Genomic DNA, 57,671 nt, shown 5'->3' with positions numbered 1-57,671 from the left:
GTAAATCCGTTCTCACGGTAAGGGTATGTTTCACTGGATTTGCCAATGGACCGGCCGTCTACCATGGAATAGGCATCCACCACTTTTTGGGGAATGCTCATCCCGTTCCACCCATCTAACCTCTGGGGGAAAGACATTTGAGTGCTGGCTGTGAGGGCCCCGCTTCGCCGTCCCCATACATACTCGGGATTCACAGGAATAACCGATTCCCCGTTAAACATTTCGGAATAGGACCGTAACGGATCTATACCGGCTGCCCCGTCGGGCCATTCTTTGTAATAATCGGGATCGGAAGTAACACCTTCCGGTAACGCCGGTGTGTCACTGTCAGCCTGCACCGTATGTAGTCTGTACATGGATGCTCCCGAGGCCTGCATGTCAATTAGCCTCTTGGCTGCGGCTGCAGCAATCGCCCAACGTTTCTCATCATAGGTTTGGGATACATACAGCACACCGTCGGTGGAACGTTTCCAATTGCCGAAATAGGTTCGGGCCGGAGCGCCACCATTGTACAAGGGGCTGGCATGAATTAAACGTATTCGTGCAATCAAACCGTAAGCAGCGCCTCTTGTGGGAACTCCGAATTCCATCAATGAAACCGTCGAAGGTAAATATTCGGCCGCTGCTTCCAGTTCGCGGCAAATATATTCTACCGCTTCATCGTAAGTGCTGCGTGGTCTATCGTATTGGGGAAGAGACGCATTCGATTCCAGAATTTCATCACCCAACAGGATAGGAGGGCCAAAATCCATCAGGATATTGTAATAGGCGTAAGCTCTCATAAAACGGGTATATCCGATGATATTGAAGCGGTCTCTGGTTGTCATGTCTGCAGGTTCATCGATCCTGGCCAGGATGGTGTTGCACTTACGGATAATACGGTAGTAATTTCTCCATGTACTGCCGAAAGAATGCATGCTATTGGCGGTAATCTCACCCAATACAAAACGCATCCCGTTGTAGCCATGCGATGTAAGGAAACTGGTAAAGGCCTCATCGGTAGCTAATGGCCCGGGGGTATGTTGGTTTTGTAGTAAATTCCCTTCGTCGTAAAACATGGCCGCGGTGCCCCACATATAGGCTTCCACATAGCGTGTCTGTGCAAATATGGAGTCTAATTTCAGTTCATCGCTAAAGTAATTATCCACGCTGAGGAAATCTTTACAAGAGGGAAAAGAGACCAGTAGCAGGAGAAGTATTGCAAGGGAAAAACATATTGTCGGTTTGTTGTTTTCCCGATTGTTTTGGTTGCAGGCATCCGTTTGCCTGGATGTATCTATGTTCAATTGATTCATATTTCTTCAAATTACAGGTTAATATACATTTGCAAAGTGTAGGTTGTTGGGATCGGATATACTTCTCCGTTGCGGTGCGCCTGTTCGGGATCGAACAGTTTTACTTTGTCCCATAGTAACAGATGGTTGCCAACCAGTTGGAGATCGACAGACTGGATCTTTAATTTCTGCAGGAATGAGCTTTTCAGGTTATAATTAATTGTAACTTCCTGCAGACGAAGGTAACGCGCGTCACCCTTCCAAAAATCCGACAATTGAGAATTGTTCTCATTATATCCGTAAGTGAGCCTGGGGAAACGGGCATTGGGATTTTCAGCCAGCGCCGGATCAATGCCGTTGGCAATAGCATACTCTTTAGGTATCCAGCGGTTGGATGGATCATTGACGATAGTAAGTACGTTGCCATTGATACCATTATAGAAAGGTACATATCCTGTTCCATTGCCGCCATAACCTACATGGAAGTAGTCTGTTTTTCCTGTTCCCTTAAAGAGAATCCCCACAGTTAGATGCTTGTAACGGAATTCGCCCCCGAAACCATACATCAATAAAGGGGGATAGGTGGCATAGGATAATGGTACGCGGTCAGCAGAATTGATTACGCCATCCCCATTGACATCACGGTATTTGATATCGCCGGGCATTACCGTACCGAACTGAGCCGGACTGTTCCTTACATCATCCCAGTCTTTGAACAATCCCACTGATTGATACCCCCGGATGACTCCATGCGGATATCCCGAAACTTCTTGGTAAGGGTATCTGGGATTGGCTTCTTCCCAGTTCTGAACATCGTTTTTCGAGTAAGTAAAGTTCCCCCTTACGGTAAAACTCATATTCTTGCTGAAATCCTGCGTGAAACTGGCGTTCCCATCTGCCCCGTAGCTTCTCATTTTACCCACATTACCATAAGGCATGGTGATTAACCCTACATAGTCGGGAATCTGCACACGTTGCATAAAGATACCGTTACGTTGGTCATTGAACACATCTAGCACAAGTTGTGCCTTATCGTTGATGAAATTGACTTCAATCCCTAGATTGGCCTTCAGCGCTTTTTCCCATTGCAGGTTGTCTGCACCGATAATCGTTTCGCTGACACTTTCCTTGAAGGCTGATGCTCCCCATGGAAAGACATGTCCCCTGTTTACCATAGTCAGGTAAGGAAAGCGGCGGTTGGTGATCCGGTCGTTTCCTACGGTACCATAGGATCCTCTGAATTTGAGGAAACTGATCCATGGGAGATGATCTTGCATAAGAGTGTAATTCGAAGGAACCCATCCCAACGCGATCGAGGGGAAGAATCCATACTGTCTGCCGGGTTGGAAATTCTCTGATCCTGTGTATCCAAAATTGAAGTCGACCATATAGGTGTCCCGGAAGCCATAGGTCAATCGACTCGATACGCCCTGGTAACGGAGTGGAATTGCACTAAGGTTGTTATTTGAGTCTCTGACCCTTTTCTGATCGCTAATATAATAATAGACCAATCCGGATACACGGTGATCTTCTGATATTACATTCTCGTAGGTCAACGTGCTTTCAAAGTGGTATTTCCTGAATTGATCCATACCTTTAGCATAAGAAACTCCCCCTTCTTTCACCCTTTCAATGGTAATCAGTTTTCCTTGCTGATCCCGATCCACGGCCTGGTATAAAGCAGGTTGGATATACCTTCCTTCGGAGAACCAACTGTTAAGGTCATACGCTCCCTGTACTTTCAGTTTTAATCCTTCAGCAAGCATGGAGAGATTCTGGTCAGCTGCAAGGGTAAATTTCCCCCGGTATTCCTGGTCGCTGCGTCTGCCCATATGGTTAATCATCACCAGCGGAGAACGGAGGGATGCTGAACTCGCAGAGGCAGGGAGTTGCCCGTTTGAATAGGTGATAGGCAACAATAACGGATTGAGGTTTGATTGCGCATACCAAATATAGTCAGTGCTGGCTACCCCGGGATTATTATTGACGGCAAGAAAACCATCGGTTCCAAAATAAAGGGAGGTGGAGGGAGATACTTCCAGGTCGATATTAGCACGGTAGTTATAAGTATTATAACCGGTGTTGGCTGCATATACACTATTTTTGTCGTATTTATAGGCGGCTGTTTCGTTGCTAATACCCAAACTAAGGAAGTAGCGGGCCACCTGGGCTCCTCCCCGGGCGCTTACGTAATAGGTCTGTTTCAAGGAATGATCCTGAAGCACCTGATCCTGCCAGTTTACATCGGGATAAAGATCAGGATCCGAACCATCCTGTATAATGTCCAGTTCCACAGCCGAATAAATGGGAGAGTCACCCCGCACTACGCGGGCTTCGTTGGCCAATTTGGCATAATCGTATGCCCGCAAATAATTTGGTGTTCTACGCAGTTGGGAAACCGTATAGTTGGCACGTCCGGTGATATTCAGTTTCCCAGCCTCCCCTCTTTTGGTAGTGACCAGAACGACTCCGTTGGCACCTCGCACACCATACACCGCGGTGGCTGAAGCATCTTTTAATACGGAAAAACTCTCGATATCCGCCGGATCAATGGAATTGATATTTCCTTCTAACCCGTCGATCAATACTAACGCACTGGCATTTGCACCAAACGTGCCGATACCGCGTACCCAGAACTCGGCAATATTCTTCCCCGGCTCACCACTGGTTTGCATGGAGACCACACCGGCCACGCGCCCTCCCAGCAAATTGGCTACTGAGGAGGCAGGAGTTTGTAATTCTTTCACATCCACACTGCTGACAGCACCCACAGTGGAGATTTTCCGTTGACTACCTAAACCAATCACCACCAATTCATCGAGTTCCTGAGCGGTTTCAGTGAAAATGATCTTCAGATCTTTTTTCTCTTCGGTGACTAAATATTCCACCTTCTCATATCCTACAAAGGTGAAAACGAGCATATCTCCCCGGGAAGCCCGGATAGAAAATTTACCGTTTATATCGGTAATGGTTCCGACACTGATCTTGTCTCTCAGGTATACTGTTACTCCCGGTAAGGGTTCGTTCGTATCGTCATACACGGTGCCTTCCATGATGAAAGAACTTTGTTGAGCCGAAACAGGAACGCTTATCAATAATAGTATCCATATTATACATGCTATATGTTTCATTCAATTTAAATTATTTGGGTTATGATTTTCCCTCTCTTTTTTGAAGGATATCTGATGTTTTTTAATTAATGGAAAGTTTTCTGACTCTGGCATTCCCGTTATCTGCCACATAAATCGAACCGTCCGCGCTAATGCCGAGTCCCATAGGTCTGCTGAACAGCGCATCCTCTTTTCCACCGTCTTTCCACCCTGCTGTACCTGGCATTCCCAATACCGTTTCTACCATTTTTTCAGGTGTGATTCTCCTGATACAATGATTTCCAGTGTCCGCTATATAAATATTGCCATCTGCATCACTGAAAATCTGGGCAGGTGCCCTGAATTGTGCCGTTTCCAATGCTCCGTCACGATGCCCTACGCCACTGCCACTGACTTTTTTGAATGTAGTCTCGGGATTGGTCACATCGATTCTACAGATACTGTTGGCATTGACACCTGCATTGCCGACAAAAGAGATATACAGGATATTAGGCTCAAGCGGGCTAAATGTCAGTCCATAACTGTCCCCCTGTTCGGTTTTGTAAATCGTTTCCACCTCGTAGGTACGGGGATTTATCTTTACGATATGACCGAAGTAATAACGTGTATAGATATATCCGTCACTCGGGTTTACTACCATGGAGTGTTTCCATCCGTGATCTGGCCTGTCACCCGAAGGTTGCCATTTCATTTCCCTGTATCTGGGTGCCCACATTTCTTTGGGATCAAGGGTGATAAACGAACCGACTGTTGTTTCGGTAGGAAAAGAAATCACGCCGGTAACAGGATCCGCTGCCGGGGCATTAGCGATTATATCCCTGCCGATAGTAACCAGTTCATTTGCTTTTTCGTCGATACGGGTCACATGCATATTTTTACTGGCGGCACCCCCGGTGGGACCTTTACTTCTTGTCATCACAAAAATATTATCCTCTTTATCCACACAAATAAACCAGGGTTGTATGATGGATTGGGTAAGATCACCATCATTATAATCATTATGATTTCCATTTCCCGCAATAGTGGTAACGGTGACTGAGGTGAAATAACGGAACTCTTTGTCATACACTACAGAATCGTTTCCTATTGCCACCGAAATAACACAGGTGTCTCCGGGTAATCTTGGTGCAAGCACATACATCCGTGAGCCGGTAGAACCCACTACAGCGGCCCTTCTGCTATTAAACCAAACTCTGATTTGTTCAGGGTCAGTGCCGAAATTCTTTCCCGTGAGCAATACTTTTTCCAAATAGCGCCCGGAATCGGGGTAGAACGAGGTTAGTTCTATCGGTTTCTTGGGATCGTACTCTTCTCGGTTTTTTTTGTTATCATCATTTTCTCCACATGAAAACATAGCCAACATACATGCGAATAGCAATGTCCATGTGGTCTTTAAGAGATGCTTCTTGATCAATTTGTTGTTCATATATTCGGTTTTTAATGAGGGATTTTCTTTTAGGCTTATATTTGTTAAATACAAGATGGGTCTCGGGCAAGCTCAAGAAAGCCTGTCTTGCCTCTCAACTTTCATTATTTTTGTCACATTCTATTTCAATTTTTCCATGATGATTTATTCTTATATCTGATTAATTGCAGATATAAGTTATATCTCTAAAGATGGAAGGTTGAAAGAAGAGGGCGGGAATCCGCTCTTATCGGCATGGTGTGCAAATAAGAGTGAATATCGGTTATAAACACTAAATCAAAGTTTGTTAATGTTAACCGGGGTAGGGGAAAATATATAGGTTTCCTTATAATCAGAAACAAAGTTTTCTCAGAGAGAAATATAATTTTTTGTGTCATATGGGAGAATTAGGGTATAATTAAAATCAATGAATCTCCCCGTGGCAAGCGATTGGGGTATCGTAGAGGAGTAATTTTTACTTCCTGCTACAAGCAGGAGGGGAATTAAACCCTAAGAAGATTAAGAAATTTCGATGATCTACCCTTGGTTTTTTTTGATGAAATTTATACAAAATTACTTTTATTGTGTATTCTTTAGGTGTGAAAAGTGATATTTGGACTAAGCGGAATGATATATGATGTTAAGGAAGTTTTTATTTTTTCATGACACCATCATTTTTTATTTGAGCTGTATTTATTTCTGCCTTGGCTTTTTTATGATATATGGCTGTGAGTGAAGGAGATTCTAAAACTATTCCACAATCGAATGTTCCGGGAACTTCCCAGCCTGCATTCATTGTAGTTATTGCCAAATCTTCAAATTTCGAACCGGTAAGATATCCCTTTTCCTGTGCCGTTTTAAAAGCTTCCTTTATAAAAGGCAGAATATCTTTGTCGATGGTTATCCATTGTTTATCGTGTAACGTTCCCTCGAAAATATTTCGGGAAGCTACAGAGAAGATGAACTTGTTTGATGCGTCATCCTTACCAATATCCTGCGTCGCATAGAGTTCGATATTTTCATAACGGTAGTCGTAAAATGGGAGTCCGAACCAGAAAAAATCGCCATAACTTTCGGAGTCTTTGTTGTGGTCCTGGATGGTGAAGTAGTGCGAAAATTGTGCTGTGTGCAGATCTGGATTGAATTGATCTCCCATTTTGTTGCTGCAATATAGCAGTTTGCATTTTGTTTTGTAAACCAATTTATCAGTCCTGATCAATTTTAGGGGTGTATTGAAATATTGCTCGAGCAGTAAATGCGGCCACTCCTCGTTCATTTGTCTCGGATGTTCATATTCTTCTGAAGCAATCACTTCCAATGTGATCTCTACTGTTTTATTCTTATTTTTAAAAAAGGATACTTTTTTTGCTTTGTTACGGTAAATAATGGAATCATCCACAATAAGAGGGGTGGTGTTTTGCATCACAAACCTGCTTCCCCACTGTGGCAATGCCCAATGGACGGTGTCAGTTGAATATTTAAACGGATATAATGTGTCGATGGGGGCCGGGGAGGATGTGGTGTGTCCCTGTACCTTGATCCCATGGTGAAAATTCCTGTCCTGGATTATTTCCCGCGAATTTGTTGTGGTGTTACATTGGATAAATAGGGGAAAAAGCAAAAATATGAATACCCGTTGTTTTAGTGTATATTTTATTCCGTTGAACAGTTGGTATTTGGGATCTTTATTGCTACTCATAGAGTGTCTTTTATTTTAATTTGCTTTATGCTGTCTTTGCCTGATTTACTTAGCCTGATATATGTAATTAAACCGTCCCTCAGGCGCCACATCGCCGTTGATATACCAATCCATCGGATCTTCGGTTTGCATATTGTCAGACCATTTAAATTCAAAATTGAGTTCGCCTTTGGGGCCGGAAATTATTTTCAAGGGAAAACTATACAAAAGTTTGTTTCCTTCCGTTTTGACTGTGACTTTACTGATTGTCTTCCATTGTCCATTGGTATATTGTTGCAAGTTTGTTCCCGCATTGATTCTAAAGTCATATCCCATCCATCCGGTAGTGTGATCTCTGTCGCTGTTGATATAGAGCCTCATCCACTGTTCGTCATTACTATTGATAATCGGTTTGGCAGTCTCTGCAAGAAAATAGATCGTTTTTCGGTCTCTTGCTACTTTCAGTATTGTGAAATCATTTCTGCCGGTGGTGTTAGTGTATTGGATATGAGGATTGATTACTGCCGATGGATGATCTCTTTTTTCAGTGTCCTCTTTATAGTCTGTATAGACCGGGGTAACTTCTTCCCAGTCGTTCCATCCTTTGATACTCTTTTCGTTACCGGCTTTTTGTACAGGATTCATACCCTTGTATTTCCGGATGTTTGCCACCATCTGCATATAGTAGTTGTCTTTTAATCCGGCTGTCATTGTGGGTTCTATGTCTCTGCTGTATTCCGGATCAGCCTGGTCGCAGAAGTAGGAGTGCTCCGGATTTCCATCCGTGCTGCCCCATCTTCCGGCTATCCACTCGTTCCATCCGGTGATAAACACAAAAGGAACATCCTGTTGAAGGGCATAATCCCACTGTTCCTGAAAATTATATCCGTAGAGAATATCCTTTTCCGGATTACCCGGGTTGCCATTTCGATAACTACGTCCCCAATTGTTCTTGTTGCCATAAAAAGCAGAACCCCCCATTCCCGCTCCCGGATCAGGATGCTGGGATACCGACACATTGATGATTTCCCTTTCTCCCCTCAGGTTTTTATATACATGTTGCGGCCTGGTGAAATCGATCCATGGCCATCCGTTATCCTGGATGGGTTCATTGGGCCATTGTGATTCCCTAAAAGTAAAAAAGGGTTGGAACTCTTTTCCGTCGACCTCTTTCGTCCTGCCGATGATAAGGGGTTTTCCTTCCAGATAGTACCAAGTTTCAGGGTATCGGATTGGTGCGCCAGACCGATAAAACGCATCATAAATCTTTTGCATTGTTTTTCCCGATTCTGTATTGGTGTAATAGACTATTTTGGGCGGATTCCCGCCCTGTTGTTGAAGCGTTCGGATGGCCCTCATCAAGGACTCCGATTGCTCTTTATAGATGAGCGTGTTGGTAGCGTCAATGATCAGGAAGTCTACTTGCGCATCGGTCATCAACCGCATATTTCTCAGATGTACCCAGTAATCATCTCCCCTGTAGTAGCCATAAATCGGCTCTCCCCAGAAATAATAACGTCCTCTCTGAGGTGATCCCCAGTTTTCGTGATCCCCTTTTTCGAGGACTTCCGGGTGATTGGGAATGATCTTACTGAGATCCCATTTATGTTCTGCTGCTTGAGAGGCATTATCTCCCTGCCAGAGGAAATAAAAGATACCCACATTCCTGTTTTCCCTGATATCTCCCACATCCTCCGGGCCCGGAAGTATTCTGCCTAATTCATCACACCCCGCCAACGGTGGAAGTGTTTTCGAACTTTGTCCTGAAGGAACGGAAGTGTTTCCCTCAATATCATCCCTTTTGCACGAGCTGCTCATGGTGAGAATCGCGAGGAAAGACAGAAAGAAGGAGTATATCGATTGCATACGGTTGAATAAAAGTTAATTGGCACTGCCGAATACATTCCTTACTGCTTCCAGATAACCGTATCCCCAAGTGGTGTCAGGTTCCAGGTAACTTCCTTCAGACCATTCATTCCATGCATTGATGGTGATAATTTTCGGTTGAATAGCGTGCTCATCGACATAATTCCTGGCTTTTATCAGATACTTCTCAAATTTCCCGGGGGTTGAGTTATTGATATACCCTGCCTTGAAAGGGAATCGGGGATTGGCGTCCCAGCTTACGGTGATGTTGGGATAGTAAGTCATGGAGAACTGATCTTTGAATCCGCCCCACATATCAGTGGACGCATCCCCCCATGCCTGGTAATCTCCCTCCGGATTTTGAAGGTGCGCCCAACAGTAGTTTGTCAGGCTCTTGAAACCGAAATAACTCAGCACATCATCCTGACTTTTGATCGGATCACCGGGAACACCTTCAATGGTGGAGGGTAGCGCTTCCCATAAAATACTTTGTAGATGAAGTCCCGGGAACCCGGCTTCCACGGTTTTTTGCCTGAAATAGTCAAGTGCTTCTTTTGTCTTTTCCGCTCCTCCCAGTCCATTGATCAGTGTGTTCAACTCATAGATACAGAAAACCGGCTCGCCATCGATTTTGAAATAGGATGGCTCTTTGAAATAGTGGGAGATCACCCGGTCCACTATGATATCAAACTGCTCCCGGTCCACTTCTCCATCCCAGTAAACCGAGTCTACACGCGGATTATTTACGTCCCAGTAGGTGGTGGCATCGTGATTGGCCCACATGAGATAGAAGTTCATCCGGTCATTGTTGGCTTTAAGAAAACCATCGTTGATGCAACTTTCAAGAAAAGGGGCCTTTTCGAACCAATACCAGTCGAAAATAAATGTGTTTACACCGTATTCGAGTGCTGTGGAGATTTTCAAGTCCATATCTTTTGGTTTTGCTTCATCGAGATATCCCCAGAGCGGCACCTTGGGTTGTTGATGCCCTTCCTCTTTCGGGACGGCATTGCGGATGATTTCCCATTCACCGGTTTTCTCCGGGAAAAGGAATTCCGATCGCGGCTCATAATGATAGGCCGGCCAGTAAAAGGCTGCAATGGTGTAATCACTCTCTTTCACGTTTTGCTGTTTATTCTCCGAACAGGAAGGGAGAAAAACAAGTGCTGTGAACAGCATTAAAATCTGAGAAAAATGTTTCATATGATTAAAAATTAGACACAAGAACCAAGAACCAAGAACCAAGACACAAGATATTTTAATCATAGCCTTGTGTGAACTTGTATCTTATGAGTTTTATATGATTATTTTATTTTTTCCATATCAACCGGTAATTGAATCTTCTGTTAGGCGCGGTATCCCCGTTCAGGCAGAAAGAGATAGGATCTGCCAGTTCCGCCGGATTATCACTCCATTTAAAATCAATTACAAATTGATCCTGACTGATATTCAACAGGCGGCGGGGAATCTCCATCTCCATTTGGTTACCTGTGTAGTGGTAAGTGAGGTCGCCGACTTCGACCCACTGTTGACCGTCATAATTCATCAGTGTTGTCCTATTTTCACCCTTCACGTTTCGGTTAACCAGATAATCATAGCCATACCATCCCGTATTGGAGTCGTTGTCCGCATCTATCAGTAAAAGCATCCAGTTCTTATCGGTATGTGGAGAGAGAGGTTCCGCCGTTTCCACGTAGAAGTAGATATCCTCTTTTCCAACTGCGGCCTTGGCGGTAATAATATCATTCCTGCCCGAGTTGTTGACATACCTGATCCCGGCATAACCTATGGCATCTCTGTGATAAGTATCCCCCCTGGTATCCCTGAATTCATTCCTGATCTTTTTCCAGTCACTGAAATTCCCATCGATCACGATCTTATCATATCCTGTTTGTTCAGGGATAGGACGTACACCCTTATACCTCCTGATATTCTGTGCCATTTGCATGTAGTAGTTATCGGTATAACCTCCTTTCATCGGTTGAATGCCACGGTTAAATTCGGCATTGTACTGGTCTACAAAAAAGAAGGGGTTGTCTCTGCCCAGCCAGGGAATGGTCCCTCCGCCATCGGGTTGATATTTTCCGGCAGTCCATTCGTTCCAGTCGTTGATATAGAGAAATTCGGGATTGGCTTCAAGTGCTTCATCCCATCTTTCCTGAAAATAGATGCCGTAATCTGTCGGGTTTTCAACCTCTTTCCCTAACCATGGGACATAAGCCGATTTGGGCATGTCCTGTTCATTGAGTTCAGGCTGGCCAAACTCTCTGGACCATGATTTTCCTACTCCCATATTTTCATCGGTCATGGTGACGGGATGCTGTGCTGTGGTGACTGCCGCCTGTTCCCTTTTGCCGTTATGCAATGAGAGAAGTTGTTCGGGGGGAAGACTCTTTATACGCTGATCCGCCATACTGTAACCGAAACTCCAGTTGTCTTCAGTACCGATAAAACGTTTCCCGCCCCATTCATAGTATCCCCACCACATTGTCCGCAGGGTGAAAAACTCTTTCACTTCATTGGTGTAATCCTGATAAAACTCCTCCGCATAATCAGGATCCTGATAATGAGGATGGTCGGGATCGGTGGCTGCGGCAGGATCATAATGGGGATTAGGGTGCCGGATCCCTGACCTGTTCGCGTCGAGCGACGGTGATCCGTTGTAGAGCAGGAGGGGCTTGCCGTCCCAGTAAAACCAGAGATCACTGTACTTTCCCTCTTTGTAAATCCTGTCGTAGAGGTCTTGCACTACGGTGATGGACGGACCGTTAAAGGACCAGAACGCAAATTGTGGTACTTTGTTACCCTCCTTTTTCATCTCCTGCATGATACCGAAAGTGACATCCCACTCATCCCAGTATCTGACCGCGTTTGTCACATCCATAATCAGTACGTCCACTCCGGCGTCTGCGAGCATCGACATATCCTTGCGGATCACATAATTATCCTGACTCAGGAAGTAGCCCATTTCCGGTTCCCCCCAATGATAGGAGTTGGTGTACCATAGCGGGTGGTCTGCTTTGAATCGTGCGGAAGGGTCTTTCTCCAGTATCTTGGTTACATCCGCATTATAGGGCTGTTCCAGGTTTGCCAGTCCTTGGGTATGCCAGGTTATGTAAAAGATACCGACCACCCTTCTTTGATCTTTTTTTACATCGCCTACTTCCTGATGGCCGGGCATCTCCCGCCCAATAGCATCGGTGGCTACCCATGTGTCGGAAAAGAGGTCTCTGTAGTAACTCTCTTCCGAGGAGCCATCCCTGTTCTCTGGTGAAACTCCACATGATAGGAGAATTACTTGAAGCGGGAGCAGCATAGTGATAAACTTACCTGTTTGCATACAATTATACTTTTATTCTTGGTCTATAAGCGCTAAAGAACCAAGTCCGCGCGACCCTTGTTTAATGGCCTCACACTCCTGGACTAATATTTTACAGACTGAATGGTTACAGGTCCGAACAGACCGGAGGGTTGCAACGGACTCTGCGCATTATACGGATTTACAAAACACCATGTCTCTCTTTGCCCTTCAGGGAGGTTTTGATCCCCGATGAGGCGATTCATCCAGTTGTTGACCACCTCGATCACCAGTTCATTCTCTCCCGGTTTTACAAAATCAGAGATATCGAGTTTGTAGGGATATGTCCAAAGTCCGCCTGCATAAGTGCCATTTACACTCACTTTTGCCATTGCGGTGAGATTACCCAGATCGATCTCGACAGTCTCATTCTCTTTTACTTCCGGAGCGGAGAAGTGGATCCTGTAATGTGCTGTGCCCGAGTAGTATCTGATAGATTCATCCGGGGAGGTAGTCCAGTCATGAAGCGTTTCAAAGACCACCGGTTCGGCAGGACCTCTGAATGCGGGATCAAAGCTGACGTTCCATGGTCCTTTCAACTCCTCAATGACTTCGGGTATGGGGTAATTATCCAGAATATCCGTCGAGTTGCTGTTTCGAGCTTTGTGCCTGAATACAATAAAAACGCTTTCATAGGCAGCCAGCTTGATGGGTACGGAAGTTGTCCGTTCCTTTATTTCAAAAGCCGGAAGAATACGGATCGATCCGGAGGTTGCATCCCATAATTCAGGTTGTTTCCCCGTTACCCTGAATTCAGGATAAACCACTTTTTCCTCGCCTGTCTGGTTAGAGACAAAGTAAATATCGATGCCTCCCATCGACCTGTGGCCGTAATGAATGGAATGGTCTTCGGGTAATCTGCAATCGGGGGGGAGTTGGATGAGTTCAAATACCTCTTCCAGGGTAAGTCCGCTCATGATCTGTCCTTTTCCGTATTTTCTGTTTTTCACGTTTATTCCATCCACTTCATCCCAGAGTTCATCGGCCATCTCACGAACCTGTTTGTCCGCTTCCGGTTGATTTTGGAGGCTTGGTGAACGCTGGGGTGCCGGGCCGAGTACCAGGGCCCCGTCATACACCAGCTCTTTGATCTTGGCCAATAGCTCCGGACGCATGGTCCTTTGTTTTGGGAGAACCAATACCCTGTACTGAGTCCCGTGAGGGAGGGTAAGCAATCCATCTTTCACGGTCATCTCCCTTATGATTACTTCGGCATTCATATAATCGAACTGATAGCCTGTCGGAAGGGGAGGATCCGCAATCCCTGTCATTTTGGGAGCATCTTCCCCGATAAAATAGGCCACATCGGCCACATTGAGTCCTTGCTGCAACATGAAATTGGTTCTTTTCAGGTATTGTGTGAACAGATCCAGTTGGGGAAACCAGGTGTTCTTCCGGTCAAATTCATTCCCGAACCACGCGTTCACTCCCGGATTCTTATCCTCATAAGGTTGCATGATATAGACATGCAGCAGGGTATTGTTGATCCCTTCGGCAAAGAAGCGGTCGGTCCGTTGTTTCATCATCGCCGGATGGCGTGAATAAGCGGGGCCGCCCGATGTGTTGGACTCGGCGGAGATTTTTGTTTTTCCGTAGATATGCCCGGCGGAGGTGGCGGCCCGGTTTTCAATGTCACCCAGTTCTCCCTGGCTCCAGAATTCTCCTCCGATTTCGTCGGACTGTCCGCCGTACATCAGGAATTCTCCGGGGAATCCCCAATGGCCGTAGTTTTCCAGCCAGGTGGTCAACCCATGTTGATGACTTGTATCTCTCAGTCCGCCTACGTAATCATACGCCACTTTGTCTGCTATCATTCTCCTTAAATCCCATAAAAACCGGTCGGATTCCAATTGGCTGTTCACAACATATCCCCTGTAAACCGGCAAATAGGGAAGAGGATCATAGCCGTACCTCTCTTTGAATTCTGCCAGGAAGTCGTCTGTGAAGTTTTGTCCCCCTGTCTCATAGCTGTCTTGCACCACGACTTTAAAAGTTTTCCGGTCTGCTTCGGGTATTCTTCTCAATATCTCCCCGATGAACCGGTCAAAGTGCTCCGCCACCCACTTTTTACTCATTTTATCGACTTCCAGTCCGGTTGCTTCGGGTGAAGCGGGACTATTGGTTACCTGTGTGGGGGTCATTCCCATACGCAGAATGGTCCATTCCCCTTCGGGAACATCCCATGTTAAGACACCTTCGGCAGATAAATATTGTGTGATGTCGAGAATTTCATCGCCACGGATGATCAAGTTTTCGTCGCCTGTTTCCGGTTGTGATGGCCATAAATAGGCATCCCAATAGGGTAGAGGAGTGGGATGCATTTTCGCCAACGTTTTTTCACTGTACCTTTCCACCCGCGGAATGGCGCTTAATTGAACTTCTGCCAGGCCGGCCCGTGGATGTACATTGTTGAGCGTCAATCGGAATTCGGTGGCTGTTACCTCCGGGAATGAGATAGCTACCGGTGCATAGGGATCAAAACCCACGTTCAAAGCCGTGTTAGAACGGTTAATCTCGAACTTTGAGACAAGTTTGAACGCGCCATCTTCCTGCATTGCTTCCAGCAATGCTCCTGCATGAAGGGGTGCCTCGGTAATCTGAACCGTCAGGTTTCTCGCGGTAAAAGGGGATTCCGCTTTAAACATGATTTGGAATTCCCCACTACCTGGAAAAGAGATGCCGGTGGTGTTATCTCCATCGGTGATCTTCGAGAGCCCCGCGACGGAAGGAGTGGATTGTATGGACGCGTTTTGAGGGCTTAGCACCATGTTGCCATTTCCTGCGGAAGGAAAAGCAATCACTTTCACGTCTTGGAATGATTCTGTGGGTTGTTCCAGGGATTGCTCCATTTTCCGGGGACCTTTCACGGTAATCTCCGAAGAGGCGAGGTACCTCATGGACTCTTCGGGTTTGATCCATGGGCCGCCGGATTGACTCCAGCCTGGAGAATTGAAAATACCTATCTCAATGTCCAACTCTGCGGCTGTCTTCAAGGCCAGATGCAAAATTTCCCACCACTCATCACTGAACATTTTTACTTTACCGTAAGGGAGGTCGCGTATGCCGATGTTCCCGATAAACGCACGGTTGATCCCAGCCTCTTTCATGGCGTGGAGGTCTTTTACCGCTCCTTCTTTGGAGATGTTATCGGAAATCCAGTACCAATAGACGCTTGTTTGAATAGAGTCGGGTGGGGTGATGAATCTGCTTTCTAAAGCATCGGAAAGCTGTTTCGAAGTGTCATTTGACGATCGAGAACAAGAAAGGCCGATGATAAGAATCGTTATCAATAGAAAGTGTATTCTGTTTTTCATTATTCTGTTATTTTGATATCATTTGCTTGTATATACAAAGTTAAAACGTCCTCCGGGAGCCGTATCACCCTTTAGGTACCAATCCATTCATCGGTGCCAGCGAGAGAAAGCGTTGAGCATTATTATATTTCTTCTTGTCGGTATATGGAACTCGCTTTGTTCATGATCTTGTGTGATAATGATTATCATGCTTGTTTCATATGACAATACTTGTGCGCTACTTAACTGACTGATTAATATTGTTTTGCTGTATAATTTAGTTTGACATAAAAAACAGATAAGAGTCCTTATCGACTATTTTTATGGTGTTGGCAATACTATAAAGCAAAGCAATAAACAGAAAAAATTCAAAAGTAATAGTTTTTAACTTTTTACACCTTTAAATAATGATATAAACACTCCACTTTTTGCGTATGTTTGAGTTGTCTGTTGATGAATTACGAAGGCTGCTCTTTGAAAGTGCGAATGAATTAGGTCTCTTTTTTCGTCTCATATCTTTTTCATTAATTATTTAATTATATCGTATGAATAATCAGTCATTGAAACAGTTATTTAAGATTCCATCATTAATTTTTACTCGGCATAAACGAAGTTGAAGCGACCTCCCGGTGCGGTATCACCGTTGACATAGAAATCCATGATGTTTCCGTTTTCCTGCATATTGTCATTCCATTTGAACTCAAAATTAAGCGGTTTCCCATTCAGGTTGAGCGTTTTTCTGTCGATCTTTATTTCCAGGGTGTTATTTTTCACTACATAGGATGTTTTTTTCACTTCTTCCCATTCCCATCGGTTTCCGATATTTTTTTCGACCATCACTTTTTTGGCCGTGGGACTCTCACGGTTTATAATATAATCGTATCCATTCCATCCTGTTGATTTATCCCTGTCGATATCGATAAAGAGGAGCATCCAGTTCGGGTCTTTTCGTGAGGTAAGCTTTTCGGCGCTTTCCACATAGAAATAGATGAATTGATCGTCCCTGGCCACTTTGGCTTTGACAATATCGTTCCGCCCTGTATTGTTGGTATAGTAGGTATTGTTCCTGCCCGCATGGTCGCGGTGAAAAGTATTGCCCTTGTAGTGGTTATAGTCGGGTGTTACATTTTCCCACTGATCGGATCTTCCCATCTTGATGGTTTTGGGAGCTGATACCTTTGCCGGAGGTGTCATTCCTTTGAATTTCCTTACGTTATCCACCAGTTGGAGGTAATATACATCGCCCTTATCCCCCCATCCTTTATTGGGTTCAATGTCCCTGCTTCTTTTCCAGTCGAACTGGTCGACGAACGAGAAAGGATCTCCGGTCCATCCGTGTTGCGGAAGCCATTGTCCTGCGATAAACTCATTCCATCCTGTGACAAACACCAGTTCGGGATCCACTTCAAAGGCGCGATCCCACTGCTCCTGAAAATTCCAGCCATAGAGGTAGCCATCCACTCTGGGGTCGAAGCCGTTCCGTTGAGAGAAATCACGGCCTTGCGATCCCGGGAGATTGAAAGCGCTGCAATGTCCGTTGGTCTCAGGTGCGGCATTTTGGGCTACTCCCACAGATATTTGTTCAAAACCGCCTTTTTGATCGGGTATATATCCATGTTGAGGATAGTTTTCGAGCCATGCCCACTGATCCGTTCTCTGAGGACCATCCACATAATCAGGTTGTCCGGGTCGGAAAGTGAAAAATTCCGCGATCTCGCGGTCTTCGGGCGAATCGGTCAGGTTGTCAGGATAAGCCATAATTCCCGGTTTTCCTTTCCAGTTAAACCAGAGATTTTTGTATCTTCCCGGTTTGTAGACATCCCTGTATAATTGTCTTAATGATGTCAATGAATAATTGGAATAGCCAAAGGGAAGCATGAATGCGATCTTTGGAACCTTTACTCCATCTTTCTGTGCCTGATCCCAGGTCTTCATCAGCGCTTCATACGATTCAATCCAGGTAAGGCTTCCATTTGTACAGTCGAAAAAGACTACATCCACTTTTGCGTCAGCCAGCATCTCCGCGTGTTTTCTCAATACCCATGGGTCGGTTGTTTTGTAATAACCCAACAAGGGTTGTTCCCAAAAGAAGAATCCCGGTTTGGCTTTACCCCATGCCGGATGATGGTAATCTTTCATGGCTTCGGGATGCTTTCTGACGATTTCCGTTATGTTTTTGACTGTTGTTGTGGTGTCGTCCTTTCCCTGGTGCCAGGTCCAGTAAAACATTGCCACATATTTGTCCCTTTTATCTCCGGCATCGGGATATTCCCCGACTTTTCTTCCCAGCGCGTCGGTGGCCGACCATTGGTCACTGTCTACCACTTGCGCTGTAAGCAACTGGCCCGAGAAGAATAACAGGGAGATAAAAATCAGATTTTTTTGTATTGTACGTAACATAATTATAAAAATTTATTCCTTTACCGGGAGCCAGGTGCACACATGCATCCCATTATTCCAGTTATCAACCGATGCATAATCAATCATCGTAATATATTCTCGTTCCCCCACAGGCACGGAGAACTGAAGTTTGATATTGTTCTTGATGGAATCTACCTGTCTGGTTTTTATATACCCGTTTTTAGCCTGAAGTCTTATCGGTTCATAATAATTGCTATCCATATTTTCGTCTCTTGCCAGGACAATCGGTCCATAGACCACGGCCTGAAAATTATCACCTGCACGATTGCTTCCGCGGGGAGCGTCCAGAACCCTGCATCTCATATCCAACGTAAGAGTAATCTTGTCCCCTGGTTTCCATTTCCGGTTAATTTCCGTATAAGTGCCGGAAGTGGCTTCTATCTTTTCATTATTGACCCTTAGCTGTGTCCTTTCACTCCATTTGGGAATCCTGAATCGGATAGTAAAGGCTTCAGCCTTCTCCAGGATGAGATTGAATTGTACATTTCCCGAGACAGGATAGTCTGTCTCTATGGCGATTGTGCCTGAGCGTTTCCGAGGTGTTTCGAATTTAAAATCTCCCTGATTATAGAGATTGACTACCGGGCCGTTGTCCGAATTCATGACTGCCACATAAGGGATATATGCCAGTCCCATCGGGCCGTTCAGGTTACAACAGGTCACATGCAGATCGTCGAAGTGCCAACCCCATCCGTGATCATTTACCTTTGTGCCGTTAAGCAGGTTCACATAGCTGAACCCGTTTCCCGTCGGCTTCATGGCGCCAATCAGTCCGTTATAGGCATATTGCTCTATATAGTCAGCAATGGAAGGATCTCCCGTCAGGCGTAGTAATTGACTGCACAATTTCATCCAGGTAACTCCCACGCAGGTTTCCATCATACGGGTAATGTCCGGATTGGTTTGTTCCAATGCCGTATTTCCCCATGCTTCCCCGTACACATACGGATGATAAGGTTGGTCTGATCCGCCATTCCCAATGATAGTGATCTCTTTGGTACTGATATTATTAAACATGTTTATCAACATTTTTTTATATTTTGGATCTCCCGTAACCCTGTAATATTCAACCAAACCTTCAAAGAGCGACATCATTTCATACGCTTTGGGATAATGTCCTGCCATTTGGTAAGGATCCACATTATTCAGGGCATTTTCGAAAACATTGTAGTGTTTGGTTCCGCCGGCTTCAATGATATAGGTTGCAAAATCAAGATAACGCTGTTCTCCGGTCCATTTGTAGAGTCTCATAAAGGGTTCCAGCAGTGTACTGGACTCAATATGACAAGGTTCGTGGCCTATATTGGTGGCGCTCCATCCCACATCAATGATCTCGGTTTTGGGAGCGGAACCGATGATTGAGATAATATTATCAGCCTGTTTTATCAGGGCATCCAGTACTTTGGGATCAGGATTAACCCACTCATAATACTCCTGCAGTCCCAACATCACATATTTGCGTTCCCACAAATCGCTCTCTTCCGGCTGTTTATATGTATCGACGCAACTGATGCTTCCGTTTTCCCGTTGGGTAGTGAGTAAATCTCTCACGGTTTCATCCATGATTTGCTTTAGTTCAGGATCCTTTGTGTAACGGTAAAACATACTGCCTGAACGGACAGCTTTTCCCCACATCTCTCCCAATGCAAACTGAGGTCGGCCATCCCTGAAGAAGTCGACAAACCGGTCATAAGGTAGATCGCCTTTGTTCCAGTGTTCAATCGAGTTTTGGATGTACTCTTCAAAAAAACCATCCAGTTTGGCGGCCCCCGCCGGTAGCGGATAGATCTTATCTTCGATGACCTCCCTGTTTTTTTGTTCGCCGCACGACCATAGAGAGAACAATATAAAGCCGAAAATAAGTTTGAATAAGATTGTTTCTTTCATTTCAATATGTTCAATAAATTTAGTTGTTTTGAATTGCCTTCTGCTCGTATTGCTTAACAAAAACGTTGTTTATGGTGAAATAGAATGCATAATTTTACTCCAGTCAGTGATACCTATAATTGATTTATAGGGTTCAAATACCTCATCTTCCCTGTCTGTTCCCGCAGCCTGGTAGGCATACCATGCCGGCTTAGGTCCTCCCGGATCGGTTGAGTCATCGGAGAAACGCCTCCATCCGCTCCGTAGGCCCAATTCCGCTGATTTTTTGATCGTATTGATTTTCTTTTCTATTTTTCTTTATAGACAAAATTGAATCTTCCGGTAGGCGCCACGTCCCCGGAGAGATAAAAGTCCATGATATCACCCACTTTCTGAATATTATCTGTCCATTTAAATTCAAAATTAAGCTTTTTATCTTTTAATGAGAGAACTGTTCTGGGAATCATTATTTCCATATGTTTCCCTGAAACTTTGTAAGTTGCTTCTCCACATTTTTCCCACTCCCATTCCCCGTTGCTTTTTTCAACTGTGATGGTCGTTTCAGCGGGGGTGGTTCTATTCAATAAAAAATCATATCCTTCCCAACCTGTTTCCCTGTTCCGGTCTGCATCAATAAAGAGCCACATCCAGCCCGGATCACTGCATGGAGTAATGTTTTCCGCGGTTTCTATCAGGAAATAGAGATTGTCTTTGTCCCGGGCCATGCGTGACGATACGAAATCATTCCGTCCCGAAGTATTGGTAAACTGGATACCTCCCCACCCCGGGTGATTACGGTGTAGCGTATTCCCGCGTGGCGTATGGTAGACAGGTCTCACTTCTTCCCATTCATCCATCTTTCCGTCGATGGTCACCGTCAGTTCAGCGGAAGGCGGTTCTATCTTCCCAACTCCTTTAAAGCGGCGGATATTCGCCGCCAATTGGTAATAATAAGCGTCTCCATGGCCTCCTGCCATCGGCTCGATGTCACGGCTTTTTTCCTGACTGAATTCGTCAGGGAAAGCATTATACTGTTGTTGCCACATTTCATAACGACCGGCGATCCATTCATTCCAACCGGTTACAAATATGAACTGAGGATCCAATTTTAATGCTCTTTCCCATTGCTCTTGGAAATTATAGCCGTAGTTTACGGCATCTAACCCCCCTATCTGTCCCGAGTGATTGGTGTAACTCCTTCCGAAAGTGTTGGGAGCATTCATGGCTGTCAAACCTCTTTCAGCTGACCAGTTTTGCGCAACACCTACCGGCACCTGTTCGTAACCTATGCTTCTTTGTGCATAACCGTGTTGCGGATAAATCTCCAGCCAACCCCACTGGTCATCACGCGAGGGACCGGTATTGTATGTCGGTTGGCCAGGACGGAATGTAAAGTGGTTTTTTATCTCTTCGGAGAGGTTGTCCGGATATGCCATAATAAGTGGCTTGCCTTTCCACATGAAAAAGAGGTCTTTATATTTGCCGGGCTTATACAGGTCTCTGTAAATCTCTTCGATGGCCTCCTTGCTGCCCTGCGTGGGTCCAAAGGCAAGTAAAAAAGCGATCTGTGGAGTATTGACCCCGTCACTCCGCGCTTCCGAGAATACTTCACACAATGCCATATAGGATTCTTTCCATGTGTAATTGCCGTTAGTGCAGTCGAAAATAATAACGTCGACACCCGCTAATGCAAGCAGTTCGGCATGTTTGCGTAATACCCACCGGTCGGTATTGATGTAATAACCGTATAATGGCTCGCCCCAGAAGTAACTGTTGGCATCTTTTGGCCAGGCAGGATGGTGAAAATTATCAATTGCGTCGGGATACTCGCTGAGGATTTTGGTCACATCGTGCGCGGTACGTTTACCGTAGTCTGATTGTTGTGTATGCCAAGTCCAATAAAAAAGACCTACATATTTTTTCTCACGCGGATCACCAATCTCTTCCCACGAAGGTAAAGTGCGGTTGAGCCCATCTGTTGCAGTGAGGTTATTATAGATGGTATTTTCCGGTTCCGCCTCTGGTGGCTGGTCAATGGGATCTTCTACCGGTTTGCAAGCCGAAAATAACTGTAAGACGGCAAGTAACATTAAAATAATTTTCATCTCTGTAACAAATTCTCTTTACTCGTTTCTGGTAAACGCGAGAGGATATAAAAAAAGCGAAGGGAGCCATCCTCCCTCCTTACTTTGAATGTTTAATACGGAGTGATCTCTCCGAAGTAGGTCCAGGGATTTGTCCCCCATGTGGATTTAATTTCAATTTTGAGATAACGGCCGGGAGCAGGATTAGTGGTCTTATAATCAAGCTCCTTGGTGAAGTCGTTCGACATCTCCGTAACCTCGAGAACTTCAATCCACTCTTCATTGTCCTGACTGACGGAGAAGACAACATGCTTTGGTTCCATTCCGTGGTCGTCTTGTCTATGCCAAATCAGAAATCCTTTAATGCAGGTTATTATTAATTCCATCCCGGATTTTGCCAATCTGTTCCGGTATGGCTAAACATCTTGTCAATTTCGGTTTGAGGTATGGGATAAAAATAAAGTTTCGCCTTATATGAATCCCGTTCGAAGCTTATCCGCTGATAGCTGAAGCTGTCATCCGCTTTTTTTGTTATCCTCATTCCTGTAACGTAACGCTCGCATTGTTCCATGATTTTCCACCTGCGGACATCGAAATAACGATGGCCTTCGTAAGCCAATTCAACGCGGCGTTCATTCCTATACCGTTTCTCAAATTCCTCTTTCGATAATCCGGCGGGCAGGTCAGGCATACCGGCCCTGCGACGGACCACGTTCACGGCATCACGCGCGCTCATGGAGATCCCATTGCCGATATTTATTGCCGTTTCCGGATTTCCGGTAGATTGATAGGCGGCTTCTGCAAAATTGAGGTACATCTCCGCAAGGCGGAACATCCGGATCTCCCCGTCGGCGTTGTTATCGCGTCCCGATTTCCAGTTGTTGTATTTCCGCAGATAGTAACCGGTAAAGGTCGCCCTGCGATTGGTGGTTGAGATGCCGTCGATACCTCCGACAAAGCTTTCGCATGGCGCTGCGGGGACTGATTCAACCCGGACATTTATTTCCATGTCTTTGACCTGGATGATATTGCCGGCATCGGCTCCGACATCAAACCGAAGTCTGTGCCCCGGTTTTCCCCATTGCCACCAACTCTGATTGCGATAAGATGTGATATCAAGTTCGAAATCGGTCCATTCATCAGTTTTATTGAAAACGACATTCTCCGGGGTAGATTGCCCTCCTGCCGCATTGGGCTGCGCGAAGAAAAACTGCGCGTTGGTGATGTGGTTATTACTTTTGTATTTAAGTCTGACATAGATTGAACCGCTGGCGGCATCAATATCTTTACCCAATGTTGAGGTATATAGATTTGGGTCGCCTCCCAGGGTCTCAACTGTAAATTCACCTTTTTCGTTTTCCGTAACCGAAACATTGTTTCCCGAAAGATCGAGTTTCAACGGAAAGTGATCATCTCTTGCCAATCCGCCCGTAGCCCCCAAGTCACGGGCTGCTCCATTGAAATAGATTGTCGCGTAGAAACGCGGATCACGACCTTGATAGGGGTTTTCGGGATCATATCCGGAAGCAGTGTTGATGACCGGTTGCAAGTGCTGCGGATCAGTGTAGCCGGTGATGGGTTGTAAACCGGTGGCTTGCATCTCGTAACTATCCACCAATTCCTGCGTCGGACATGCTCCGGCTGTGGTTTGTCCCGGGGTTGAGGGCATACCGTGATTCCCCCAGATATTTACCCTGTTTCCGGGATAGATGGTCTCTTTGTCACGGGCGCGTTGTTCATCATGAGGAGTGATAAAATACAGTTCGTAAAGGTTTTGCGCTGCATTACCCGTAGGTTGTTCATCCCACAACTTGTAATCATTCACCAGCAGGCTGGATAATGCATTTCCTGTTATTTGTGCTGCATCACTCCAGGTATAAGTGGCGTCTGAATAGAGGGGACTGGCGGCATAGAGAATCGCTTGGGAGCGGATTGCCTGTACAACAGCCCTATTCATGATATAATTCTCACCCGTTCTCACTGTCCAGGAGAATCCCAGGGTTGAACCCGGAGTGCTCATGGCGGCATCGCAATCGTCAAGGATCTGCTTGACCACTGTGGAAACCGGCGCGCGCGCATCCTGGCTGAAATCATGTGTTATTTCATAAGGTCGGGTAATTAATGGGACGGCACCATACCGTTTTATAAGCTGCAGATAATAAAGAGCGCGCAGTGTGTGTGCTTGGGCCTTCCATGATAAGATTTCCTCTTCCAGCGAAGCCAGTTGGTCGGCAGTTACTCCTTCAATCCTGTCAAGGAATATATTGCATTTACGGATTGCCTGATAGATACTGCTCCAGGGTTGCCCGTCAACATTCCGATAGTTTGATGCCGAAAAGGCATCCACATACCAGAGAGAGGCCAAAGAGCCCTGGAAAACCATTTCCGAACTTTGAGACTCATCGGTGAGTGTTGCCTGATTGATATCAGGCATGATCCTTGCCCCGTAGCAGGAGTTCAGGTATCCTCTCACGCCATTTCTTGTGGCAAATAACTCATCCAGCGAAGAACGACCGTCATATTCAAGCTCTAAAGCATCATTACATGAAGCGGACAATACCAGCGTTATAAAGAGAACTAATATTTGAAAATATTTTTTCATCACCTTCCAGTTTTAAAAATTAATACTCAATCCGACATTATACAAGCGGTACACGGGTATTGCTTCAATACCGCCCGAAAAGTGTGCTTCGGGCCCATAAGCATTATGTTTCAGTTTGTCCCAGGTCAGGAGGTTCTGGCCACTGAAATATAATCTCATTCCATTAAAGACGTTAAAGGTGTAACCAATTTCAAGATTCTTCAAACGGAGATAAGATTTATCTTCAAGGAAGAAGTTGCTTGCTTCATGATTGGAATTCTTCTTTGCCGATAATGCCGGATATTTAATTTCTTCACCGTTGGCATAACGTTCAGGTGTCCAGGCTGATTTATGCCATTCTGTATAAACACCTTCATAAGAGTATTCCACTCGCCCCAATGACATGTCGACAGTCCAGTAATCAGCTATACCCTGAAAAAGTATGCTCATATCGAAATTTTTATATTTGAATCCTCCGTTGAAAGCATAAAAGAAATGAGGTAATGCTCCGTGTCCGAGAGGGGCTTTATCCTTATCGTTAATCTTTCCGTCAGCATTCAAATCATAATATTTCAGATAACCCGGTAAGGGCGTGCCGATTTCGTAAACAAGCCCGCTGTTATCTATTTCCTCCTGACTGTTAAAAAATCCGTTCCCATTATGGTCATCTACCAAATAACCCCAGGATTGTCCAATGGGATAACCCTCGCTGCGGATGGGATAGGCATAATCAGCGGCCCTTTGGCTTTCATCCCAGAATATGATCTTGTTCTTATTATGGGCGAGCCATCCTCCCAGTGAGATGTTCAAATCGCGGGTGATATCCTTATTATAGCCAAGGGAGATTTCATATCCCTTGTTTTCGAATATTCCGACATTTGTCTTGGGGTAGTTGTCCATGGGTACTCCCTGATATTCAGGAGTCTTGGAAGTCGCGCTTGTGACGCCGTTTTCTGTTCTTTCGTTGTAGAGATCAACAGAAAGGGAGAAGTTATTCAGCAGGGTCAGATCAATTCCGTAGTTCTTCTTGGTGATAATTTCCGGATCAAGATATGGGTTGGCGACCTGGCCTTCATTCACGTTATGGCCGCCCAGGAACCCGAAACCGCCGCCGGTGAGTGTGACATTGTCGAGATAGACATAGCGGCCGACACCCCGGTCATTGCCGGTTTTACCCCATGAGGCGCGAAGCTTAAGATAGGTCAGGACCGGGTTGTTTTCGAGAAAAGCCTCATTGGTCGCTACCCAGCCCGCTGAGAATGCCGGGAATGCCGTGAAGCGGTTCTGCCGGGAATATTGTTCAGATCCCGAATAACCCAGATCGGCCCTTACCAGATAACGATCGTCATAACCGTAGCCAATCCCAATGCCAGAATTGGACCGCTTATAAGGCAACCCTCCCCCGGCTTTGCTCAGGTGCTGATAAAAACTGTATGCCATGGCGCTGATATCGTGTACGCCGTAAAAGCGACGTTGATAGTTCAGCACTCCCTTATAATTCAGATTGTAATAAAAGCTGGCACTTGAGCGATGCTGTAAAGGTGTATTTACCTGTGTGCCGAATTTTTGGAATTCCAGTTCCTCGTAGTCTTCCGTACGGATCCACTGTTCGTAAGTCCTGTTGGTAAACAACCCTTTCACCGCATTGGTCTGATAACCGTAGCTTCCGCTGATGCTGAGTCCCGGAGTGATAAAACCCAGATCCAACTTAGGTAAAAACTGGGCATAGATATTGGTAACCGTATACTGGTCAAAACCGAGGCGGTTAATCAAAGCCCATGATGTGATCGGTTCGGTTTTGGTAACCACCACCTCTCCTCCGCCGATGTCTCCTGTTTCGGGATCTTGTACAAGCGGTGTTGTGGGACCATACACGTAGGGGGGAAGTGTGAAGAATCGGTACCATATCCTGTTTGCGAATCCATCCCAACTGCCTCCATGGCCGATTTCAACCGAATGTCCCCCGGGTGTTCTTTCCCTTTTGATGTTTCCACTCAGGTTGAGTCCGACAGACAGATATTTGGCCAGTTTTACATCCACATTTGACCGGATATTGGCCCAGACAAACTGGTTATTGGGATTATACTGAGTTGTTGCAGGGTCGATCTTCCACATACCGTCCTGGTTCAACACGTTGACATTCGTGTAGAATACGGCTTTATCATTTCCCCCTGTCAGATTCACGTTGACACGACTCATCTGGGTAATATCTTTCGCATTCATTGCTCTCCAGTTGTTGTTGGGAAAATAATCAGGATTCTCACCTGAAAGAAACCCGTCGACCGCTGTTTTACTGAAATAGGAGTACTCCCCGTTGCCATCGTTGAACCCGGCCTGATTGCGAAGTTGCACAAAATCGGCAGAGTTAATGTGCGGTGGGGTTGTTGTCCTTTGTTCCAGTGTGTGGTTTATCGCGACATCTATCTTAAGGGGCTGTTTGACTCCCCGTTTGGTGGTGATGACAATCACCCCGTTGGCCCCCTGTATCCCGTACAATGCCTGGGCTGACGCATCTTTCAATACGTTGATGGATTCCACTTCGTTGGCGGTGATGTATTCAAAAAGCTGATTGGCATTGTAGTCGTAAGGAAAACCGTCAATGACGACCATCGCCGTACCCCCGTTGGGAGACGAGTACCCTCGTACCCACAGTTGAGTATTTGTACGCGCGGGCTCAGAGTAGGTCTCACGTGTGAGAAGCCCCGGCAAGCGTCCTGCCAGCGACATGGAAAGATTGGCTACAGGTGAGCGTTCCAACTCTTTTCCCGTAACTCTGGCAATCGAACCGGTCACTTCATCTTTGCGTTGCGTGTAATTACCCAGAAAGACTTTTTCATCGAGATCGAATGTTTCGGCCCGCTTCAAAGTAACCCCCTGGGTCCCACCAAACGCTTCGCTGATATCGAGATTGTGGGAAACATAACCGGGCAAAGAGAACGTGAGGTATTTACTTTCGTCGCTGACAGTAATATCATAATCTCCGTTTTGATCGGTGATCGTAATCTCTTTACCACTTTCAGATGTGATCAAAACTCCTTGCAGGCTACGGCCGTATTCGTCTTTAACCGTCCCGTTCACTTGCGCATTGAGGGAGAGAGTCCATAATAGCATGCAAGCAAACGCCAATAGAGATCTTTTAATAGAATTATTCATACGATTAAAATTATTTATTTCAAAGGTATCGTATGGAACTCGCTTTTAATCGTGTTCACAGAAGTTAGTCGTTTTGAGTCGCCTTCGCTCCTCGATTTTCAATTCTACGCTCAACATAGTCAAAAAACAAGTTTTACCTCTGTATTCGCTTATCGAAAACGTTCTTGTGTGAGAACAATTATCATGCTCGTTTCATAGATAGATCTATTTTTTTAATGAAAGAAATGGTTACCAACCCGGATTTTGCCAGTTATCCCCCGTCAAGGCGAACATGATGTTGACATCGTTCAACGGAATTGGAAATTTTAAAAACTTGTTCTGATAGCATAAACGTTCCCTGGAAACAGGACCTCGCGCATACCTGTAGCTGCCGTCCGCGTTACGGGTGATATGGGCAGCCGTGATCCAGCGGTCTGTTTTCTCGAGATTATCACCGGGCTTGTGCCAGCGGCGCACGTCGAAATAGCGGTGCGCTTCGAAAGCCAGTTCCACCCTCCGTTCATTGCGGATGCGGAGAATAAGTTCATCTTTTGAAAGTCCCGCGGGAAGCGGCGGCATAGCTACGCGGCTTCTGATAGCGTTGACCGCCTGGTATGCTTCTTCCAAATGACCGGCTTCAGCGGCAGCTTCGGCCAGATTGAGATATACTTCCCCGAGCCGCATTACTTTGGCATAAGCATGTCCCGCTGTTACCACTTCCTGTCCTGAATTGGGATGGAGGAATTTGCGGAGGAAGTATCCGGTACGGGTTGCTTTACGCGTTGTCGGATGACGTCCTGTCTGTGGTTCGCCTCCCCAGGTAGCAATGATACGGGTACGGTAACCCTTGCTTGCCGGGAAGTTTTCCACACTCTCGGATGTTTCATCGAAAATCCAGTAACAGGTTCTTTTTGAACCGTTATAATAAACAGAGGCGTAAAAACGGGGATCCCGGTTTTCATAGGGATCTTGCGGATCGTAGAGTGTGTTATTGGGGTTATAGTTTGGCTGAAGGTGGGTTACTTCATCAATATACGGTTTTGAGAGATCAAGGACCGGTTGTCCGTCAGCGGTCTCGAAGCAATCGACAATCTCCTGTGAAGGACAGGATCCCGATTTGTACCCCATTACAGCGCCGATCCCCTCGGTATTGATCCAGTCCTGGCCGGCATTGGTCTGGTAGATAGTCTCCTTGTCAGTCGGATTGCTCTCAAACCCCATATTGTTGCTAAAATATTCATTGAACAGTTTTGCCGCGTCATTGGGGAGATGAACGTCAGGATTGTCTTTCCATGAGGAAAAATTGACTTTGTCATATAACGCGTAGCCGTTGTTCCTCAAATTGGCCAAGGCCTGTTTGCTTATCTGGTAAGCTTTCTCCCAATGGTTTTCCCCTTCGTTATAGAGAGGGCTCGCTGCATAGAGTGACATCCTTGATTTGATGGCTTCTGCAACCGCCTTGGTGAAACGGAAGCCTTCCGCGCCTGTAGTGATCCGCCAAGGGAGGTCGGGACTGGAAAGCGCCGCATCGCAGTCTTCGAGGATGAATTGCACCACATCGTGGTAGGAACCGCGTTCAGTGGTCGAGAAATCGTCGGTATAGATATAGGCAGTTCTTTCAATAGGCAGCCCACACCCGAAGAATTTGAGCAATACCATATAGTAATAGGCCCGCAACAGGTGTGCTTCCGCTTTCCAACGGGAACGGTTCGCCTCACTTCTTACATTTGCATTGTCGATATTATCCAGGAATACCGTACATTTGCGAATACCGGTCCACATACGAACCCAGTAGTTTCCATTACCGGCACCGTTATTTGCCCAATCCTCATTGAAACTGAAATGGTTTGCGGCCGATACGTTACCGCTATACAGTAATCCCGAAGTGATCCATGCTTCGGCTTCGGCATCCGTATCCCACGCTTCATCACTCCAGTCGACCGGCCCACGCATATAGAAATAATATCTCTTCCCTTCCGCCGGAATGTAATTGTAACAGGTATTCAGGTATGCCGCTGTTTTTTCATCATCTTTAAAAACCTCCTCAAGGGATATTTTTCCGTCGGGGGCCTGGTCCAATATGTCGGAACATGAAAAGAGAGACAGCATGAGCAGAAATGCCAGTCCTCCGGTTTTTATTATATTATGATTCATCATTATGTCGTCAATTTATCTGGTTAATAAACTTAGAATTTGATATTTGTGCCGAAGCTGAAGATACTGGTCTGCGGATATCCGATAGAGTCGTCGTTTTCAGGATCCAGATGTCCCGGCCTGAATTTAGGCGACCAAGTGAATACGTTTTGCCCATTCACAAAGAGCCTTAAATTGGATATACCCAATATCTTTAGGGAGTTTGCCGGGAGTGTATAACCGATTTCAAAGTTTTTCAAACGAAGCAGGTCACGGTCAAAGACAAAGAATGAATTGGCTCTGTGATTGGTCGATTCCTGCGTGTGCAGGGCGGGATAGGTGATCTCCTCTCCGTTTTCCCAGCGCTCTTTTGTCCATGCTTTCTTATGATAAGGGAAATAGGTGCCGCGGATAATGTATTCACGAGTGCCTTGTGCTGCTAAGGTTGAGTTGAATTTCGCCAAACCCTGGAAGAAAATATAGGCGTCAAAACCTTTCCATTGAGCGGATAAAGATGCCCCGTAACTGTAACGCGGGATATTCCCCACTCCGATTGGAGCCTGGTCCTTATCATTGATCACACCGTCGTTATTCAGGTCTTTGTAGACAAAATCCCCCGGTCCCGGGGTTCCAAAATCGTAAGTAACACGGTTGGGGTCTGCCAGTGTTTCTTCAGTCCAGTAACCACCATCCTGGTTCCAGTCAATGAGGTATCCCCAGTTTTGCCCCAGAGGATAACCGGTGGAACGGTATTGATAAGCATAGGTCTCATCGCGGGGGACTTCGTCCATCACGATTCGTTTATTCCTGTTGTAAGATACCTGGCCCTTTACATTAATAAACAAATCACTGTTCACCTGCTTGTTGTAACCTAATTCAATCTCATACCCCTTGTTGACTATTTCCCCCATATTTACTTTGGGGATATTTCCAACAGGTGTTCCCTGCCATGAGGGGATACTCTGTCGGGTTAAAAGGATCTGGGAACGGTTTTCACGGAAAAGCTCCAACTTACCTGTGATATCTTTCGTGATCGAGAAGTCAAGTCCGAGGTTATACTTGTCGGCAGTTTCCCAAGTCAGCATTTTGTTACCCAGCAATCCTTCGTTTATACCTTTCCCCGCGGCAAGACTCCCAGAGAAACCTTCCCCCACCGTAATGTCATCCAGATAGAGAAAACGGGCACTACCCATTTTGTCATTACCTACTTTTCCATAAGAGGCCCTGATTTTGAGAAAAGTGACGATCGGGTTGTCGACTAGAAATGCTTCGTTTGAGATAGCCCATCCGGCAGACAGGGCAGGAAAGAACCCGAATCGTTTTCCGGGAGCGAACTGTTCCGAACCGTTGTACCCAAAGTTGACTTCCGCGAAATAGCGTGAAGCATAATCATAGGTGGCACGTCCTGCAAAACCCAACACATTGAAGGGGATCTGGGCGCCCCCCGAATCCCAGTAGTCTCTTTCGGCGCGGAGCATACCACCTATGGTATGTTCACCAAAGGTGCGGTTATACAAAAGTTGTCCCTGCACGTTGATATTGTATCTTGAACCTTCGGAATAGGACATTGAGAAATTGTCCTGTTTCAATTCATGCACTGAAAAAGTGAGCTCATCGGTATTCGGGTCAACGAATGCCTGATAATCTGTTTGGAACATATTTCCCCGTGTCATGTTGTTTCCGTAAGCGTCGTAGGAGATCATTCCTTTCAGAGAGAGGCCTTTTGTGATCGCTCCCAAATCAAAATCCAGACCGAATGAAGAATTCAGGTTTGAACGGGTGTCGAGGTTATAACCATACCAGTTCATAATCATGATGGGCGAACGGTCGGCATAATGGCCTACGTTCAGATAGGTGGGATCGAGCGGACGATCGGCCGGCACGCCGAATCCGGGGATAGTGGAAGGACCCGGGGAGATCGGAAGGATTGTTTGCGCCTGATAGATCATGTCACGTACCAACCAGTTTCGGTCACCTCCATACATAACGCCCGGGTTAGGCATATTCACTTTTTCAATATAAGTGCCTAAATTAAGATAGGCATTCATCCATTTCGTCACTTTATAATCGATATTGGACCGGAAACTGTATCGGTCTAACTTGAATGACGGATCATATTTCAGGATATCTTTCGAAAGGGTGTTCATGTTCCCACCTTGGTGAAGATAACCCACGTTCATAAAGTAAGAGACCTTGTCAGTTCCGCCGCTCATATTGGTGTTGATTGTTGTTTGCGGCGACCACCGTTTGATCAGCATCCTGTACCAGTTATTGTCCGGGTACATCCATCTTCTCAGGGCAGCCTTGGATTCATAATCCGGATCATTTGGATCGAGCCCTTTAAGCGGATTCTGGAATTTTTCAATGATATCCGGTGTGAATTGAGGTTCAAATCCGTCATTTATCATCGCTTCATTACGGAGATTCATGTATTCAACCGATCCGGGCATGTCCGGTTCACGCGTGAGTTTAGAGTAACTCTGGGTAACATTCACCGATAGCTCAGGCTTGCCTTCCTCCCCGCGCTTTGTGGTAATGATCAATACACCGTTCGCACCGCGTACACCAAACACCGCTGTGGCAGAGGCGTCTTTTAACACCGAGACAGACTCAACCTCATGGATATCGAGCGTGCGGATATTATCCCGGGGAACACCATCGATAAGGATCAAAGGATTGGTCCCGTTAATGGTACTTGCTCCACGCAGATACATGGTCGCATCGTCCACACCGGGTTGTCCTCCCACACGCTGCATGGATGTCAAGCCGGCGATGCGACCTGACAACGCATTTGCGAGACTTGGAGAGGTGGAAACCCGCAAATCCGCGGTGCTGACCGTGGAGATGGCACCCGTTACTGAGACCTTTTTCTGCACTCCGTAAGCCACTACAACCACTTCCTCCAGGAGCTCCGCATCTTCATTAAGGATGATATGAATAGATGTTCTTCCCTTCACGTCTATTACCTGTTTTTCCATACCCACATAAGATACTTCGATTTTAGCATTCGGCGGAATATTGGGGAGGATATACTTTCCGTCAAAATCGGTAATCGTCCCTTTCTCGGCTTCTCCAACAACCCTGAGGGTTACACCTATGAGAGGTTCATTCTTGGTGTCCGTTACCAATCCCGTAACGGTGATATTCTGTGCAAATATTCCGATGGAATACATGCATAAAAAAAAGAACATGAGCCTTTTCCCTGCATTTACTGGAATTGTCTTTTTCATTCTTTCATTTTTTTGATTAATTGATAATTAGAATTTGTTTTAAATCAATGCGATCGTGCGGAGTTAAAAAAAACTATCTGTAATTATGAGATTGTTTAAATGGTTGATAATCGTATTTTTTTGTTCGATGTCATTATAATATTTCCTAGGATGCGAGTAAAGAGATGGATCCTTGTATTTATTTTGTGAACAGAGAAAAAGAGATGGAATTTTAGCCCTTGCTTTTTTGAAGGCATTTTCAGAGAAGAGAATAGGAGTTTACCCCTTGTCTGAATTATTTTGGGACAAGAGGAAACTTTTAGTCGAAAGAAATAGAATCTTGTTTCGTTAATTAAAGTTAACGGGGGGGGGGGGGCAGAATTGTATATCTATCCGTCTCTATAATAGGAGGAAACGGATTCCTTTTCGGAAAAAAGATACAATTCATTTGCGTCATTTCAATTTTAAACTATCTTATTGCTAAATAATCCGTCATGATATCGTTTAATAGGACAGCTATTGTGCTGGCAATGAAACCGCGCTATTAAGAGCTCTATTCGGTATTATCTCTTGTTTAAAAGTTTTTTTGTCTTTTAAACATATCACAAATATAAAGGGGTTATATTGTTTATAACTGTAGAAAATGGTATTTAACCTGCGTAAAATGGTTTTTTATGTTAAAAGGGCATGTGCGAAATTGTGTTACCTATTTGTTGATTGCAGTTACGGAGAAAAGAGGAAATAAGTGATTAATCTTTCTTTGCTCCCTTTATTGTTACAGGTCCTAAAAGTCCTGACTTTTCGAGCGGTGAGTCGGCCGAATAATGTTTATAGGTGGTAAAGGTATAGCGTTTACCGGGTCTCTCCTCCTTGCGGACAATCCAGTCAGGCCATTCTCCCTGCCGGATACCGTCGTCAGGTAAATTTTCATCACCGATCAATCTGTTTATCCATAAATTGGCCACTTTAATTTCCAAAAGGTTATTTTTACCTTTTACCAATGATGTAACATCAACTTTCCAGGGGTATGTCCAAACGGTGCCTGCATCTTTCCCGTTTAATTTTACCTGTGCCATATTTTTCACATCTCCCAGATCGATATAGTATTTGTTGAATTCTTCCGATAGTCCGGAAGGCAGATCGAATTCTATGGCGTATGTGGCAATCCCGGAGTAATATTTAATTCCATCCAATTGATGATCCGTCCAATCGGTAAGCGAATCAAATACAATTTCGGCAGGCCCTCCGAATGCAGGGTCGAATGATACGTTCCATGACCCGTTTAAAGTTGTAATAACCGATTCGGTATTAAAAAAGGAATCATATCCATTGGATTTATTCTTTTTGTCAAAAACAATAAAATAACTTTGATGAGGCTCAAACTCCAGCGTCATGGAGGTGAAATGTCGACCGCTCGCGGCATCTTTTATTTTGTACATGTTTCCGGTAATTGGGTCCCACAGCATTGGACGGGCTTTTCCCACTCTAAAGCCACAGTGAGAAGTAACGGAGCCGTCGGTTTTGTTGGATAAAAAATAGATATCCCAGTCAGGAGCAGTCCTGTGGGTATAACGGATCTCCTCTCTGTCCGAGATGAAATCTTCTGTCACATGCATTTTCTGAAGTGTTTTTGCGATGATCTCATAATGGGGATATAAATTATCCGTTTCTTTTGCAAGGATTTCCCCCCATGTTATTTTCCCCTTTCCGTAGCGTACCGTTGATAGAGTCCCCGGCAATTGATGATTTCCCCAAACTATCGCAGCCGTCTCTTTTACTTCTTTGTCGCAATCTGGATACCCGGTGAGGCTTGGGGACTGAAGAGGCGGGATTCCTATGATATGAGCCCCGTCATTTACCAGTGATTTGATTTTTTTTAATAACCGGGGTGTCATGGTCTGGACAGAAGGTAACACCAGGATACGATAAGTGGCCCCGCCCGGAAAAACGATACTGTTGTTTTCCACCCGTGCCTGGAACAATTGACCGGGTGAGACACCGTCGAAATTATACCCTCTTCTGTCGGGGATGGTGTCTGAGCCGGACATTGCTGAAAATGGAGGTTTAAAAACATGTGGCGCCCCTTCCGGGGTTAAAAATAAAATGTCCGCGACAGGTCTTCCCTGTTGTAGAAGGTATTGGCAACGGGAAACATACTCATGATAGGCATTTACCATGGGCCACCATGTCTGGCTTCGGTCCCAATGCACTCCGTAGGGTCCCATCGTTGCTCCCGGCTTAAGGGAGTCATCCAGGAATTGATTTTGAAATGTATGGTAGACAAATCGATTGATCCCATTGGCAAAAGCCCAGTCACCCTGATTTTTCATCACTCCAGGATATTGTTTCCACCCTTCACCCGGATCAGCAGTGAAAGCTTCGGCCGCAATAATGGGACTGCCGTTTATATGCCCTATGGATGTCGCTTCTATGCAGCTAAACGCCGAATTGAAGCCGAACCCTTTGCTCCAGAACTCACCCATCGGAATATCGGCAACCGCTCCCAGTTCCAGATCGGCAGTCGGATTCATATCATAGGGCTCGATGGAAAAACCCATATTATGTTCTCTGGCATATCGTTTTGCTTCCTTCGCATGATTTTCAATGATTAACTCTTGTGATGTTTGACGTAAATCCCAAAGAAACCGCTCACTGATCTCCCTGTTTTCAACGACAAGTCCCGTGAGCACAGGATAAAAGGGCAACAAGTCGTACCCCCGCCGCTTTTTAAATTCTTCCCTGAAATTTCGGCTCCAGTTTTGGGCGCCCATTTCCCAGCTATCCATATGCAGTCTTTTTAACCCTCCTTTTGAATTTTTCTCAGGTACCCCTGTTTTATTTAACAATGAGCCGATAAAATGGTGCAAATGTCTATTGAGCGCGTCCTTGTCAAATTTATCCGATTCGAATCCCAATCCGGGGAGTGGAGCGGGCCTGGTGGATGCGCCATTGTTACGGCTTACAAACCGCATGACAGTCCATTCCCCATCGGGAGCATCCCAATTCAGTTTCCCGTTTTTCTCCATTTTATCTGTCAGGTCAATAATTCCGTTTTTATCGATCCCATTTTCTTTTAATGCGGGATCAGTTATTTCGGCAATAAAATAAGGCTTCACTCCCGGTACTGAGGTGTATGGAGGCCGGTAATAAAGCGCTTTCTCGTCAATATCATCAATGGAATCTATCCTGTGTCTATTGGGAAAGGCGATTACTGCAATGTCTTCGTAATATTGGGACCACTGATCTTTCATTTCTGAAGGTACCCCGAAAAACGGTTTTTTAGGAAGTGGGACAGGTAAGGTAATATCAGTGGGTTTTCCTCCTTGTACCATAACAGAAGCCCCTACGATATGCTGCATCGATTCTTCGGGTTTTACCCATGGGCCACCACTTCCTGTCCAGCCGGGACCCAAGCCCAGTGAAATCTCAATCCCTAATCTTTCAGCTTCTTTCACTGCATGGGCGAATAAATGCTGCCACTCTTCACTGAAAAAATCTATATTTCCTCTTGGAACGCCCACATTTACCTCAAGATACATCAGGTTGCCTATCCCTGCCTGTTTCATCGATTCAAGATCTTTTGTCAAAGATTCCCTGGTGATATTTCCATCCATGAAATACCAGTATACCCCCGGTTTTGCGGAATGGGGAGGAGATTTAAATCCCTTCCCGAGCAGATCGATATTTTGCGAATTCAACCCCGACGAGCAGAGGAAAAGAAAAGAAAGCAGTAAAGAATTAAACGTTTTCATTTTTTACTTTAGTTAGGAAGAGATTATTTTTTAAAAGAACAACAGGCTACAGGTGGTAATTCGGGATATTTACTTCGTAAATCCGTCCGAGACATTGAATCGGTATTTCCCGGGTTGGAGTTTCATGATCACTTTTCCATTTTCTTCACCCACGATTTCGATATCGGTGGCTGAAGCAACCGGCTTGTCCCTTTCACTGACCTTATCAACATCTGTTGCCTGCAGGTAAAGTGTGGCAGTGGTGTTTGCCGGTATCTTGAAACGATATTGACAGAGGTCGCCCTCCACTTCCCAACCGCTCTCGATCCGTCCGTACATCGAGTCATAATGTCCTTTAGCCGAAGTCATCCGCCCTGTCGGGTCGGGTTCCGGCTGTAAGACAAAGTGTTTGAATCCGGGATGGTTTTCGTCCCGTTCTATCCCCAACGAATGATTGTACATCCATGAACCGATCGCCCCGAACGAGTAATGGTTGAATGAATTCATGGAGTTATTTCCACTGAATCCGTGCTCGCGGGTGTAGGAGTTGAGACGCTCCCAGATGGTTGTGGCACCTTGCTCCACGGAATAGAGCCACGAAGGGTAAGTGGTTTGCTGCAATATCCGGTAAGCTGTTTGGGAGTATCCCAGCTCCGACAGCACCCTGTTGATCCATGCCGTGCCGATAAAACCTGTCATCAATGAGTAAGGAGGATAAACCACATTCCCATCCCGTGGGTTTTCGTTTTCAATACATGCCATCAGTTGTCTGACAACAAGCTCTTTTATCCCCTCGTCACAAATACCGAAAGCCAAAGGCAGCACATAAGAGGTTTGTGTGCCTATCAATTCGCCTTTCCTTTCAGGTTGCCTGAACCCTGAATGAATGGTTTGTCCCGTCTCCGGATTGAAATAGGTTTTGTTGAAAAATTCTTTTCGCTCTTCGTGCAGTTTGCCAAACCAGCCGGCATCTTCTTTTTTGTTTAGCACGTTTGCCATGCGGTGCATCAATTCCAGATCGAATATAAAGTAAGCCTCCCATAATAGCGTATTGTCGTTTTTCGCCTGTTCCGGTCCAAGCCAGTCGCCAAGATTGCCCTCAGTCAATATACCTGTTTCAGGATCTATATATTCGGTTAAATAGCGGATATACGCTTTCATGGCATCATAGTGCTCCGCCAGCAGCCTTACATCGTTGTATTGCAAATAGCTTTCCCATGCCACGGTGATGCCTGCGCTACCCCACAGTATGCCGCCAAAACCGCCGCCGATGGGGGCCACATCGGCAAAGCGTCCGTCTTCGCGTTGGGTATCCCTCATGGCCAGCATATGGCGGTGAAGGAACTGAGGTATATTACCCAGGTAGGTGGCTGTCCGGGAGAAGACCGATATATCGCCGCTCCATCCCATCCGTTCGTTGCGTTGCGGACAGTCGGTGGGAATGGACAGGAAGTTGGCCAGTGTCGACCAGGTAATGTTTTCCCACAGTTTGTTTACTTTGGGATTGGAGGTTTCGTATCGTGACGCCAGTTCATGGATGGAACTCAGGACATCGCCCTTTACCGCCTCCAACGGAAGAGGTTTGTCTATCCCCGTTATCTCTATAAAACGATAACCGTGGAAAGTGAACCGCGGAAGGATGACTTCGTTGCCACCCTTCGTGACATAAATATCCTGGGCCATCGCCCCACGGATATTTTCGAGCATGATCATCCCCTCATTGGCCTTGAATTCAGGTAAATCGGGGTATTTTACTTCGGCAAAACGTAATTTGATCTCCTTACCGGGCTGTTCTCCCTTCAGGGTGATTCTTGGTACGCCTGCCATGTTTTGTCCCATATCATACACATAGACACCGGGTCTGACCTCCTCCATCGAAATGGCGGTAAGCTCTTTGATCTTTTTGACGGTTTGACCATACTGGCCTACCAGTTTCATTCCTAAAAAATCATTCACTGCGGGCATCCTGTTGGCTTCTAGGGTTTTATCCTCGACGATCGCTTTTTCCTGATTGACTTCCACCGCCTTTTTCCAGGTTGAAGCATTATATGAGGCTTCTGTCCAACCTTCTATCAATGCTTCTTTCCGGGCATCATATACTTCGCCCTGGAAGAAGCTGGCGTATATGACGGGGCCGTTGTCAAAATATAGCCATGTGTCGGGATTGCTCACAATCGTTTCTTTCGTGCCATCGGCATAAGTAATCACCAGTTTGGCGAGGAGTGATTGCCTGTCACCAAACAGATTCCACAGGTATCCCATATAGGTGATCGCTCCGCTCCACCATCCCTCGCCCATGACCACTCCGAGGGCATTATCGCCCGTTTTGACATGGTTGGTGACGTCGTAAGTCTGATAGAGATGGTGCTTGTTATATTGAGTCAGGCCGGGATTGAAATAATCATCTCCTATTTTTTCCCCGTTTATATATGCTTCGTATATCCCTCTTGATGTAATATAGAGACGCGCATGGGTGACTTTCGTTTTTTTTGATGAGAAAGTTGTCCTGAGCATTGGCATCGATTTTTTGCGGATATCAGCGGTGATCAACGTTCCGGAGCCGGATCCGTTTACCCGGTAAGAATTGTTATCGATTGTCAGGTTTTTCTTGTCTGCAAAAATACTCCTCACGCCGGGTTTCTCCAATTTTTCGGAAAAGAGGATATTGTTCGGCACGCGGTAGTTACGTATTGCCACATCCGAGAAACTTGCCGATTGTCCAGGTTCTACTGCGAAACCAATTTCACAAAGTAACGGAAAACAGATATAGTCCCAGTTGTTTCCGATGGGGTTGATCGTTACAGTTCCTATCTTGTCCGATTCCTCTTCACCGCCGATATAGAAGTCGGTGCGGCTATACATGGTTTTAAGGTGGACGGTATGCTTGCCGTATTGATTCCCTTTATTGATCGTGGAAATGGGAACGGTCAGACTTTGCAGCGGGGTTTCCTTATTGTCCCCGGGCGCATACCCTACTCGATAAATGTGTAAGAAGGCATTTCCTCCTGCATCTACCCGCGAAATATCCAGCTCCACTTCAACGTAAGATTCATCCCTTTCATTTTGCAGGTGATAGATATTCATGTTTTTATCCATCAGTCGGGGGTCGTTGGCCCCGAAGAGAAATCCTGCTTTGGTTGTACCGTTTTCCTTGTCCAACTGCAGGGTATAATTGATATTGTAGGCAGGCAGGTAATCAGGGTAAAGGATCAGGTCCTCATCTCCACCGCCGATCCACTTAGCGCCTTCCCATGCATCGACCGAGGGATTCATCAATCCCGTCTCAAACCATGATTGAGCGGATAACGGGCTGTTATCCTGATTCCATACTTGTACTTTCCAGTGGTATCTGGCGCAGGGCTGCAAAGGTTTTCCCGCATATTCAATGTTCAGGGAGATGCCGCTTTCAATTTTCCCGGTATTCCATACTTCTTCTCCTTCCTGGTCGGTGACGGTAATCTGATAGGCGGATTGCGATTGTCCCCGCTTGTCGGAGGCCATCTGCCAGCTGAAACGCGGCTTTTCAGCATCGATTCCCAGAGGGGTCTCCTCGTATTCTACCATTAGAGAAGAGAGTGTCGTGCCTGAGCAGGCAGTGAACAGTAATGATAAGGAGAGGAATAGAATAATTTTGGGTTTAATAAAAATGATGTTCATGATCGTTATCGTATATCCATGTTGGAGTGGCCCATAAGCATGCCCGAAACTTCACCTTATGATAAAAGTCCATGGAAACACCCGGGTGTCCGTGATGTGCGATGGTGTTTAGTTGTGAGGGCGATTGCCAAAGAATGAAGGTGTCGTCTTGCCGGGAGAATGAGGGTTGTTGATTGAAATAACCCCATTTACGCCACCGGCGTTCGGTGTTTTTCACCCGCCGGTAAAAATCCCGGTAATCCTTGTCGGCTGCCTTTGTCCAACCGCATTCCGCATAAGCGGCGAGACGGGGAAAGGTTTGATAATATACACGTGTTGAATCCGGCGTAAATTCTCCCCACATCTGGCATCCGATACCGAGTATTTTGGATTCTTTTGGTTTTTCCAGCCCTTCGGGTATGGGATCAAATGAATAAGCTTTTTCGAGAGGTGTCACTTCGTAGGGATAGTCGAGGTAGCTAAAATGTCGGTTTGAATTCACCACATCATACCCTTTCTCTATGGCTTTGTTCACAAGGGTGATGTCGCCATCCCAAAAATGGATGATGGTGCCTTTTGCCAGCTTTTCCGACTGGCTCTCCTGGACATGTGCTTCATTACGGATATTATCTCCCGTAATCTCATTCCAGCCCATCATTTTCACATCTTTCGATGCCAGGTATCCGGAGAACCGGTTGATCGACCAAACCTGCAGATCAGCAAATGTGGGAATGCCATTCTCTTCCATGAAGCTCGCGACCTGAGGGTCGTTACGCCAGTGCCCGTAATCAGCTTCATCCCCGCCGATATGTATAATTTTTGAGGGAAACAATCCAATCACCTCATCCAGGACATCATGCAGAAAAGCTTCAACCTGTGGATCGGTCACATTGTAAAGATCGCCCCAGATACCTTTGCCTTCTTTTCGGCTACTTGTGCCAAGCCAGGGATAGGCGGCTATGGATGCGGAAGCGTGTCCAGGGACTTCAATTTCAGGTATGATTTTGATTCCTCTGTCGGCAGCATATTGTACGATTTCACGAATTTCTGATTGAGTATAAAACATTTTTTTGTCGGGAAATGTCTGGTCCCATTTTTCGGTTGTGAGATCTTTATGGGAGAAATCTCGCTTGGACCCGATTTTGGTGAGTTCGGGATATTTCTTGATCTCGATTCTCCAGCCCGGATCGTCGACCAAATGCCAATGGAAAATGTTCATCTTTAAGCGAGCCATCTCGTCGAGTAATCGTTTTACTGTTTCCATCCCATGGAAATGACGGCTTTCATCGAGCATAAACGCGCGCCAGGGAAATGCCGGTTCGTCCGAGATTTTACAGACAGGCAATGTGACTCTACTATGGTCCGTTTGCACTATCTGGTTCAAGGTCTGGAATGCATATAAAACCCCGTTTTCAGATGAGGCGGATATAGTTATTTTACCTTTATCGGTGATTTCAAGATGATAGGCCTCAGGATTTTCCGACAGTTTTTTATTCACATTTACCACGATCTGCGCTTTAGCTTTTCCGGAATTTACCATCTCAATGCCAAACTCATTGAATAAAGAAGAAAGGTATTCCCCGTGTATGTCAAATGCAGAAGGAATATAAACACTCCACTTTTTCTGTAGGGAAACCTGTTTACCCGAAGTGTATTCGTGAGCCGGTTTGGGGACAATCGGCAAAGAAGTATTTGATTGTGCTGCCGGAAAAATAGTTAAACAGAAAAACATTGTCAGAAGCAGGTGTTTCATCTTTAATCTCTTAGGGTTTGATTCCCCGCTGTTTGCAGCGGGGGGGTATAAATTATTCCTCCATGAAACCCCGCCCGCTGGCGGCCGGGGAGATTCATTGTACAAATATAAAACTCATCACGTTCTGCTCTACTATGTAATATGATAAAAAGTAAAAGAGTAATGACAATCTGAGCCATTCTGTATGTCATTATTCTTCCAATACCTTTATTTTTGTAATCAGAATAAACCTGCACGGACTTTTACGGTGCTTTTTGATTTCTCTTTTTCGGCCTGACAAAATTGTGTGCATCGAATTTCATGGAGGGAATGAACGGTTGTTTTGTTGGACAAGGAGAGATGATTGAAGTGGAGAAATCAAGCTAAAGTGAAAAATTCTCTCAAAAAATAATCGAAATAATTTGGTGTTTTATCCTCTTTTTATAATTTTGGAAATCAAAATAAAAGAGAGATTTTGAAACAAATACCATTCATATTAATCGTCGTGCTGATTGTTTCCTTTGGTTGTATCAAGACGTATGGCCAAGATACATCAAGGTTTGCAACGTTGGATGAAGTTGTGAATGTTCTGTCCTTAAAATCATCTGCAGCTCAAATTGAAAAACTCAATTATCAAAACAAACTGCTTCAATTCGAAAATCACAAAAAGAGTTTTCTCCCTTCATTTTCGTTGAATTTCAATCCCATAAACTTAAATAATAATCACTCCGTGCGATTACTTCAGCAACCCGTTGACGGAGGTTACACATATGTGGAAGATTACTCCAATAACAGTAGTACGGGAATTTCTATTAGACAAAAAGTGACTTTTATCGGGGGTGAAGTCAACATTGTTAGCAATATCAATTATATCAATGAATTTTCCCGCAAAATAAACAGTTTTAGCGCGACCCCTCTTTCAATCGGCTGTTCCCAACAATTGTGGGGTGGAGGAAAGCACTATCGGTTTGAAAAAGAGATAGAGTCTGCTGAGAATAACACGGCGATAAAACAGTACTGCACCCAACTATCCCAAAAATGATTCCTTTTAAAGGTTTAGTAGAAGTATTTCAAAAAACATTATACTTAAACAAAAGTAGGCTGCTATCATTCTAATTGATAACTATTTATTAATTTTAAAATTCACTTTATATGACAAGAAAGAAACTGACAAAATCGAGTTTGGACGAATTGACAAAAAGAATGCCAATATTAAGTGAAGCATTACAAATGACCTATATTGGAGGTTATGATAATAACGATTGTTGGTGGAGTTGTATTGCATATTTAAAAAGCTAGATCATGCATAGAATCCTGATTTTAACACTGCTCGCCATTCATTCATTCGATTTGGAGCTATACGCACAGGATATCCATGAGAAAAATTCTATGCATAGACTCATAAAAGAAAATCATATTTCAAAATTGAAGTATGAGAAATTCTGGGATATTCTGGAAAAAAACCATATCACATATCACCCTAAAGAACAATGGTCTGTAGTATCGGATACGTTAGCCTACGTATTCGGTAATGATTCATGCCCTATGCGAAATGAGATGAACATGAGAAGTGGAATATTATCTCATAAGGATGGAAAATGCAAAGTGGCCATTGATCCTGCTTTTAATCCAATGGAAGGAAAAAAATTACCTATTCCATATAAAAGTGAAGTCGCACATGAATATATATTCTCTCGTATAGCCGCCAGATTTGAAATGGGCAAAAAGTTCCGTTCTCGTACAAAACAAGAAATGAAAGATGCAGAAATGCTGGTTACATATTACCCTGTTGATACGGCAAAATCTTTTTTTAATGGAGTGTCTATGTTCGTATACCCATTAAACTTCAAAGGCGAGTATTGCCAAAATATATATCGTTACGGCAAAGGGGTTGTAATACTTGGAAAATATAATATTCCTCTGTATCTCTACTTCTTTATGACAGAAGAAAGCATCGTAGACTTTGACAAATATCTTTCCGAATTAAAAGGAATGTTTATATTTCAAGAAATAGATCTAACAGATAAAAAAGGAAATTTATAGCAATAGCAAATTTGAATAATCTTGTAGCTCCAGTGCGGCTTGTTTTCCACTCCCCGGTGCTTGCGAATATTGGCGTTGAAAGTTCTGGCATCATCCCTTGCGCTGCTGAGGTAGTATATATATAAATGTTTTGAGTAATCCATTATATATTGGCATTTTAAATAAATAACATAAAGATGCATTTGACAATAAAAACTCATATTTCAGCTCTGTTTTTTTTGTTTTTTTATACCACATCGTGTGCGGCACAATCAACGGAGCGAACATATGCAGATGTATATGATTTACATTTCACTATGCATCCTGATTCTATTGTAGTTTACCAATGGCGTGAGAATGCGGCATTTAGCAACTATTCCATTCCTGTTTACTTGGAAGACTCGAATCGTAAATTATTCGCGAAAAAATTCACCAAAGGCTTTCCTTTTTCTAATCAGTTAAGAACCGAATACGAACAGAGGATATTGCTTCCCAGCGACAAAATAGAACAAGCAGTGGTTGAGTTTGAGGGTAAAGGACAAAATGTAGAACTTGTTTCTATTACCTTGGATGTTATAGGCGGAGAGGAAAACGTTCTTTTTTCCGATACCATATATTGGTAGTGTATATTATTATCAGTAAAATGAAAATTAACTATAGCTATCCATTTCATACATAGTCTTTTGGAAAGGATAGCTTAGTTTTATATTCTCATAATTTATATTGAGTATGATATTTTTTAAATCAAGAAAATTAAGAGTATATTTTTTTTGCTCTATTTCATTTTTTATTTTTGTATCAGTAATTTATTATAATATTTATATATATGCGTATAATCCTCTATTGTTATTATTGATTAGTATTTTATTTTGGGGCATATTCGGATATACTTATAAAAGTTTTAGACTTATGTTCTTTAACATAATGCTATTTTGCTACTCTATTTTCAAATTACTGTTAATATTATACCCATCGCTTTATTATAAAATTCAGTTATATTTATGTTGAAAAATAAGGACAATATCAAACTTCCCTTATTTATCCTTTTGTGCATGGTTTCGGCGGGGGTATGTGTTTTTTTTATTGGAAATAGTAATTTAAAGAGAGAGAGTAAATATAATATGGAATATCAACTTATTAGCATCAAAGATGAGATATCTGGAAAACTAACCTTTACTCGCCCCTCCCGTATCAGAAGCTACAATAGCATTTGTATCGTTAACGAAACGTTACGAATACAACTCCCCTGGGCAGAGAATTGGGCATATGCTCATAAACATTTAGTTCAATTTTTGCAGCAAAATGATTCTATTTATAAGCCAGAGAATTCTGATACTTTATTTATCTTTAGAAATAATAAAGAATATTATTTTATACTAGAAAAAAGAATTAATTACATGACATTATTTGGCAACTAAATTCTAATTAGATGGATTGGATTAATAATTTTGAAATACTTGGCAAACTCTTTCGGAAAGGTCTATCAAAAAGTATCATCGAAAAATTGTCTTATCGTGCCATCTTGATATTATTTCCATTAGTTTTTTGCGGTCAATTAGGTCATGATTGGTTTGGTAAAAATATAAAGACAATTAAGATGAGACCTTTATTTGCACTTTTGCTGTTTTTTTTGTTTTTGACACAGTGTCACCCCCACACAAAGCAACCAAATAATAGTCTCTTAACCTATAATTGGGTCATGAGCAAAAAACATTCTTTTCTTAAATCAAAGATTGACAGCACAACTACACCTTATTCCCTCTTTTTAGAGACTGCTCGTGATAACCAAGGTATTTTGGGTTTTTCCATACCTCTTTTTCAAAAAAGGGATTCTCGTCCGGAAGTTTTAATTAAAATCAACTATAAAATAGAAGGCGGTAGTGAATTGTACCTGAAATTAATCACTATTGGCGATTGCGAAAAAATACAATCAATAGATACTCTTTGTCTTTCATTAAATGAGAAATGGACTGCGGAAACTCTATCGGTAGATTTAACGGAAGCAGCGTTCCTTAATTTATCAATAGAGGCAAAAGGAAATACAAAAAACAATGCGACAATATGGATAAATAAATTGGATGTTTTTATAAATGGGGAAAATATAAGGGAACATGAGACTGCAAACAAAGGAATTAAAATGCCATTGCAGAAAGAGGATATCACGCCTGTTGATGACAAAAACCGAAAGCGTCTTCCTTTTATGAATAAAAAAATATTAGCCATAGGGGAGACTATTCACGGTACTGAAACAATGAATGATATAGCCATTGAAATAATTAAAGACCGAATTATTCACAATAATTGTAAATTGGTCCTGTTAGAGATACCTTTTGAGAATTCGTTCCATATAAACAGATATATACGGGGGGATTTCAAATTCAAACTGGACAGTGTTTCTACTTTTTTTGACCGTTCGTTATTCTCAAGCTCTTTCTTATCGTTAATAGAGTGGATAAAGAAGCATAATTCACGCTCAGATGAGAATGTCTATTTCTGGGGGATTGACGTGAATTTTATCCAGCTACAAAGTAAGTTAGAATTGTTCAATTTCTTTTATACCCTTAATAAAACTGAGCAAGACGAAGAATTAAAAAAAATGTGTAAATTATTGGTAAATACTAACCCTTCGTTGGACGAAGTTATCGCCACATTTGATGCCAACAAGGGTTTTAAGAATATACTAACAGAAGAAGAATCTGAGCTGATGCGACATTGCTTGATCTTGTTGAATAATAAATCAAATAGTTACTCCAACTTAATAAATCGGGATGAAACGATGTATCAAAACACAGAATTTATTCGCAATAATCTGTTGAAATCAGATGAAACTGCCACTTTATTCTGCCATTTCGGACACGTAGCCTATCAAGGCTCCATAGAAAGAACTCTAAATATTAAAAATCACACATTGGGATATTATATGAAACGCAGACACAAAGATGATTACAGTTGTATTGCTTTGATAGCCGGCAAAGGAGATTTTTTGACATCGATTTCAGATTCACCATTTCATTTTAAAGTAAAATCATTGCAGCCTCCAACACAAGGCAGCTTGGAGTATTTAATGAATGAACTCAATGAGAGCTCCTCTTTTTTATCCACAGAAAAAATGAATTGTGCTGACATATTTAAAATCCGATATATTGGAAATATGAGTATTCAAGACCAATTCAAATTTATGATGCCCAAAGCAAGAATGGACGGAGCTATTTTTATTAAACAAGTATATCCCATAAAGAAAAAAGATTCAATTCTTGAATCCGAATTAAATACGAATGCAATAATAATGGATTCTTACCAAGAGGCATTAGAAAAAACAAACAACAAATAGTAGGAGATGTAGCTATTTTTAATAGCTATAGTCATATTGGAATCGTAATAGACGTTGATGGAGACTATGTAATAGTTGTACATGGTAATTCAGGGAAAGATAATGTAAAATCTAGCAGAATGCATAAAAGTAATTTTACTTTTAGAACCCGTTAAATTTGATGTTTTTACTAAGCCAACTCCACCTTATTAGGGAGTTGGCTTAGTCGGCTCAAAAAAGGAATACGATATTAAAATCAACCATATACCTGCATGAAGAAATTATTCATTTTATTAGTTCTTGCCTATTTCATAATATTCTTTCATATAGACTATGCCAGAGGGCAGACGTATGAAGATAAATACAACCTTAATTTTAGGATTGTCAATAATATTTTTCATGGGTGGACTTTTGATGCAAATAATTCAGACATACGCTTCAATACCGATACTACGGATATAAATAAACCCATTAAATTTTTGCAAACTGAAAGATGGGGGTTTAGAGAGAAAATGAATTTAAACATGTATAGTTCGAAGAATATTTTACTTCCTACACTCTCAGACAGTTTGCTGAAAGTGAAGATATTCTACAAAAGCAACAATATTAAATCGGGAAAATTATTTGTTTATTCCCTGAACAAACGAATGGAAATATCCAGAACCGACAGTATCTGCCTGCAAAACAACGATAATTTTCGGGAAGATTCTTTGGAAATGAAATCTAAAGATACTCGTTTTTTATTCTTCAGACTGCAAGTTGTCGGAATAGACAGCACTTATACGGAGAATAAAATAAGTAAAATAAAGACAACTATTCCACATGAATTTTCAATTAATCGGATAGAATTAGAAATCGGACGTAGAAACGTTAATAGCCTTCCATTTGAAGATATTACAGCTTTAAATTTAGATAACGCGAAAATTCTTACTTTACCCCCTGACATATTATTGACAGAAAAACAACTTTCTCGCATATTCGGAAAAATTACAGCCCTCGGCGAAACAGTGCATGGAAGTGAAAAAATAGGTTGGGCTACCACCGAAATTATTAAGTCGAGTGTTCTGAATAATCACACAAATTTAATTTTGTTTGAACAACCTCTATTGATGATGCTTTTTTTCAATAAGTACATTCAGGGAAGTGACGCTATAGATGACAGCCTAATAGAGGAACTTGCGAAAATGATTATAGGCGAAGCAGAGCCCATCATAGAATTGACGAAGTGGCTTAGGGAGTACAACAAGACCGCTCGCGAAAAAGTGAATCTCGGGGGAATGGACTGCCAGTATGAAAAAAATGAATTGGCACTGTTTTTAAAAGATTATTTACGAATTATCAATAAAGAGGCGCATTCTTCGGCTGTGGATTCAATCATATCCGTTTTGGATATATCGGATGTGGAGAAAATCAAAAATATGGCAAAAACAACTCTTCATATCATTGAAAAAAAACGGCAAGAACTAACCTGTGTTTTAGGCAAAGACATGGATTTTATTGCTTTCTATTTGAACAATTTAATAGAAGCTGAGGTGACAAATAAAAACAGCTATTACGAAAGAGATTGGCGCATGTTCAAAAACACATCTTTTTTTACAGACTACCTTTGCAAGCCAAATCAAACAGTTGTCATCTCCTGCCATTTTGGTCACGCAAATTATCAGAACATCAACATCCCGTTTTACAAATCGTTTGGATATTATATGAAAAAAAAATACGGGAATGATTATGTGTGTGTTGCACAAACGGTATATCAAGACACGGTAAAGGCTCAAGTGAACAAAGAACTTGAAAGAAAAATGTTACCATTGCCTTCATCTAATAGTTTAGAGGCTGTTTTTTCAAAGTCAGGTGTAAAGTATGGGTACATTGATGCAAAAGAAATGGATGAGATTGTCAAATTGCGCATGCAAGGATCGCATCACATTTCGACTTCAGAAATGGAAAAATACATCAATCCTCGAAGTCAGGTACAGGGTGTGATATTTATTAATCAGTGAAATTATGTTTGTTTTCTATCAGTATGATTCTGTTATCAACATAGGAACGAATAATATCTCTTGTAGTATTACAAATCTTAGATGGATAAAGAATCTATGTATTCCGGGATTCCGGTGATCTTCACACAGTGGTTACTTATGCCTGCATCTGCGTAGAAACCAGATTGTAATACTGTCCTTTCTTCTCCATCAACGAGTCATGGTTGCCGACTTCCACCACAAAGCCCCTGTCCAGCACCACGATCTGGTCGGCATTGCGGATGGTGCTCAACCTGTGTGCGACAACAATCACCGTCCGGTCTTTAAAGGCGCCGTTCAGGGCATCCACGATCTTGCGTTCATTGATCACGTCCAGCGAATTGGTGGCCTCGTCCAGGAAAAGCAGTTTCGGGTTCCGGTAAAGCGCCCGGGCGATAAGCAGCCGCTGTTTCTGCCCGCCGCTCAATCCTCTGCCGTTCTCTCCGATCACCGTCTCGAAGCCTTTCGGCATCTCGTTGATCTCCGTTTCGATCTGTGCGACGCGGCATACCTCCCGTAACCTTTCATAATCGATACGCTCATCATCCAGCACGATATTGTTCAGTACGGTATCGTTGAATGTCTTCCCGTCCTGCATCACCACCCCGCACATCTCACGCCATTGGCGCAGGTTGACAAGGTTGACGTTCATCCCGCCCATCCTTATTTCCCCGTAAGTGGGTTTATACAACCGCACAAGCAGTTTCAGCAGGGTGGACTTCCCGCTGCCGCTGCCCCCGACAATGGCCGTCACTTTATTTTCAGGTATCGTGAGGTAAACATTCCGTAATACCGGGGGACTGTTCACCGTGTATTGGAAGTGGACGTTCTGTAGCGTGATGGTCTTGTCCTCGGGGAGGATTGTCGTGTTCGCGCCGATGGTCAACAGCTCGTCCTCGTCTTCCAGCTGGCGGATCTCGTTGATGCGCAGGAAGCTGATCCGGGCATATTGTCCCGACACGATGAAGTTGATGAACTGCACCAAAGGACCGTTCAGCATACCGATGATGAATTGGGTTGAAATCATAACCCCAAAGGTTATTTCCCCCTTAATTACTGCCATGGCGCAAAAAAAGACAACAGCCATATTTTTCAGGCTTTCTATGAATTGGGCGCCTAAGTTCTGGGCGTTTGTGACGGTGAGCACCCTCTTGTTGACATGGTAAAGCCGCGCCTGTATCTCTTCCCATTTCCACCGGCGGAATTTCTCGTAATTGTATGTCTTGATGTCCTGTATGGCCGACACCGTCTCCACCCAGTAGCTTTGGTTCCTGGAAATCAGCTCGAAATATTCCCAGTCCAGTTTCTTGCGGATGCTCAGGAACAGCAGCACCCAAACCACATACAATATGGAGCCGGCCAGGAATATATAAAAAATGACGGCGTTATACACCAGCAGGATAATGGTAAACAGGACAAACGTGAAGCTCGAGAAGATAAGGGCAAGCGAATTGTTCATGATGAAACTGCGGATACGCTCATGGTCCTGCGCCCGCTGCAGGATATCCCCCAACAGTTTGTTCTCGAAAAAGGTGACCGGGAGTTTCATCAATTTTATCAGGTAGTCGGATATCAGGGCGATGTTCACGCGCGAGGTGACATGCATCAGTATCCAGTCGCGCAGCACGTTGAAGACCATCACACTGAGCAGGATGGCGATATTTCCCACAAGCACCATGTTGATGAAGTTCACGTCGGAGGTCTTGATCCCCACGTCGATCACCGCCTTGGATATGAACGGCAACACTCCCTGCAGCAGGGTCACCCCCAGCATGATGACAAAGACAAGCGCAAAATTGTTCTTGTAAGGCAGGAAATATTTCAGGATACCCGAAAAGCTGTTTTTCCGCTGTGCTTTCTGCGCCTCCGAATCCTTGAAATCAGCAGCCGGTTCCACGGCAAGCAGCACCCCCTGTTTTTCATCTTTTTGGCACCAGCCTTTCCTGAATTGCTCAAGGGTATATTTGACGCGCCCTTTCGCCGGGTCGGAAACCCAAACATGTCTCTTGTCCGCCGCGTACACCACCACGAAATGGTTGTTGTTCCAAAAGACAATGGCGGGGAAAGGGATGCTGTTCACCACATCGTCGACCGTGCATTTGATGGCCAGGGTGCGCAGGCCGATGCTTTCGGCGCCGGTGCTCAGGTCGAGCAACGAGACGCCTTCTTTGGTGATCCCGCAACGGTCGCGCAGGTACTGTAACGAGTAGAACCTCCCGAAATGCTTGGCGATGATCTTCAATGACGCGGGGCCGCAATCCTGCGAGTCCATCTGGTATTCCACGGGGAAACGGTTGAATAACATATCCTTGCCTTCTTATCGTTTATTATTTGTTGTTTATTTCTCAGTCTTCGCTTTCAGGTTGTCGAACAGCCGTTCGACAAGGCGTTTGCGTTTGGTGATGATCTCCACCGTCCCTTTCGACTCGAAATCGAGCGGGAGGAATTTCCCGAAGTTGGTGGTTGTCCCCCCGGGGAAATCGATCACCACCAGGTAGGCGTCGCTTGCTCCATTGGCCGTCTCTATCTTTTTGGTAATGCGCGAAACCGATTTCACAACACCTTTGAGCAACCCGTATTCGTCGTAGGGGTAATTGTTGATCTTCACGTTTGCCGTCTGCCCCGCTTCCACTTTCCCGGCTCCGAAGGAGGGTATCACCACTTCCCCCAGGATGTTGTTCCTGTCGGGGATCACCGTGAACAGTTCCTGCCCCGACTGCACGAAGCTGTTGTCGCGCCAGAAGCCGAGGTATTCCAGTTCCCCCTCCACCGGGCTGTATTGCAGGTAACGCTCCTTCCAGAGGCTCACGGCGTTGGACAGGGCATTTTTCTGGGTGACGAATTCGGAGTGGGCTTTTTCCCGGGTTTCAACCTCTTCGAGCCGGATGCGTTGGATCTCCATCAGGTTGCGGCTGATTTCCGATTGCTTCAATAAACGGCTGCTTTGCAGGTTCAGGAGGGATTCCTTTAACGACAGGTGGGATGCCCGTTGTTGTTGGTAATCCTGCTCGCTGATCACTTTTTTCTCCAACAGGATGCTGTCTTGCCTCAAGCGGTATTCGGAGTCTTCCAGTATATGGGCTTTCAGTTTCAATTCCCCCTCAAGGTTTTCAATGACAAGCCTGTCGGAATTGACCTGGTGCCGCAGGTTTTTCCGCATGGTGGCGTAAATGTCGGAATTCAACAGCCGGTCGTATTGCAGGAAAGAAAGCATGAAGGCATTGTATGCGGAACTCGCGTCGCCCAGCAGCAGCGAGTCGGGTAACGAGCAACTCCCTTTTTCCAACAGGGCAGGGTCGTTCAACAGGGAATCCACCCACAGGACATGCCGGTAGTCGGCCCCGCTTTCGACATAGGAGATCACGGTTCCTTCCCCTATTTGTGTCTTATCCGGCTGTAAAAGGATCAGCCGCCCGCTGGTGTTGGCCACCAGCCGTACCGGTGCCGTGACGGCCGTTACCGATACCTGCCCGTCCACCGTGTCGGGATATTTTATAAGGAAGCCCAGTAAAATGACAACTCCCATCAAAACACCCACACAAAGGGCTACCCATCTGGTCCAGTAGGTGGGCATCCGCTCGATGATGGACTGCACTTCTTCGGATCTTTCAGACATGGAGTCCGGTTGCCTGGGGATTACTGCGGACAGATTCGGGGTCTCCTTGTCATTCGTATTACGTACAGTATTCTCTTTCATGCCCATGACGTCATTTTCATGTTTCTGCTTTTATTTCTAACGGTCTCGTTTATACTCTTTACTGCCGGATAATAATCCCCGTTGTTGCTTATCCTTTAATTGCATAAGCCCATTCGTATAAAAAGTCGGGAACGGTTCTATATCGCGTAATTGGGAATTATCACGTATAAAGACCAGCCCGTTGAATCGTTTTTTTACCGAACAGAGAAAAATTGATTTGAATTTTTACGTTCTCTCGTGACGATCCTTATATTGGAAATACCCTCTGGCAATTTATCGGTGGGATAATAGAAATATGGGTTATCAACCTTCAGGGCCGAATACTCGAAACTGGCAGGGATAGGTGTTTGCAGGGTATCCGTAACGGTTTTGCTGAAAAACCCCGTATCGTCCTGGGTGTATGACCCTTCGCCCGCCTGAAACCCGATTGAAAAATACTTATCCCCGTATTTACTGTAGATATAATTGCCCATGGATGGTTTCTCGACGACATCAAAGAAAAAATCACTCATTTTATTGGTATGTGAAGTATGGGCATGGATGACAGCCTTGTCACCCGCTTTCAGGTAGAGTTGGATGATTTTGTCCGCCCTACGCCCCATATCGATTTCCCTATCCATGTTTTCCTCAAAAACTGTTTCTGTCCGGGCCGATTCTTCCAGTAGGAACAACAAATAATCAAAGCCTCTTGTTTCGGCCTCTATGTCCCGCATTATTTCTTCGGGAACTATCCCGTTCACGTATAAGTCCCATTTCAAACACATATTGGGGGCGTTGGTAGTGTTACATTCAGTGTGTCTCCAGTCTAGTTTCTTTATCAGTCTTGAAACAAAATTATTCATTTTTTCTTTTTCAACCAATCCTTGATCACTATTTTTTAATTCCGATACTTGCACAAGGATTACCGGCGTGGCCTGTGACTTGCTTGTCCTTGTGCAAGGTAAGAGGAATTAAAGACCTTGTTCAGCCGCTCCATCCAGTTTGTGGTGTGGATCATTGACTTCTTACAAAGTGCCGTCCAGTTTTCCCGGGCATCTTCCCGGGTGTGATGCTTTTGGCCCCTGTAACCCATTTTCACGCCCTGAATGTTTGGCTATTACTCTTTCATGTTAAATTTCATTCATATATATCTGAATATTAATCAGTTGTAAAATATTTGCCGAAGTATTGTATTTATTAAAGTTGTCTTTATTGATATTTATTTAATCGCTTTTTTATTTCATGAAGAAGTTCTTCACGTTCTTTTACGCGATTATTAGCTTCTCCATATATTTTGTTGAAAAGTCTGTCCATTTCTTTGGGATCAGGATCCTGGCTTTGAACCAGGCTGTCTATTTTATTTTTTAACCTGATAACGTCTTCTTTACCGGACTTTTCAGTACATTCTTTAATAAAAACCACGCCTGCATGGCGTTGATAAAAGTTGTAGGGAAAAAACTCCTGGGGAACATGGCGATTCCCTTTATTACGACTTAACATCAAGATATTAAAGTTTTTGTTTAACGGGAGATATACAACATTTTCGGTGTATGAATTCAAGAAGCTTTCCATGCTTCCTTCAGGTGGCGACATTAGTCCCTTTTCTTCTAAAACACCTGTAATACCTGTGGCTTCGGCAAATCCCTTACCTATAGTGAAGAGTAAAGAGGAATAATCTTCCTTGTACCATTTTCTCAGATAATATCCTAAGGGCTGGCAAGGTATAGACGGATAGGTAGATACCGGATTGAGGTGGCAGGTGTGTCCGTATATTATGGCCTGTTTGTCTGCGGGACAGAAATTGTCCATAATAAAACGTGTATTCAGATACATTACAGAATCCCGCATGTAATTTCGTTCGTTGTTATTTTCTCCAAGTCCGCATGAAAGATTAAGAATATGCGAAATACATTTGTAATCTTCCCTGGATAAATGCTCTTCAAGTAATTCCCTGTTTTTTTTAAGATAAGACAAAATAACCGCCGGTTCTGTATAATCTGCTAATAGTAACGCAAATTCATCAAGAAGTTTTATCTTACTTTTTTTATTCCGGTTGCTGATGTAATCAAATATTGTGATGGCTGAGTTTTCCGCCGCATTCGACCTGTATACATAATCCATTCCGAAAAGCAATACCCTGTCTTCCGGCTCTTTTGTCAAGTTATATTCCCTTAACTGCTCCAAAAGCCCCGTGAAGGGAGAACTATGTAAATCATCCAACGTTGCCCCGGCATCTTTATGCTGTATGTAATAATTGTAATGCAGTACCTTTTCCATAGGCTGCTCAAGAATAACAAGCCTGCATTCTCCTTCCCTCACCCGATGCATTATTAGTTGGCTTATCATCTCTATTACACACATGTTATGATGAACCGATTCACCGAAACCTACAATTTTCTTGCTTTTTAAGGCTTCAATCCGGTCAATACTGTTACGATCGTTCCCGTTAATAGGAATCGTTAACGTTTTTCCTGCGGAAAAAGGGAATGACAGCTTTCTTACCGGATATTGATCTATATGCTTCTTGCCAATAAATATATCTAGAGAGGATACTTCCAATTTAGGATAATAAGGGGTCGCATTTTTACCTTTTTCCTCCCCTCGTACAAAAATTTTCAAATCCATTAATTCCGCTTGCTGTAAATGGATTTTCCTTGAAAGAGATACGATATTAGTGTCGGGAATAAGATGAAGGGTATCGGAATACAGTATTTGCTCCTGCTTGTCAATTCCGGCCATAACCATGTATGCGGATTCAATGTTTTTTGATTTATATGATAGCTTCACCATACCATCTTTTTCATTATGCAGGGGCAATAATATCCGCTGTGCTATTTCGGATTGAAGTTGGTCTGCCGGAGAGTAACCTGTGCTATAGTACTGAATGGAAGGGGGGGTGTTCTCTACCCCCCAAAAAAAGGTATAAGGATTGGCATAATAGCGGGGATTTATACGCCACTGATATAAAGTGGAAGAGTCTGTCGGGTTTCTAAGATTTAAATTATATATTTCCGTATATGTTTCTTTATTATGGGATGAACAATGTATGCAGAGAAATATAAAAAGGATTAATAGACCAAAGTATCTTTTCATATGTGCCAATTTGAAATCAGTTTAAACAATTTATATTTGTATTTTACTGATAATATGAATATTAATGGAGATAATAATTAAAACTATTTAGTGTTCAGTATTTATGTTTAAAACAGTTCATATGGAACTCTTTTTCAATCATATTCTTGTGTGAGAACAATTATCTTGCCCGTTTCATACAACTTTTATTAATCAAAGAACCCTTAATTATCATTTCCGTTGCTCGCTCCGTAAGCTTTTCGGCCATCTATAAATCCTTGCCATGTACCTAAATTGATGGCCTGCATGCCGGGATCATTCCCGTTGAATTCTCCATATGGATTCATTACAATTCCACTTAATATCCCATATCCTATCGTTCTTATCGCGTTCCAAGTTTCACCCGACGCAGCGTTAGCAAAAGCAGCATCATAGGCTCCTTGGTATAGAGCCTCTTGCCCTGGATAAGGATTTGGATTGTAATATCCAGAAGGAGCTCCCGTAATAACTATATCAGCAGATACATATCCGAGCCCCTCAACAAATCCTCCAGTCCAGTCCCCCTCCCAATTAAAAAATTGAGATAGGGTGTAATAACCGGAATTATTATTTCCATCGCCATAAACCCCTCCACCAATAAAAGTTCTTTGTTGATTTTCACTTATCACCTGCATTTCTTTTGCCAGTTCATCTAAAATTGAAATTTTTTTCAGTACCTTTTTCATAGCTTCCAAATTTAAAATTGCTTGTAATTTGTGTTAATTAGCCCCTATACGGGGTTGTATGTTATTTTTCTGTTTTCGCCTCGTCCAGACGGATTTGCGAGTCCTCATGGAGGAGAGGAGTTAAAACTATATCAGCTCTATCCATGTCAAATGGCTTTTGTCCAACATACAGAGAAGCGACAGGCCGAGTCCGGAAAGACCGGTTAACAAACCCGCATCTCCTTTCGCCTCTGCCTGTTCCATAGCTCCCTGTACCGTGATCGGTTCAACTTCTTTCCCCGTTACGACATGCCAGCGAATGCGTTCTGCGTCCGTTTGAAACAGCCCATTTGACATAAT

Annotated in this window: 34 protein-coding genes (1 of these 34 running past the window's edge); 7 read left to right on the top strand and 27 right to left on the bottom strand. The window is 44.0% G+C overall.

The window, feature by feature from the left end:
* The 20 genes from D7D25_RS14590 to D7D25_RS14495 all read right to left on the bottom strand — a co-directional run.
* On the bottom strand, positions 1–1,295 hold the 5' portion of the coding sequence (locus D7D25_RS14590) for a RagB/SusD family nutrient uptake outer membrane protein (RefSeq protein ID WP_122969676.1). Its footprint begins 778 nt before the window's first position; 1,295 of the gene's 2,073 nt are visible here — the first part of the coding sequence; the start codon lies at positions 1,293–1,295; its stop codon lies off the left edge, out of view.
* A gap of 11 nt (positions 1,296–1,306) precedes the next feature.
* The gene (locus D7D25_RS14585; protein WP_185140268.1) at positions 1,307–4,405 is read right to left on the bottom strand and encodes a TonB-dependent receptor; all 3,099 of its coding nucleotides are present in this window, start codon (positions 4,403–4,405) and stop codon (positions 1,307–1,309) included.
* 61 nt (positions 4,406–4,466) lie between these two features.
* A complete protein-coding gene (locus D7D25_RS14580; protein WP_122969674.1) occupies positions 4,467–5,810 on the bottom strand; it encodes an IPT/TIG domain-containing protein in 1,344 nt (447 codons plus the stop codon).
* 631 nt (positions 5,811–6,441) lie between these two features.
* On the bottom strand, positions 6,442–7,488 hold the full coding sequence (locus tag D7D25_RS14575) for a hypothetical protein (protein ID WP_122969673.1): 1,047 nt from the start codon (positions 7,486–7,488) through the stop codon (positions 6,442–6,444).
* A 45-nt stretch (positions 7,489–7,533) separates the two neighbouring features.
* Positions 7,534–9,333 (bottom strand): hypothetical protein, encoded by a 1,800-nt coding sequence (locus D7D25_RS14570; RefSeq protein WP_122969672.1) that lies wholly within the window; start codon positions 9,331–9,333, stop codon positions 7,534–7,536.
* 15 nt (positions 9,334–9,348) lie between these two features.
* Positions 9,349–10,536, bottom strand: coding sequence for a glycoside hydrolase family 99-like domain-containing protein (locus tag D7D25_RS14565; RefSeq protein ID WP_122969671.1), 1,188 nt, complete (start codon positions 10,534–10,536; stop codon positions 9,349–9,351).
* A gap of 106 nt (positions 10,537–10,642) precedes the next feature.
* Positions 10,643–12,673, bottom strand: coding sequence for a hypothetical protein (locus D7D25_RS14560; protein ID WP_122969670.1), 2,031 nt, complete (start codon positions 12,671–12,673; stop codon positions 10,643–10,645).
* A gap of 83 nt (positions 12,674–12,756) precedes the next feature.
* The gene (locus D7D25_RS14555) at positions 12,757–16,005 is read right to left on the bottom strand and encodes a glycosyl hydrolase (protein WP_122969669.1); all 3,249 of its coding nucleotides are present in this window, start codon (positions 16,003–16,005) and stop codon (positions 12,757–12,759) included.
* 573 nt (positions 16,006–16,578) lie between these two features.
* The gene (locus tag D7D25_RS14550; protein WP_255417332.1) at positions 16,579–18,384 is read right to left on the bottom strand and encodes a hypothetical protein; all 1,806 of its coding nucleotides are present in this window, start codon (positions 18,382–18,384) and stop codon (positions 16,579–16,581) included.
* Between the two features lie 12 nt (positions 18,385–18,396).
* Positions 18,397–20,292 (bottom strand): glycoside hydrolase family 127 protein, encoded by a 1,896-nt coding sequence (locus tag D7D25_RS14545; RefSeq protein WP_122969667.1) that lies wholly within the window; start codon positions 20,290–20,292, stop codon positions 18,397–18,399.
* A 69-nt stretch (positions 20,293–20,361) separates the two neighbouring features.
* Complete coding sequence (locus tag D7D25_RS14540) at positions 20,362–20,544, bottom strand: DUF5722 domain-containing protein (protein ID WP_122969666.1); 183 nt, start codon at positions 20,542–20,544, stop codon at positions 20,362–20,364.
* A gap of 35 nt (positions 20,545–20,579) precedes the next feature.
* Complete coding sequence (locus tag D7D25_RS14535; protein ID WP_255417331.1) at positions 20,580–22,376, bottom strand: hypothetical protein; 1,797 nt, start codon at positions 22,374–22,376, stop codon at positions 20,580–20,582.
* A gap of 92 nt (positions 22,377–22,468) precedes the next feature.
* Positions 22,469–22,741, bottom strand: coding sequence for a discoidin domain-containing protein (locus D7D25_RS14530; protein ID WP_122969665.1), 273 nt, complete (start codon positions 22,739–22,741; stop codon positions 22,469–22,471).
* On the bottom strand, positions 22,732–24,957 hold the full coding sequence (locus D7D25_RS14525) for a RagB/SusD family nutrient uptake outer membrane protein (RefSeq protein WP_122969664.1): 2,226 nt from the start codon (positions 24,955–24,957) through the stop codon (positions 22,732–22,734). The genes D7D25_RS14530 and D7D25_RS14525 overlap by 10 nt, the downstream gene beginning before the upstream one ends.
* 12 nt (positions 24,958–24,969) lie before the next feature.
* The gene (locus D7D25_RS14520) at positions 24,970–28,089 is read right to left on the bottom strand and encodes a SusC/RagA family TonB-linked outer membrane protein (protein ID WP_122969663.1); all 3,120 of its coding nucleotides are present in this window, start codon (positions 28,087–28,089) and stop codon (positions 24,970–24,972) included.
* 228 nt (positions 28,090–28,317) lie between these two features.
* On the bottom strand, positions 28,318–30,225 hold the full coding sequence (locus tag D7D25_RS14515; RefSeq protein ID WP_255417330.1) for a RagB/SusD family nutrient uptake outer membrane protein: 1,908 nt from the start codon (positions 30,223–30,225) through the stop codon (positions 28,318–28,320).
* A gap of 29 nt (positions 30,226–30,254) precedes the next feature.
* Positions 30,255–33,431 (bottom strand): TonB-dependent receptor, encoded by a 3,177-nt coding sequence (locus tag D7D25_RS14510; RefSeq protein ID WP_255417329.1) that lies wholly within the window; start codon positions 33,429–33,431, stop codon positions 30,255–30,257.
* A 728-nt stretch (positions 33,432–34,159) separates the two neighbouring features.
* Positions 34,160–37,162 carry a glycosyl hydrolase gene (locus D7D25_RS14505; RefSeq protein ID WP_122969661.1) on the bottom strand — a complete coding sequence of 1,001 codons (3,003 nt, stop codon included), beginning with the start codon at positions 37,160–37,162 and terminating at the stop codon, positions 34,160–34,162.
* Positions 37,163–37,231: 69 nt separating this feature from the next.
* Complete coding sequence (locus D7D25_RS14500) at positions 37,232–40,798, bottom strand: alpha-L-rhamnosidase (RefSeq protein ID WP_122969660.1); 3,567 nt, start codon at positions 40,796–40,798, stop codon at positions 37,232–37,234.
* The gene (locus D7D25_RS14495; protein WP_122969659.1) at positions 40,779–42,530 is read right to left on the bottom strand and encodes a beta-N-acetylhexosaminidase; all 1,752 of its coding nucleotides are present in this window, start codon (positions 42,528–42,530) and stop codon (positions 40,779–40,781) included. Before D7D25_RS14495 ends, D7D25_RS14500 begins: the two co-directional genes overlap by 20 nt.
* A gap of 454 nt (positions 42,531–42,984) precedes the next feature.
* Here D7D25_RS14495 and D7D25_RS14485 point away from each other — a divergent pair, with 454 nt between their 5' ends.
* From D7D25_RS14485 to D7D25_RS14460, 7 genes are all read left to right on the top strand, one after another.
* Positions 42,985–43,551: a hypothetical protein gene (locus D7D25_RS14485; protein ID WP_122969657.1), complete on the top strand. Its 567-nt coding sequence runs from the start codon at positions 42,985–42,987 to the stop codon at positions 43,549–43,551.
* A 260-nt stretch (positions 43,552–43,811) separates the two neighbouring features.
* Positions 43,812–44,552: a hypothetical protein gene (locus tag D7D25_RS14480; RefSeq protein WP_122969656.1), complete on the top strand. Its 741-nt coding sequence runs from the start codon at positions 43,812–43,814 to the stop codon at positions 44,550–44,552.
* A gap of 176 nt (positions 44,553–44,728) precedes the next feature.
* Positions 44,729–45,154 carry a hypothetical protein gene (locus tag D7D25_RS14475; protein ID WP_148038948.1) on the top strand — a complete coding sequence of 142 codons (426 nt, stop codon included), beginning with the start codon at positions 44,729–44,731 and terminating at the stop codon, positions 45,152–45,154.
* A gap of 378 nt (positions 45,155–45,532) precedes the next feature.
* Positions 45,533–45,949: a hypothetical protein gene (locus D7D25_RS14470; RefSeq protein ID WP_122969654.1), complete on the top strand. Its 417-nt coding sequence runs from the start codon at positions 45,533–45,535 to the stop codon at positions 45,947–45,949.
* 11 nt (positions 45,950–45,960) lie between these two features.
* Positions 45,961–47,862 carry an erythromycin esterase family protein gene (locus D7D25_RS14465; RefSeq protein WP_122969653.1) on the top strand — a complete coding sequence of 634 codons (1,902 nt, stop codon included), beginning with the start codon at positions 45,961–45,963 and terminating at the stop codon, positions 47,860–47,862.
* The gene (locus D7D25_RS18830; protein ID WP_370453858.1) at positions 47,790–48,017 is read left to right on the top strand and encodes a CHAP domain-containing protein; all 228 of its coding nucleotides are present in this window, start codon (positions 47,790–47,792) and stop codon (positions 48,015–48,017) included. The genes D7D25_RS14465 and D7D25_RS18830 overlap by 73 nt, the downstream gene beginning before the upstream one ends.
* Positions 48,018–48,113: 96 nt before the next feature.
* On the top strand, positions 48,114–49,841 hold the full coding sequence (locus D7D25_RS14460; protein ID WP_122969652.1) for an erythromycin esterase family protein: 1,728 nt from the start codon (positions 48,114–48,116) through the stop codon (positions 49,839–49,841).
* 136 nt (positions 49,842–49,977) lie between these two features.
* Here the strand turns inward: D7D25_RS14460 and D7D25_RS14455 are convergent, their stop codons facing one another.
* The 7 genes from D7D25_RS14455 to D7D25_RS18065 form a co-directional block, all read right to left on the bottom strand.
* A complete protein-coding gene (locus D7D25_RS14455) occupies positions 49,978–52,164 on the bottom strand; it encodes a peptidase domain-containing ABC transporter (RefSeq protein ID WP_122969651.1) in 2,187 nt (728 codons plus the stop codon).
* Between the two features lie 33 nt (positions 52,165–52,197).
* Complete coding sequence (locus D7D25_RS14450; RefSeq protein ID WP_255417334.1) at positions 52,198–53,475, bottom strand: HlyD family efflux transporter periplasmic adaptor subunit; 1,278 nt, start codon at positions 53,473–53,475, stop codon at positions 52,198–52,200.
* 275 nt (positions 53,476–53,750) lie between these two features.
* Positions 53,751–54,296 (bottom strand): erythromycin esterase family protein, encoded by a 546-nt coding sequence (locus tag D7D25_RS14445; protein ID WP_158602634.1) that lies wholly within the window; start codon positions 54,294–54,296, stop codon positions 53,751–53,753.
* Between the two features lie 161 nt (positions 54,297–54,457).
* Positions 54,458–54,628: a hypothetical protein gene (locus D7D25_RS18070; protein ID WP_158602633.1), complete on the bottom strand. Its 171-nt coding sequence runs from the start codon at positions 54,626–54,628 to the stop codon at positions 54,458–54,460.
* Positions 54,629–54,744: 116 nt separating this feature from the next.
* Positions 54,745–56,628, bottom strand: coding sequence for an erythromycin esterase family protein (locus D7D25_RS14440; RefSeq protein WP_122969649.1), 1,884 nt, complete (start codon positions 56,626–56,628; stop codon positions 54,745–54,747).
* A gap of 203 nt (positions 56,629–56,831) precedes the next feature.
* Positions 56,832–57,332, bottom strand: coding sequence for a hypothetical protein (locus tag D7D25_RS14435; protein WP_122969648.1), 501 nt, complete (start codon positions 57,330–57,332; stop codon positions 56,832–56,834).
* 126 nt (positions 57,333–57,458) lie between these two features.
* The coding region (locus D7D25_RS18065) for a hypothetical protein (protein WP_158602632.1) at positions 57,459–57,671 on the bottom strand (213 nt) is incomplete at its 5' end.

The organism is Proteiniphilum sp. X52 (assembly GCF_003712195.1).
GTDB lineage: Bacteria > Bacteroidota > Bacteroidia > Bacteroidales > Dysgonomonadaceae > Proteiniphilum.
Note: the sequence above shows the minus strand (reverse complement) of the source record. Positions and strands in the feature narration are given on the sequence as shown.

Excerpts from the sequence above, each read along its gene's own strand:
- D7D25_RS14475 (WP_148038948.1), top strand. The coding sequence starts at position 44,729 with ATGCATTTGACAATAAAAACTCATATTTCAGCTCTGTTTTTTTTGTTT.
- D7D25_RS14550 (WP_255417332.1), bottom strand. The coding sequence starts at position 18,384 with ATGTTACGTACAATACAAAAAAATCTGATTTTTATCTCCCTGTTATTC.
- D7D25_RS18070 (WP_158602633.1), bottom strand. The coding sequence starts at position 54,628 with ATGGGTTACAGGGGCCAAAAGCATCACACCCGGGAAGATGCCCGGGAA.
- D7D25_RS14455 (WP_122969651.1), bottom strand. The coding sequence starts at position 52,164 with ATGTTATTCAACCGTTTCCCCGTGGAATACCAGATGGACTCGCAGGAT.
- D7D25_RS14470 (WP_122969654.1), top strand. The coding sequence starts at position 45,533 with ATGTTGAAAAATAAGGACAATATCAAACTTCCCTTATTTATCCTTTTG.
- D7D25_RS14520 (WP_122969663.1), bottom strand. The coding sequence starts at position 28,089 with ATGAATAATTCTATTAAAAGATCTCTATTGGCGTTTGCTTGCATGCTA.
- D7D25_RS14480 (WP_122969656.1), top strand. The coding sequence starts at position 43,812 with ATGCATAGAATCCTGATTTTAACACTGCTCGCCATTCATTCATTCGAT.
- D7D25_RS14555 (WP_122969669.1), bottom strand. The coding sequence starts at position 16,005 with ATGAAAAACAGAATACACTTTCTATTGATAACGATTCTTATCATCGGC.
- D7D25_RS14435 (WP_122969648.1), bottom strand. The coding sequence starts at position 57,332 with ATGAAAAAGGTACTGAAAAAAATTTCAATTTTAGATGAACTGGCAAAA.
- D7D25_RS14495 (WP_122969659.1), bottom strand. The coding sequence starts at position 42,530 with ATGAAACACCTGCTTCTGACAATGTTTTTCTGTTTAACTATTTTTCCG.
- D7D25_RS14460 (WP_122969652.1), top strand. The coding sequence starts at position 48,114 with ATGAAGAAATTATTCATTTTATTAGTTCTTGCCTATTTCATAATATTC.
- D7D25_RS14535 (WP_255417331.1), bottom strand. The coding sequence starts at position 22,376 with ATGAAAATTATTTTAATGTTACTTGCCGTCTTACAGTTATTTTCGGCT.
- D7D25_RS14580 (WP_122969674.1), bottom strand. The coding sequence starts at position 5,810 with ATGAACAACAAATTGATCAAGAAGCATCTCTTAAAGACCACATGGACA.
- D7D25_RS14500 (WP_122969660.1), bottom strand. The coding sequence starts at position 40,798 with ATGAACATCATTTTTATTAAACCCAAAATTATTCTATTCCTCTCCTTA.
- D7D25_RS14515 (WP_255417330.1), bottom strand. The coding sequence starts at position 30,225 with ATGATGAATCATAATATAATAAAAACCGGAGGACTGGCATTTCTGCTC.
- D7D25_RS14530 (WP_122969665.1), bottom strand. The coding sequence starts at position 22,741 with ATGGAATTAATAATAACCTGCATTAAAGGATTTCTGATTTGGCATAGA.
- D7D25_RS14585 (WP_185140268.1), bottom strand. The coding sequence starts at position 4,405 with ATGAAACATATAGCATGTATAATATGGATACTATTATTGATAAGCGTT.
- D7D25_RS14575 (WP_122969673.1), bottom strand. The coding sequence starts at position 7,488 with ATGAGTAGCAATAAAGATCCCAAATACCAACTGTTCAACGGAATAAAA.
- D7D25_RS14560 (WP_122969670.1), bottom strand. The coding sequence starts at position 12,673 with ATGCAAACAGGTAAGTTTATCACTATGCTGCTCCCGCTTCAAGTAATT.
- D7D25_RS14440 (WP_122969649.1), bottom strand. The coding sequence starts at position 56,628 with ATGAAAAGATACTTTGGTCTATTAATCCTTTTTATATTTCTCTGCATA.
- D7D25_RS14450 (WP_255417334.1), bottom strand. The coding sequence starts at position 53,475 with ATGTCTGAAAGATCCGAAGAAGTGCAGTCCATCATCGAGCGGATGCCC.
- D7D25_RS14510 (WP_255417329.1), bottom strand. The coding sequence starts at position 33,431 with ATGAAAAAGACAATTCCAGTAAATGCAGGGAAAAGGCTCATGTTCTTT.
- D7D25_RS14525 (WP_122969664.1), bottom strand. The coding sequence starts at position 24,957 with ATGAAAAAATATTTTCAAATATTAGTTCTCTTTATAACGCTGGTATTG.
- D7D25_RS14570 (WP_122969672.1), bottom strand. The coding sequence starts at position 9,333 with ATGCAATCGATATACTCCTTCTTTCTGTCTTTCCTCGCGATTCTCACC.
- D7D25_RS14545 (WP_122969667.1), bottom strand. The coding sequence starts at position 20,292 with ATGAAAGAAACAATCTTATTCAAACTTATTTTCGGCTTTATATTGTTC.
- D7D25_RS14465 (WP_122969653.1), top strand. The coding sequence starts at position 45,961 with ATGGATTGGATTAATAATTTTGAAATACTTGGCAAACTCTTTCGGAAA.
- D7D25_RS14505 (WP_122969661.1), bottom strand. The coding sequence starts at position 37,162 with ATGAAAACGTTTAATTCTTTACTGCTTTCTTTTCTTTTCCTCTGCTCG.
- D7D25_RS14565 (WP_122969671.1), bottom strand. The coding sequence starts at position 10,536 with ATGAAACATTTTTCTCAGATTTTAATGCTGTTCACAGCACTTGTTTTT.